Raw genomic sequence first — 57671 nt, 5'->3', positions numbered from 1 at the left:
CATTGCTTCAAAACGCAATGATTTGGTTATTTTAATGGGTGGTTTAGGACCTACAAAAGATGATTTGACTAAGCAAACAGTTGCACGTTTTCTTGGGAAAGACCTAGTTGAAGATGCTGCTGCGATGCATAAAATAATAGGCTATTATGCGGCGAGTAAGAAGGAAATGACGGTTAATAATCGCTTGCAGGCTCAGTATATAGCTGGAGCAGTTCCCTTGAAGAATGAGACTGGTTTTGCAGTGGGAGAGTATTACCAGAGTGAACAAGGGTGTGACTTTCTGCTGCTTCCTGGCCCACCTAGTGAGTTAAAACCAATGTTTGCCAACATTGCGCAACCGTTATTATATAAAAAGTATCACAACGATCATTTACTTTTTTCAAGGGTCCTACGCTTTTTTGGAATTGGTGAATCGATTTTAGCAACTAAAATTGAGGATCTCATTGACAATCAGACCAATCCAACCATTGCACCATACGCTAAAACGAGTGAAGTCACTCTTCGTTTGACTGCCAGCGCGATTAATGAAGAAGAAGCGAAAAAGATTTTGGATGAAACAGAAAAAAATATTTGCGACCGTGTTGGTGAATATATGTACGGTTATGGTGATAATAATACTCTTGTAGAAGTTGTTGTGAAGAAGCTTTTGGAAGCAAATTTGAGTATTACAGCCGCTGAAAGCCTGACAGCAGGAGCTTTTCAAGCGGCTCTTGGAAATGTACCAGGTGTTTCACGGATTTTTCCAGGTGGTTTTGTCACTTATGCGAACAGTGCTAAAAGTGGTCTATTGGATATTCCTACAGATATCATTCAAAAGAATGGTGTTGTCAGTGAAGAAACGGCAAAGTGGATGGCACAAAATTCAAAGAAAAAAATGAAGACAGATATTGGGATTTCTTTTACTGGGGTAGCGGGTCCGGATTCTCTGGAGGGGAAGGAAGCGGGAACAGTTTGGATTGGACTGGCTTTTAAGGATCGCCCTGTGAAGGCCAAGTTATATCATTTTGCGCGACAAAGATCACTCGTGCGTGAACGCAGTGTATTGACTGGTTTAGATTGGATCAGACGTGAAGTAGCAAAATGAATTTTTTTCGAACCTTTGTTCGATTTTTCTTGCAATTTATTTTTTTAGTCGGTATTATTGAATGGTAGACTATAGCTGATTATTTACACGCTTGGTCGGACTGAGGAGGAATTAAGTTGGCTGATGAGAGAAAAACAGCATTAGATGCTGCGTTAAAAAAAATTGAAAAAAATTTTGGTAAAGGTTCTATTATGCGGATGGGAGAAAAAGCTGATACCCAGATTTCTACGATCCCTAGTGGCTCACTTGCATTGGATGAAGCTTTGGGTGTAGGTGGATATCCACGTGGCAGAATTGTTGAAGTTTATGGACCTGAAAGTTCTGGGAAAACGACTGTTGCTTTGCATGCAGTTGCTGAAGTGCAGAGGAATGGTGGAGTGGCAGCTTATATCGATGCTGAAAATGCACTTGATCCTGCTTATGCAACTAAGTTGGGCGTGAATATCGATGATCTTCTTCTTTCACAACCAGATACGGGTGAGCAGGGATTAGAGATTACGGATGCTTTGGTTTCTTCGGGCGCAATCGATATAGTCGTTGTTGATTCGGTGGCAGCACTTGTTCCGCGTGCGGAAATTGAAGGCGAGATGGGCGATGCGCATGTTGGCTTGCAGGCCCGCTTAATGTCGCAAGCGTTGCGTAAACTTTCTGGATCGATCAATAAAACAAAGACAATTGCAATTTTTATTAATCAAATTCGTGAAAAAGTTGGCGTGATGTTCGGTAACCCAGAGATTACACCAGGTGGACGAGCTCTTAAATTTTATTCGACTATCCGATTAGAAGTAAGACGTGCCGAACAGATCAAAGATGGCGCAGACATTATAGGTAATCGTGTTCGAATCAAAGTTGTAAAAAATAAAGTTGCGCCGCCCTTTAAACGTGCTGAGGTTGATATTATGTATGGTGAGGGGATTTCTAAGACTGGTGAATTGGTTGATATGGCAGTTGAGAAGGAAATTATTAAGAAAAGTGGTTCTTGGTATTCATATGGTGAAGATCGAATCGGTCAGGGAAGAGAGAATGCCAAGCAATATTTGAGTGATCATCCAGAGATGATGGAAGAGGTTACACTAAAAGTTCGACAAGCTTATGGCATAGCAGATTCAGATGAAAAAAAAGAATCAACAGATTTACCACTTGAAGATAAAAAAAAGAGTTCAGAGAATAAAGAATAATTTGTAAAAAAAATTTGAAAAGATACTGAGCTATTGACATACTCATGAAGAAGCTGTGCCAAAATTACATTTTGGCACAGCTTCTTTCCGTGTAATTTAATTTTTCCAATTCATTGGTTGGTAATCACTTTTTATCAAACTTTTGGTTATACATAGCTAAAGTTTGACTATATAGATGATTTATCATAATTACTGTCCTAAAAATTATCGAAATATTGACCTGTGATTAGGAGATAAGACATTAGGTGATTTTTTTGGCTTTTATTATCTTTCTTGAGAATATGTCCAAATAGAATTTATCCAATGTTTTGGAATGTCAGACAAAGGAAATGTATGGTCTCAATTTCTCGAAACCTTAGTATTTCTGAAAAAGGGTTCATATGTCTTCAAATTATTGAAACCATCCGTTTTATGTTGACATAATGAGGTATAACACCGTAAAATATAAGAGTATGTTGATCAAAATAACATCTTAAAAGCAATGGTTATTGTAAAAGTTTAATCATTTTTTGACGATGTGGAGGTGAAAATTTGGAACTAACAATTACTATCCTCGCCATCGCTGTTATAACTTTGGGTATTGGTTTAGCTTTGGGTAAGGCTCTTCAAAAAAACAGCTACAAAAAAACGCTCGATGCCGCTACACAAACTGCACAAGGGATCGTGAGGAATGCTAAAAAAGAAGCAGTAGCATTAAAAAAAGAAGCTATTTTGGAAGCCAAGGATGAAAGTCATCGTTACCGAGGCGAAATTGAAAGTGAATTGAAGGAAAGACGTTCCGAAATTCAAAAACAAGAAAATCGTTTACTTCAGCGTGAAGAAAATTTGGATCGCAAGGATTCAGCGCTTGAAAAACGTGAACAAGGACTTGTGAAAAAAGAAAATCGGATGGAAACCGACCAAAAAGAGCTGGAGAAAAAACACCTTGAAGTTAATTCTCTAATTAAACAGCAAAAAACGGAGCTTGAACGGGTCGCTTCTTTGACAAAAGAAGAAGCTAAGAACTTGATCATGGATGAAACAAAGGAAGCTTTGAATCATGAATTGGCCGTTATGATTAAGGACAAGGAAGTAGAAGCGCAAGCTAATGCTGACCGTACTGCTAGGAGTTTAATTGCACAGGCGATTCAAAGAAGTGCCGCAGATACAGTTTCAGAAACGACAGTGTCCGTTGTCTCATTACCTAATGATGAGATGAAAGGACGGATTATTGGGCGTGAAGGACGTAATATCCGGGCTCTTGAGACTTTGACAGGAATTGATCTTATCATTGATGATACACCTGAAGCAGTTGTTCTAAGCGGATTTGATCCAGTTCGCCGCGAGATAGCTAAAATGGCGTTGGAAAAATTGATTCAGGATGGAAGGATACATCCAGCCAGGATTGAAGAAATGGTAGAAAAATCTACCAAAGAAATAGATGCGAAGATAAGGGACACAGGTGAAGAGACGATCTTTGATCTAGGATTGCACGCTATGCACCCAGATCTGATTAAAACTGTTGGCCGTTTGAAGTATCGAACAAGTTATGGGCAAAATGTGTTAGATCACTCGGTTGAGGTTGCAAAAATAACTGGTGTTCTAGCTGCTGAATTAGGTGAAGATGTGACATTAGCAAAACGTGCGGGATTACTACATGATATTGGTAAAGCAATTGACCATGAAGTTGATGGATCTCATGTGCAGATTGGGGTCGAATTAGCGGAAAAGTATAAAGAAAGTGATACTGTTATCAATGCAATAGCATCCCACCACGGAGATGTTGAACCTAAATACACAATCGCAGTCTTAGTTGCGGCGGCTGATGCTATCTCTGCAGCACGTCCAGGTGCTAGGAGCGAATCTCTGGAAAACTATATTCATCGCCTTGAAAAACTTGAAAAAATAACCAATGAATTTGATGGAGTTAAAAAGAGTTATGCAATTCAAGCGGGGAGAGAAGTTCGTGTTATTGTGAAACCGAATGAAGTAAATGATTTAGAATCAACGGTTCTTGCACGCGATATAAAAAACAGGATTGAAAGCGAAATGGAGTATCCTGGACATATTAAGGTAACCGTTATCCGTGAAATCAGAGCGGTTGAATATGCTAAATAGTCATTATTTTTAGATATTTTATTTACCTGCAAGAAAGCTGGGATACATATCCCAGTTTTCTTTTTTATTTCTAGTCAAAAAGTAAATCAGGTTTCGCAACAGCTTATTAAAATGCTAAAATTGAACTATTAAATGAACCATGGAGATCAGAAAAGGGGAAAAATATGCGTATTTTGTTTGTTGGCGATGTTATGGGAAGTACAGGACAAGAAGTTCTTGAAGAGTATTTGCCTAAATTAAAGCATTTGTATCATCCTCAAGCGACTATTGTGAATGGAGAAAATGCAACAAGAGGCCGTGGAATTAACGAGAAAGTGTACAAACGAATTCTGAGCTGTGGAGCGGATGTTGTTACAATGGGAAACCATACTTGGGACAACGCAGAAATAACAGATTTTATTCAATCAGCAAAAAAGCTGATTAGACCAGCAAATTTTTCGGCAGGACAAGTTCCTGGAATTGGTTACACAACTATTAAGATTAACCAACAGAAATTGGCAGTTCTTAATTTGCAAGGGCGGGTTTTCATGAGCCCTTCAGACGATCCATTTGCCGTTGCTAAGGATATTATTTCTGAATTGAAAAAACAAACCAATTTGATTTTTGTTGATTTTCACGCTGAAACAACCAGCGAAAAAGCGGCCTTCTCGTGGTATTTTGATGGGCAGGTTTCGGCTGTTGTGGGTACACATACGCATGTTCAAACAAATGATGCACGCGTCCTTCCTCAAGGAACTGCTTTTTTGTCCGATGTCGGGATGACAGGCCCCTATGATGGTATCATAGGAATGAAACGGGAAAATGTTATCACACGTTTTTTGAATCAAATGCCAACAAGATTTGAAGTGGACGAAAATGGGCGCAGAAATTTGTCTGCCTGCGTAATCGATATTAACGATGAGACAGGAAAAGCAAAGAAAATAAAAACGATTCAAATCAATGCTGATCATCCGTTTATGCAATAAAGGAGAGAATTAAATGCCTCAAAAAACAAAAAACACACCAATGATGGAACAGTATTTAGCTGTCAAAGAACAATATCCGGATGCTTTTTTATTTTATCGTTTGGGTGATTTTTATGAGATGTTTTATGATGATGCAATCAAAGGGTCGCAAATTTTGGAATTAACACTAACAACGCGTAACAAAAATGCAGCCGATAAGATACCGATGTGCGGCGTACCTCACCACGCAGCACAGAATTATATTGACATTTTAGTTGATCAAGGCTATAAGGTGGCTATCTGTGAGCAGATGGAAGATCCTAAGTTAGCTAAGGGAATGGTCAAGCGTGAGGTCATCCAGTTAGTTACCCCAGGGACGATGATTGATCCGTCGGCTAGTGAAGCTAAGGAAAATAATTATCTCACGGCTTTACATGAGAATAAGGATAAGTATGGATTAGCCTATGTTGATTTATCTACGGGTGAACTGAAAACTGCGACTCTAGATAGCATAAGTTTGGTGCTGAATGAGTTAATGAGTCTGCGAACAAAAGAAATTGTTCTTGATGATTCTGTAACGAAAGAAAGTTCAAAAGCACTAGAAAGTTTGAAAATTATGATTTCAAAACAAAATGATGTTAAAGAAAGTGCGGAGTCAAGTTATGCGATTCAGAATTTGACCAGCACCCTTGAAATCAGTGTAATTCAGCACCTAATAACGTATCTTAATGTCACACAAAAACGAAGTTTGGGTCATTTGCAAAAAGCCGTTCATTACGAACCATCGAATTTTCTAAAGATGGATCCATTTTCTAAACGAAATTTGGAGATACTTCAAAATAGTCGTACAGGAAAAAAACAAGGTACCTTGCTGTGGCTTTTGGATGAAACTAAAACGGCAATGGGAGGACGCCTACTGAAACAGTGGCTCGAGAGACCGCTGTTGAATTTGAAGGAGATTTCCAGTCGTCAGAATAAAGTTGATAATTTATTAAAGCATTATTTTGAACGCAGCACTTTACAAGATGAATTAACGAGCGTTTATGATTTGGAACGTTTAGCTGGACGGGTAGCTTTTGGGAATGTCAATGGCCGCGATCTTATCCAGTTAAAGCAATCATTGGAACAAGTTCCTAAAATCAGTTATGTCCTAAACGAACTGAATGATGGAACTTTTGACGACCTTTTAAAGAACCTTGATCCGGTAGAAGATGTGGTGGATCTGATAGAAAGCGCAGTTGTTGAGGAACCACCCGTTTCCGTCAAAGACGGAGGTCTAATTAAAGAAGGTTACAGTTCGGAACTTGACAAATACACAGATGCTATGAAAAATGGTAAGCATTGGTTAGCAGAGATGGAAGCCAAAGAACGTCAAGAAACGGGAATCAATAATTTAAAAATTGGATTCAACCGTGTCTTTGGATATTATATCGAAGTATCCAAAGCCAATTTAAATAAATTGTCAACTGAACGTTATGAACGAAAACAAACGTTGACCAATGCTGAACGCTTTATCACACCTGAACTTAAAGAAAAAGAGGCTATGATTTTAGGTGCTGAGAGTAAGGCGGTCGAACTGGAATATCAACTCTTTGCTGATATTCGAGAACGTATCAAAGATCAGATTAAACGTCTCCAGAAATTAGCACATGCAATTGCAATACTTGATGTTTTACAGTGCTTTGCCGTTGTCAGTGAACGGGACCATTTTGTAAAGCCCAAACTAACGGATAAGAAACATAGCGTAAATGTTACAGGCGGATGGCATCCTGTTGTTCAGCAAGTGATGGGCAAACAGAGTTATATTCCTAATGACATTGTGATGTCCGAAAAACTTAATATTCTTTTGATAACCGGTCCTAATATGTCAGGGAAAAGCACTTACATGCGTCAGTTAGCGCTCACTGTTGTGATGGCTCAAATAGGTTGTTTTGTACCTGCTAAAAGTGCACTCCTACCGGTTTTTGACCAAATTTTCACACGAATAGGTGCTGCAGATGATCTAATTGCTGGTCAATCAACCTTTATGGTCGAAATGAAGGAGGCTAACCATGCTCTTAGCCACGCAACTTCTAATAGCTTGATTCTGTTCGACGAGATAGGAAGAGGAACCGCAACCTATGATGGGATGGCATTGGCACAGGCAATTATTGAATATGTTCATGATCATGTATTTGCAAAGACGCTGTTTTCGACTCATTATCACGAGTTAACAACTCTGTCTGAAAGACTACCAGCGTTGAAGAATATCCATGTCGGCGCTGTCGAAAAAAATGGTGATTTAATTTTCTTGCATAAAATGCAGCCAGGGCCTGCAGATAAGTCTTATGGGATTCATGTCGCTAAGTTGGCAGGAATGCCTGATAATTTATTGAAAAGAGCAAACTTCATTTTAGAAAAACTGGAAAGTCAAAAGAAATCTACCTCTGAACCGGTGGCTGATGAGCAAAAAATAAGTATTGAAGATGAGGATAAAGGCCCGCAGGTTAACGAAGCACAGTTGTCTTTATTTCAACCAGAGAAAGTCGTTTATAAAAAAAGTGATCAGAAAGTCTTAGCTGAAATTAGAGAGACTGATCTGATGTCGCTAACACCCCTTGAAGCAATAAATACCTTATACAAATGGCAAAAGGATCTAAGAAAGAAAAAGTAGTTGGAGGTAATTTTGATGCCGAAAATAAGAGAGCTTTCAGAGGTTCTTGCCGATCAGATTGCAGCTGGAGAAGTTGTTGAAAGACCAGCTTCCGTGGTTAAGGAACTTGTTGAAAATGCAATTGATGCGGCAAGTACACAAATTGATATCGTCATCGAGGAAGCTGGTCTTAAAAAGATTCAAGTTATTGATAACGGTGAGGGAATTGCAGCAGATGATGTTGAATTAGCTTTTAAACGTCATTCAACAAGCAAAATAACAAGTCGAGAAGATCTATTTAAAATAAAAACACTTGGTTTTAGAGGAGAAGCACTGCCAAGTATTGCCTCGGTTGCAGATGTGTATTTGGAAACGAGTACAGCCTCTGCTATTTCAGGAACCTTTTTGCATGTCAAAGGCGGCGAACAGCTTGAAAAGAAAACAAGTGCACGCCCACGAGGAACAGAGATAACAGTTGCTAATCTGTTCTATAATACACCTGCAAGACTAAAATATTTAAAAAGCCTGCAAACCGAACTGGCCGCCATCTCTGATATTGTTAATCGTCTGGCATTAAGTCACAATGATATTTCAATTTCACTCAGTAACAACGGGCACGTTCTGTTGCAAACTGTGGGGAATAGTGATCTACAGCAGACAATCAGTGCGATATATGGGGTCAAAAATGCTCGTCAAATGGTTCCCTTTAATGGAAAAGATTTGGATTTTAAAATTACAGGATATATATCACTGCCTAAATTAACGCGAGCAACTAAAAACTACATCAGCTTGCTTTTGAATGGCAGATACATCAAAAACTTTCAATTGAGTAATGCAATCATCAAAGGGTACGGTTCAAAGTTGATGGTTGGACGATATCCTGTTGCAGTTGTTAATATTACGCTTGATCCACTGCTGGTTGATGTAAATGTTCATCCCACGAAGCAGCAGGTACGGATAAGTAAAGAAGACCAGTTAGCGCAGTTGTTGACCAAATGTATTTATGATCGTATTGCACAAGAAAATTTAATACCTGATGCTCTGAAAAACCTGAATCAGAAAGCACGTCAAGAAGTTAACATGGATCAACTACAAATTGATCTGAATGAATCTTCACGTTCTTATTATCATGAAAAGCTTTCCACTGATGTGTCTACTTCTGAACAAGATACTGATCAGAAAGAAGAGACAGGCCGTGAAGGAGACAAACAAACTGATACTGCTGAAAACATTCAAGATCAAGTTAAGGATACAAAAGAAGAAGTAGAGCCAGGTCTTACCATTATCAAGGATAAAAGTGATATGGCAGATAAATTGGATGTGTGGGATAAAAAGTATCTTCGAGAAACGATGAGATCTGCTTCGTTTCAAGATGAAAAGGATCGCCCCCAAACGTCTGGGCAGGATGAAAAACAGAAAAATAAAAAACCCCGTTTTCCTGCATTAACTTATATTGGACAGATGCATGGCACATACTTGTTTGCTGAAGCAGAGGATGGATTATACATTATTGATCAGCACGCTGCTCAGGAACGCTGCAAGTACGAATACTATCGAAAAAAAATTGGTGAGGTCGAACCAGATCAGCAAGATTTATTGGTGCCAATTGTGCTTGACTATACAACGAGTGATGCACTTATCATAAACGAAAACTTAGCCAAACTTAGCCAATTGGGAATCGAGTTAGAGGATTTTGGACCTAATAGTTACATCGTACGACATCATCCGACTTGGTTTAAGGAAGGGCAAGAAGAGGAAATCATTCGTGAATTAGTGGATTATATTTTGAAAGATGGAAAGATAGATGTTGCAAGTTATCGGGAAAAAACCGCAATCATGATGAGTTGCAAACGATCAATCAAAGCTAATCATCATTTGGATGACAAACAGGCTAAGGCCTTGTTGAAACAGCTTAAGATGTGTGAAAATCCTTTTAATTGTCCTCATGGACGGCCTGTGTTAGTACATTTTACTAATTCTGATATGGAACATATGTTTAAACGAATTCAAGATCCGCACCGGAGTTTGAGAGATCAATATTAATTAATTTCAACAGTTTTTTTAGGAAGGAAAAAGAAATGTACGAATATTTTAGAGGGAAGATCACCGCTGTGACACCATATTATATTGTTGTTGAAGTTGGTATGATCGGTTATCAAGTATACGTTTCCAATCCATTTCGTTATCAAGTTGATGAGCAGAATGAAAAAAAAGTGTATATCTATCAAGCTGTAAGAGAAAATGATATTACCCTTTTTGGTTTCTGGGATTTAAGCGAAAAAACTATTTTCGTCAAACTTCTTAATGTTTCTGGGATTGGGCCCAAGAGTGCACTTGCCATTTTGGCAAATGATGATCATCAAGGATTGGTGACAGCAATTGATAACGAAGATATTGGTTATCTGATTAAGTTTCCAGGAGTTGGGAAGAAAACAGCTAAGCAAATCGTTTTGGATCTTAAAGGAAAAATGGGTGAAAAACTTGTTCAAGATGAGTTGATTGGGCAGCAGGGGTTGGAAATTTCTGATCACGTCGGGTCAAATCAATATCTAGAAGAAAGTATCGCAGCTTTATCTGCCTTAGGGTATACTAAAACAGAAGTCAAACGCATCAGTAAGCAGCTCGCAAAATTTTCTGGAAGTTCTACTGATGAGTATTTGCGCGAAGCGTTAAAATTATTGATCAATAAATGATTTAAGGAGGTGTCTAAATGCCAGAGGATGACCGCATAGTATCAGGCGATCTGACAAGTAATGAGTACGAGGATGATAAAGAAAATTCTTTACGCCCGCAAATGTTTGAACAATATATCGGGCAAAAAGCGATTAAGGATGAACTTCAAGTATATATCAAAGCAGCTTGTCAGAGACAAGAGGCGTTGGATCATGTTTTATTGTATGGACCGCCAGGTTTAGGTAAAACAACGCTCGCTATAATTATTGCGAATGAGATGAATGTTGCAATTAAAACAACTAGCGGTCCGGCAATTGAACGCCCTGGTGATCTCGTGGCGTTATTAAATGAATTAGAAGCAGGTGATGTTTTATTCATTGATGAAATTCATCGATTGCCTAAGGTTGTCGAGGAAGTATTGTATTCAGCAATGGAAGATTTTTACGTGGATATTGTTATTGGACAAGGACCGACTGCGCATCCGGTGCATTTCACGCTTCCACCATTCACTTTGATTGGTGCGACAACCCGAGCAGGTCTGTTATCAGCACCGTTACGCGATCGTTTTGGAATTGTTGCGCATATGAATTATTACACGGAAAACGAGCTTGCATTGATTGTTGAGCGCTCAGCTGACATTTTCAAAACGACAATCAGCCTGAGCGGGGCTCATGAGATAGCCAGAAGGTCACGTGGCACACCGCGGATTGCCAATCGGCTGTTAAAAAGAGTTCGAGATTTTGCTGAGGTTGCACATCAAAGTAAGGTAGATGGAGAAATTGTCCAATACGCGCTCAATTTATTACGTGTAGATGAGCATGGATTGGATGAAACAGATCGGAAAATGTTGAAAATGATGATTGATCTGTACAATGGCGGTCCAGTTGGGGTAAGTACAATTGCAGCTAATATTGGAGAAGAAATCGAAACGGTTACTGAAATGATTGAGCCGTACCTGATGCAGAGTGGGTTTATCAAAAGAACACCACGCGGAAGGGTTGTAACACAGGCAGCCTATGAACATTTGGGGCTGCCGCATTCCAAAAAACAATAGAAATAAATTTTTTGAAGAAGGGTGACAATTTTGTCTGAAGAACATTTGACCACAGAAGATTTTGATTATGATTTACCACAGGAATTGATCGCACAAACTCCGTTGGAAGAACGTGATCATTCACGTATGCTAATTCTGGACAGTAAAACCGGAGCTTATAAAGATGATGTGTTCTACAATGTCATTGATCAGCTAAATGCTGGAGATGCTTTAGTAATGAATGACTCGCGAGTGATGCCAGCTCGTATTTATGGGATCAAGCCTGAAACTGGCGGGCACATTGAAGTCCTCTTATTGAACAATACTCAAGGGGATGAGTGGGAGACGCTGGTCAAACCAGCTAAACGAGCAAAAGTCGGCACCCGAATTGTTTTCGGGGATGGAAAGTTAAGTGCAGTTATTACCAAAGAATTAGAACATGGTGGACGTATGATTAAGTTTGAGTATGAAGGCATCTTTATGGAAATTCTTGATGAGCTGGGTGAAATGCCATTGCCACCTTATATAAAGGAAAAGCTTGATGATCCTGAGATGTATCAGACAGTTTATTCACGTGAAGTAGGATCTGCGGCTGCACCGACAGCTGGTTTGCATTTTACAAAAGAATTGCTGCATAAAATTGAAGCCAAGGGTGTTCATCTGGTCTATTTAACGCTGCATGTCGGATTAGGGACGTTTAGACCAGTTAGTGTTGAAAATATTGAGGATCATAAAATGCACAGTGAGTTTTATCGCCTTTCAGAAGATTCTGCTAAAATTTTGAATGATGTGCGTGCTAATGGTGGAAAAATTATAGCAACTGGGACAACTAGTATTCGGACACTTGAAACGATCGGCACAAAATTTAATGGAGAGATTCGTGCAGATAGTGGTTGGACAGATATTTTCATTAAACCGGGTTATGATTGGAAAGTAGTCCAAGCTTTTATTACTAATTTTCATCTTCCAAAATCTACTTTAGTGATGCTGGTTTCATCATTTACGGGACGTAAAAATATTTTGAACGCATATAAGCATGCCGTTAAGGAAAAATATCGTTTCTTTAGTTTCGGCGATGCGATGTTTATTAAGTAGTATAATTAACAAAGAATGGAGAATTTTAATGACTGAGCCAGCGATCAAATATCATTTGATCAAAAAAGAAAAACATACCGGAGCACGCTTAGGCGAAATTATAACTCCGCATGGCAGATTTCCAACACCGATGTTTATGCCGGTAGGAACACAGGCTTCTGTGAAGTCTTTGGCACCGGAAGAATTGGACGCAATGGGAGCCAATATTATTCTTTCTAATACCTATCATTTATGGTTACGGCCAGGGGAAGATATCGTAAAAGAAGCAGGCGGTCTGCACAAATTCATGAATTGGGATAAGGGAATACTCACTGACTCAGGCGGATTTCAAGTGTTTTCACTTGCTAAAATGCGTGATATTACTGAAGAGGGCGTTCATTTTAAGAGTCATCTAAGCGGGGAGAAGCTCTTTCTCTCACCAGAAAAAGCAATTCAAATTGAAAATGCACTAGGAGCAGACATTATGATGAGCTTTGACGAATGCCCGCCCTTTTTTGAGAGCTATGATTATATCAAGAAATCAGTGGAGAGGACAAGCCGTTGGGCTGAAAGGGGTTTAAGAGCTCATCAGAATGCTGAAACTCAAGGACTATTCGGGATTGTCCAGGGAGGAGGCCATAAAGAATTAAGAGCTCAAAGTGCCCATGACTTGGTTTCGATGGATTTTCCGGGATATTCAATTGGGGGTCTTTCAGTCGGGGAGAGCAAGTCAGAGATGAATCATGTACTTTCGTTTACAACGCCAATGCTACCTGAGAACAAACCGCGTTATTTAATGGGAGTTGGTTCAGCAGATGCGTTGATTGATGGGGTTATTCGCGGCATAGATATGTTTGACTGTGTTTTGCCGACGAGAATAGCCCGCAACGGTAGTTGCATGACTTCACATGGCAGACTTGTTGTGAAAAATGCAGTTTATGCCCGTGACTTCCGGCCAATAGATGACAACTGTAATTGCTATACCTGTCGTAACTTTTCTCGAGCCTATATTCGCCATCTGATTAAAGCGGATGAAACCTTTGGGCTGAGATTGACTAGTTACCATAACCTTTATTTTTTGATTCATCTAATGCAACAGGTTCGGCAAGCGATTATGGATGATAACCTGCTTGAATTCAGAGAGAATTTTTTTGAGGAATACGGATTCAACAATGAAAACAGCCGTAACTTCTAAAAATTTGCTCAAATGCCTAGTCAGTGGCTTAAATCTTTGTTAAAGTTATACTTGTGCAGGTTTTGTTTTATAGATGGGAGTGAAAAAAATGAATGGATCATTACCAACGATTATAATGTTTGTTGCTTTGATTGGTTTGATGTATTTTATGATGATCAGACCTCAGAAAAAGCAGCAGCAAAAACGTCAAGAAATGATGAGCAACCTGAAAAAAGGGGATGCTGTTATCACAATTGGAAGATTGCATGGAGTAATTGACAGTATAAATAATGCTGACCATACCGTGACCCTTGATTGTGACGGAATTTTTCTAACGTTCGAACAATCTGCCATTGCAAGCGTTATACCTGCGAAAACAAATGGTGGAGAAACAGTTGAAAAGAGTGCACAAACAACTGACGTTCAAAGTACGGAAAAAGCAGCTGAAGAAAATGCTTCTGAAGATGAGAAAAAGAAGAGTTGAAAACAATATTAGGGAAAGTGATGCTTAGAGGCTAGGGCTTGCAAGCACACTTTTTTATTTTGTTACGTAGGGAAGAATGGTTAAATTAAATTTTGATTAGTTAAAACAGATCGGCGTGCGAAAAACGGTCCTTTTAATGATGGTATAATAAGTAATGTTATATATAAACCATGATGTAAGGCTAATCTATGGTTTAAAGGGGACTTAAAATACACCCAGTCTTGTTTTGCCAGACTAATAAAAAAATAATTTTTTATTACACACAGACAAAAGTGAAGTTTATAATGTTTAATTTTTAATAAAATTTAATGAATGCTTTTTTTAAATTTGACAATTTAGTCCGAGTGTAATACTATTCAATCATCGAATATTTTGATGTTCGAAATACTTTTTGGAAGAGTGAGGTGACAAATGTGGTGCTTATGGATGCACAAGAAATTATGGATTTGATTCCTAATCGCTTTCCGATAATCTATATTGACTATGTTGATGAACTAAAAGCCGGTGAATCAATTGTTGCTACAAAGAATGTGACAATTAATGAGTCGTTCTTTAGAGGTCATTTTCCAGGTAATCCTGTAATGCCCGGCGTGTTAATTATTGAAACTCTGGCACAAGCAGCTTCGATTTTAATTCTGAAATCGCCTGAATTTGTTGGAAAAACTGCTTATCTTGGAGCGATTCACAAAGCTAAGTTTCGTCGAGTTGTTCGTCCAGGGGATGTGCTTAAGCTACATATTACCTTGACTAAGAAGCGGGAAAATATGGGGATCGTAGAAACGAAGGCAGTTGTTGATGGAAAAACAGCGTGTGCAGCTGAACTGATGTTTATCGTGGCAAACCGGGACGAAAAAATCTAAATTCAGTATTTAGATTTCGTTCTTAAAGATTGTCAGTTAAATTAAGGTTGGATAAGGACGGACATTGAACACATGGAAAATCGGGTAAAAACAATCAATGATTCCCTTGTAAGAATTTATAATGATATTCTTTGGATTGAAGAACATGAATTAAAAAGAAGTCATTTTAAAGACGTCTCTATCAAAGAAATGCATGCGATTAATGCAATAACAATGTACGATAAAAAGACGGCATCGCAGGTAGCAAAAGAATTGCACTTAACACCAGGTACACTGACTTCAACCATTGATCGGTTAAGTAAAAAAAATTATGTAACACGAATACGGTGTAGTGATGACCGTCGTGTTGTGCGCTTAGGATTGACCAAAAAGGGACGTCTTATGTACCGGGCACATGATGCCTTTCACCGTATGATGGTACGTAGCTTTTTAAGAGATCTTGATCCAGAAGAAATAAAAACAATTGAAAAAGCAGTATGTAACCTAGAGGATTTTCTTAGGGAGCATTCATAGATTAAGGAGTAGACAGCATATTGGAAACAATTAAAGTTGTCAAGACTGCTCACTATGTTCCATCTAAAGTTGTGACTAATGATGACCTGAGTAAAATCATGGATACTTCGGACGAATGGATTAGTAGTCGGACAGGTATTAAGCAACGGCATATTAGCATTGAAGAAAATACATCGCAGTTATGTACCAATGTAGCTGAGCAGTTGCTTGAAAAAAGTGGTTGGGATGCTGAGTCGATTGATCTGCTGATAATTGCAACAATGTCACCAGATAGCTACACGCCCGCAACTGCTGCACTGGTTCAAGGAAACATTGGGGCACATAAAGCACTGGCATTTGATATCAGTGCTGCATGTTCTGGTTTTATCTATGGACTAAATGTAGCTGAAAAATTTATGGTGTCCTCCGGATCATCCTGTAAGAGGGTAATGCTGATCGGGGGAGAAGTCTTATCAAAAGTTATTGATTGGACGGACAGAACCACGGCTGTTTTGTTCGGAGATGGGGCTGCAGGAGTTTTGTTAGAACAAAATGAGGAAGATAGCAGTTGCTTCGTTTCCTCAAGTCTGCATACTTATGGTGAGCAAGGCGATAAGTTGGAGGCTGGGAAGACAGATGCATTAAGTTCCTTCCCAACAGCAGGCGACCATAAAATTAAGGCTTTTTCGATGTCTGGAAGAGACGTTTATAAGTTTGCAACTCATAAAGTTCCAGTATCGATTGAAGAAGCAGTTGAAAAAGCCGGTTTGACTTTGGATCAAATTGACTATTTTGTTTTGCACCAAGCAAATTCACGTATAGTTACGCAAATTGCTAAGCGCCTAGATCAATCTTTAGCAAAATTTCCAATGAATATTGCTAAGTATGGAAACACCTCCGCCGCTAGTGTACCGCTTCTCTTAGATGAACTTGTGTCTAATAAAGCAATTAAACGTGGTCAAATAATTGCGATGAGCGGTTTTGGTGGTGGATTAACAGTTGGAACGCAAATTATCAAATACTAATTTAGGAGTGTAATTAATAATGACAGAACAAGAAATTTTTGACAAAGTAAAAGATATCGTGGTTGAACAATTAGATGTAGATGCAGACAAGGTAAAGATGGATTCAGATATTAAAGAAGATCTTGAAGCAGATAGTTTAGATGTTTTTGAAATTATGAATGAACTTGAAGATGAATTAGATATCAAGCTTGAAGCCGATGAAGGTGTAAAAACGATTAAAGATGTTGTTGACTATGTTAAAAAAGAAGTCGACGCAAAATAATTTAATGGAGATCTTGGATTTATGAAAATAGGCTTTTTATTTAGTGGACAAGGTGCTCAGTACAGCAAAATGGGGCTTGATTTATATGAGGCAGACCAAGTTTATCGTAAGGCCATTGATCAAGCATCTACGCTAACAGGAATGGACCTTAATGCTATTTACCGCAACGAGAATAATGAGTTAGCACAGACTGTTTATGTTCAACCGGCTATTGTTGCCATGAGCTTAGGAATAACTCGAATGCTTAAAAGAGATGTTCCCAATCTTGATATTCGTGGAATGGTAGGTTTGAGCTTGGGTGAATATTCAGCTTTAATAGCTGCAAATAGTTTGAGTTTTGAAAAGGGTATGCAGGTTCTAAAGGATCGTGCAATGTATATGCAAAACGATGCCGAGGAAACTGATGGTGCAATGGCAGCTGTTATGAGGACAAACATTGATACTATTGAAAATGTTTGCCAAAAGGCAAGCAATGATACGGAAGTTGTCTGCCCTGCAAACTATAATTCACCTAAACAAGTTGTCATAGGCGGAAATAAAGCAGCCGTTGATCGTGCGATCGAGCTATTTCATGAGCAAGAAATTAAAAATGTTATTCCATTAAAGGTTAGCGGGGCGTTCCATACCCCGCTTTTTAAAAAGGCAAGTACTTTAATGGAGAAACGTCTTGCAAATGTGCAGTTTGAAAAGACGACTGTGCCAGTGGTCAGCAATACGACCGCACAGCTGTTTGAAGCAGAGGAAACGCGCGCGATATTAACACGGCAGCTGGTATCTCCGACACATTTTCATCAATGTGTTGACTATATGATCAATAATTTAGACATTGATACAGTTGTTGAAATAGGCCCTGGTCAAACCTTAAGTAAGTTTACTAAGCAAATTGACAAAACGATAGAACGCTATCATATAGACAATCAGAGTAATTACCAAAAATTTATTGAAGCAAGTCGAGGCTGATAACATGGATCTTAAAGGGAAAACCGCTTTTATTACTGGCAGTTCTCGTGGAATCGGAGCAGCAATTGCGCTTCAATTCGCAAAAGAGGGCTGTAATGTTATATTAAATGGGCGTAAAAATGTTTCAGATAAACTAATAAAAGAAATTGAAGCATTGGGCGTGAAATGCAAAGTTGCGTTGGGCGATGTTTCGCAAATTAATGATGCAAAAAAAATGCAAACGGAAATTTTTGAAGAATTCGATAATCTTGATATTTTAGTTAATAATGCCGGAATTACGGCTGACAAGCTTATGATTGGGATGAAGGAAAAAGATTTTCGCCGCGTTATTGAAACCAATCTGATCGGTACATTTAATGTAACGCAAGGTATCTTAAAGAAAATGTCACGCCAAAGAAGTGGGGTCATTATTAATTTGGCGAGTGTTGTGGGGTTGCACGGTAATCTTGGGCAAGCAAATTATGCTGCCAGTAAAGCCGGAATTATTGGCTTAACAAAGACAATCGCGCGCGAAGGTGCTCTGCGTGGGGTGCGTTGCAATGCAATCGCACCAGGAATGATCAATAGTGATATGACGGCAGAAGTTAGCCAGAAAATCAAGGATCAGATGGTAAAAGATATTCCGCTTCAGCGTTTTGGCGAACCAGTCGAAGTGGCTGAAACCGCAGTTTTCTTGGCCAAAAGTGATTATATTACTGGGCAAGTTATAACGATTGATGGTGGAATGACGATCTAGGAGGGTTTTATCGATGAGTAGAGTGGTAATTACTGGAATGGGTGCCGTTACTCCGGTAGGTAACGATACAGCTACATTTCTGAAAAATATTTTTGCTGGAAAAATTGGATTTGACAAGATCAGCAAGTTTGACGCAAGTGAAACAGGAATTACGGTGGCTGCAGAAGTTAAGGATTTTGATCCTAAACTTCGTGTTGGCAAGAAAGCAGCTAAAAGAATGGATTTATTCTCGCAATATGCTGTTGACAGTGCCATTGCTGCAGTTGAACAAGCGGGTATCAGTAGCGAAAACACTGATGAATACGATATGGGTGTAATTTATGGTTCCGGGATTGGCGGTTTAACCACAATTCAAGAACAAGTAACGAAGATGAACAGCAAGGGACCTCAAAGAGTCTCACCATTATTTGTTCCAACATCAATCGTTAATATGGCTGCTGGTAATATTGCACTACGTTTTAAGGCAAAGAATATATGTACTGCAATCGTTACGGCTTGTTCTTCAGGTACCAATGCAATCGGTGAGGCTTATCGTCAGATAAAAGAAGGTAGAGCTAAAGTAATGCTGACCGGTGGTTCTGAAGCTTCAGTTAATGAAATCGGGATTGCTGGTTTTGCTGCCCTGACAGCACTTTCCAAGGAGAAAGATCCTTACCGGGCATCATTGCCGTTCGATGAAGATCGTTCTGGTTTTGTTATGGGTGAAGGTGGTGCAACGCTTGTTCTTGAAAGTTTGGAGCATGCAAAAGAGCGAGGCGCGAAAATTTTAGGTGAAGTTGTTGGCTATGGCAGCACTTGTGATGCGTTCCATATGACTTCTCCAGATCCAACAGGTGAAGGTGCTGCGCGTGCGATGCAGCAAGCTATTTCTGAGGCAGGAGTAACGCCCAAAGAAGTTGGCTATATCAATGCTCATGGAACAGCGACACATGCTAACGATTCAGGTGAAGCTAAGGCCATTAACCGTGTTTTTGGGGCTGATAGTCCTGTTAAGGTAAGCAGTACCAAGAGTATGACAGGTCATTTGCTAGGTGCTGCAGGTGCGATTGAGGCTGTTATCACTGTTGCAGCACTTGAACAAAGTGAGTTGCCAGCTAATGTTGGATTAAAGAAGCAAGATCCTGAATGCCATGTCAATGTCGTGACAGAAAATGCTGAAAGTGCACCAAATCTTGAATATGCAATCAGCAACTCATTAGGATTTGGTGGACATAATGCAGTATTAGCATTTAGAAAATGGAGTGAATAGGGTTGGACTATAAAGAAATACAAAAATTGATCGCTGATTTCAATGATTCACCTAGTCGTGAATTAGAAATTACGACGGGAGATTTTCATATTCGTTTGAGTAAAAATAAGGTCTCACAGCCAATTGTACAGGCACAAGCATCGGTACCAAGTGCTGAAAACAGGACAAAAAATGAAAACACACCAGTACTGCCTGTCGAAGGGAACAAGGCTGAAAAACCGGGTAAAACAATTGATTCACCAATGGTAGGGAGCGTTTATCTTCAATCCGAACCTACTAAACCACCATTTGTTAAAGCCGGCGATCAAATTCGTAAAGGCGATGTGGTGTGCATCATTGAAGCCATGAAAATGATGACAGAAATCAAGAGTGAAGTTGCAGGCGTTATTTCCAAAGTTTTAGTAAACAATGAAGAATTAGTTGAATTCGGACAACCACTTTTTGAAATTGAGGAGGCGTAAACAACAAGATGGTTTTAGATGTGACTGAAATACAAAAAATCATTCCTCATCGCTATCCTATGCTGTTGATAGACCGTGTTGATGAACTTGTTCCAGGAAAAATGGCAGTAGCGAAAAGAAATGTGACAATTCATGAAGAAGTTTTTAATGGGCATTTTCCAAGTAATCCCGTTCTTCCTGGTGCGTTGATTGTTGAAGCACTAGCACAAACAGGTGCGGTTGCGTTGTTGACTCTGCCTGAATTTAAGGGAAAAACTGCTTATTTTGGCGGTATCAAGGAAGCTAAGTTTCGGCGTGTTGTTCGGCCGGGAGATGCTTTGCGTCTGGAAGTCGAATTAGAAAAAATCAGAAATAATGTTGGCTTGGGAAAAGGTTTCGCAAGTGTTGAAGGTAAGAAAGTATGTACTGCAGAACTAACGTTTATGATTGGTTAAATTAGGGGTGATTTGATGTTTAAAAAGGTTCTAGTAGCTAATCGCGGTGAAATTGCCGTTCGCATCATTCGCTCATTAAAAGAATTAGGAATCAAGTCAGTAGCGATCTATTCTGATGTTGATCGTGAAAGTTTGCATGTTCAATTGGCTGATGAAGCCGTGTGTGTTGGAACTGCTCGTCCGCAAGCATCGTATTTGAATATGAAAAACATTTTAAGTGCGGCTGTCGGAACAGGTGCAGAAGCAATTCACCCTGGTTTCGGCTTCTTGTCGGAAAATAGTCAATTTGTCGAAATGTGTGAGGCGTGCGGTATTACCTTTATCGGACCCAAATCAGAAACAATTGATTTGATGGGTAACAAGGCAAATGCACGTGAGCAGATGCGAGCAAGCGGCGTACCGGTTATTCCTGGTAGTGAGGGTTTTGTTGATAATACTGACGATGCTCGTAAAATTGCCAATAAAGTCGGCTACCCAATATTATTGAAAGCTGCTGCTGGTGGTGGTGGCAAAGGTATTCGAAGGGTTGACAACGAGGAGAAGCTACAGAGCAACTTTGAGGAAGCTCAGCAAGAGGCCATCGTATCTTTTGGTGATTCAAGGATGTATTTGGAAAAAATCATGGAGGATGTTAAGCATATTGAAGTTCAAATCTTCCGTGATAAGCAAGGTAATGCGGTTTATTTTCCTGAACGTGATTGTTCTGTTCAGCGAAACAAGCAAAAAGTGATTGAAGAAAGTCCTTGTGAACTGATCACAGAGGAGCAACGCAATTTCTTGGGTAAAATTGCAGTTAAAGCTGCTAATGCGATCGACTATGTTAATACAGGAACGATCGAATTTTTAATGGACAAGGAACATAATTTCTATTTTATGGAAATGAATACTCGTATTCAGGTGGAACATACAGTTACTGAAATGGTCACGAGTATTGACTTGGTTAAGGCTCAGGTCAGTGTTGCTGCCGGCGAAGAGTTACCATTTAAACAGGCGGATATTCATTGCCAGGGTCATGCAATTGAATGTCGAATTAACGCTGAAGATCCAGCCAAAAATTTTGCTCCTTCGGTCGGGAAAGTTAAATATTTATACTTCCCTGTTGGAAATCTGGGAATGCGAATTGATTCAGCGTTGTACGCTGGAGTTAAAATTTCACCTTTTTATGACTCGATGGTAGCTAAAGTTATTGCTTTAGGCAATGATCGTAATGAGGCAATTCAAAAAATAAAACGTCTTTTAAACGAAATGTTGATTGATGGTATTACAACGAATCAAGCGTTCCACTTGGCGCTCCTCGATGACGATACTTTTAAGAATGGACGAGTAACGACTGACTATCTTGAGAAATCCTTCCTACCAAGATGGAAGAAGGAGGATTAGGTGTGCAATTATTTAATGAATTAAAAACATTGGGACACAAACATATCAAGGCTGATAAAAAGGCTGGTGAGAAAGTACCGTCTGGGATGTGGATTGCATGTCCTAAATGTCATCAATCCTTTTATCATAAGGATCTAGGTATTTATCAAGTTTGTCCTAATTGTGAATATGGTTTTAGAATTACTGCGCGTGAACGTTTAAAGTGGCTGGTGGATTCTTTCTCAGAAATGGACGATTCTTTAAAAACGACTGATCCGCTGAAATTTCCAAATTATCAAAAAAAGCTCTCCAAGGCACGTATACAAACAGGATTAAATGATTCTGTTTTAACGGGCATGGCTAAGATAGAGGATCAGCGGTTAGCATTAGGAATTATGGATCCTGCTTTTATTATGGGATCAATGGGAACAATTACAGGCGAAAAAATAACGCGTCTTTTTGAACGTGCAACAAGGCAGCGAGTTCCTGTGGTGCTGTTTACTTCATCCGGCGGTGCAAGGATGCAAGAGGGAATTTTTTCATTGATGCAGATGGCAAAAATATCACAGGCTGTTAAACGCCATTCAGAGGCAGGTTTGCTGTATATTACAGTTCTAACGGATCCGACGACTGGCGGTGTGACTGCTAGTTTTGCAATGCAGGGGGATATCATTTTATCTGAGCCGCGTGTTTTAGTTGGCTTCGCTGGAAAACGAGTAATTGAACAAACAACGCACCAGAAAGTTCCTAGTGATTTGCAGGATGCTGAACGTGTACTTGAACACGGCTTTATAGATGCCATTGTTGCAAGAAAAGATATTAAGAATAAAATTGCATGGTTGCTTGAATTGCACAGCAAAGGGAGTGATGTAAATGGTTAGTTTGCTTGATAAGAAAAAAACCGCTGCCCAAATTGTTGCCAATGCTCGTAGCGAAGAAAAAATGTCTGCTTATGAGTTGATCGATGGAATTTTCAGCGAGTTTATGGAATTGCATGGTGATCGTTTATCAGATGATGATGCTGCAATTGTTGGTGGTGTTGCTAAATTCAATGATACTCCCGTTACTGTTATTGCAACGAATAAGGGGAAATCAGCCGAAGAACGTCTTAGGACACACTTTGGCTGCCCAGAACCTTCGGGCTATCGCAAGTCATTGCGATTGATCAAGCAAGCTGAAAAATTCCGACGTCCTGTTATTGCATTCGTGAATACAGCTGGTGCATATCCTGGTAAGTCAGCTGAGGAAAATGGGCAGGGAGAAGCAATTGCGCATAATCTGCTTGAAATTAGCAGTGTCAAAACGCCTGTTATTTCAATGATTTACGGTGAAGGGGGTAGCGGTGGAGCTCTCGCATTAGCATGTGGGGATCGCGTCTGGATGTTTGAGAATAGTATGTACTCAGTTCTATCACCAGAAGGCTTTGCAGCTATTTTGTGGAAAGACAGCAGCCGGGCTGATGAGGCTGCAGATGTGATGCAGCTGACGCCAGAAAAACTACTTGAGCAACATGTAATCGATGGAATAGTTCCTGAATCAAGATCACATAAACGTGTATTTAAAGCTGTTAAGAAAATATTGCAAAAAGAATTGACTGATTTGGAGAAGTTGACGTCATCTGAATTAATAGAAAAACGTCATCAAAGGTTTCGCCAGTTCTAGGGGTTAATGGAGGTTGAAAAGATTGAATAATTTGTTAAGCGGTAAAAAAATTCTGATAATGGGTGCTGCAAATAAACGAAGTATTGCTTGGGGCTGTGCGCAATCAATGATCGACAATGGTGCAGACCTTATTTTTACGTATCAAAATGAACGATTGAAAAAAAGTTTGAATCGTCTAGTTCAAGACGAGAGTCGTCTGGTTGAATGTGATGTTTCTAGTGATGAAAGTATCGAAAAAGCCTTTGCACAAGTAGCTGAGCGTTTTGGCAAAGTAGATGGAATCGTTCATGCGATTGCTTTTGCTAAAAAAGAAGAGCTTGCTGGAGATATCATGAACTCAAGTCGTGAAGGATATGCTTTGGCACAAAATATTTCAGCATATTCATTAATAGCTGTGGCAAAATATGGTATTAAAATATTGAATGATCCTGCCAGTATTGTAACGTTGACTTATTTTGGGTCAGAACGTGCAATCCCTAATTATAACGTAATGGGAGTCGCTAAAGCTGCGCTGGAAGCAAATGTACGCTATCTTGCACGTGATATGGCAAAATATGGTGTTAGGGTAAATGCTATTTCTGCCGGCGCCGTTAAAACACTGGCTGTGACAGGTGTTAAGGATCACGGAGATCTTTTACGTTTGTCGCGTGAGCGAACGGTTGATGGCGAATCAGTAACAACGGACCAAATAGGCGGTGCAGCATCATTCTTAGTGAGTGATCTTTCAACGGGTGTTGTTGGAGATGTTATTTACGTGGATAAGGGTGTTCACTTAATTTAGCCGTTCTTTGTTTCGCTAGAAAAATTAAGAACTTAATAAGTTGTTTAGGTCTTACGTTTTTTCAGCTTCTGCATAAGATTTGAATAATACTCGATACTTGTTAAAACTTTCTTTTACAAGTACACTAGTGTTTATATAGGTGTAAAGATATTAAGTGAAAGTGGTGCAGCTAATTATGGATACAAGACAACAGGCACTCTTTATTATTTTCGGTGGAACAGGGGATCTTGCGAAACGAAAATTATATCCATCATTGTTTGAATTGTATGAGAAGGGTTTTTTAAAAGAAAATTTTGCTGTGATCGGTACAGCACGTCGCCCATGGACGGATGAATATTTTCAAGAAGTTGTTAGGAAATCAGTGACTGTGGAGGGAACTTCCAAAGAAGACGCGGATGAATTTGCACAGCATTTTTATTATCAGTCGCACAATGTCAATGATACAGAGCACTATGTGACTCTGCAGAAGTTGGCACAGCGGCTAGATGAAAAGTACAGTATTGGTGGCAATCGTTTATTTTATTTAGCAATGTCGCCGCGTTTCTTTGGCACGATCGCTGAGCACCTGAAATCGCAGAAGATAGTGACTGATAATGGGTACAATCGTCTCATAATCGAAAAACCATTTGGACATGATCTGCCAAGTGCACGCGAGTTGAATGACTCGATTGGGCGTTATTTTGCGGAAGATTCTGTTTTCAGAATTGATCATTACTTGGGTAAGGAAATGATTCAGAATATCGCTGCAGTTCGCTTTGGGAATAATCTTTTCCGTGCATTATGGAATAATCGTTATATTGATAATATTCAAATTACGTTGAGTGAAGCTTTGGGTGTCGAGGAACGCGCAGGCTACTATGAAACGGCAGGTGCTTTACGCGATATGGTTCAAAATCATATCTTGCAGATCGTTTCATTGCTTACAATGAATATGCCTGCTTCTTTTACAGAAAGTGATATCAGGCGTGAAAAAATATATGCATTAAAAGCACTGCAAGTTTATACACCTGAGCAAGTAGAAGAAAACTTTGTAAGGGCTCAATATGCGGGGACTAGCGGTCTTAAAGGTTATCGGCAAGAAGAACAAATCGCGGATGATTCTAAAACTGAGACTTTTGTAGCTGGCAAGTTGTTTGTTGAGAGCGAGAACTTTTCCGGTGTTCCGATATATATTAGAACAGGGAAACGTCTTGCTAAAAAAACAACGCGCATTGATATTGTCTTCAAAGATGTTCCTAAGAATATTTTTGGTCCTGAAAAACTTGGTAAGAATATTTTGACAATTATTGTAGAACCTGAAGGTGAGATTTACCTGCAGATGAACGTGAAGAAAATCGGACAGAATTTTGGTTTGCAAGTTCAGAAACTGGACTTGTTGCAATCTGAAAATGATGATAGCCCGGTTCCAGAAGCGTATGAAAAATTAATTTTAGATGCATTACGCGGAGATGCAACCAACTTCACACATTGGGAAGAAGTTGCATATTCATGGAAATTTGTCGATGCTATTCGCACTGCTTGGGATAAGAAGGAAGGCCCACTTGTTGAGTATACCAGTGGCTCGATGGGTCCTCACGAAGCGGATGATTTGTTGGCTCATGATGGACACAAGTGGGTGTTTTCCGCGGAAGACTAAACAGAGATAAAAACATATTAAAGTTTAGAAAATTTTTAGCTTCTCGTTAAAATCATAGAAAAATTATAATTAATCTGAATGCTATTTAGAAAAGATGAAATTTTAGGATAACATTTGATTAAATACACTTAAAAATGAGAAAGCTTGTGGCAATGGTCGTTTTGCTGCAAGCTTTCTTTGTGCTTAAAAAATTGAAGACGAACTAACGTTCTGCTATGATTTAAATATCAATAACATATGCAGGGTGGTAATGACCATGAAGTTGAAGCGCAAAATTGTGCATGTCGACATGGATGCTTTTTATGCGTCAATCGAAATGCGTGATCATAAGCAGTATCGAAATCAACCGTTAGTGATTGCTCGTGATCCGCGACATACAGGTGGAAAGGGAGTTGTTACAACAGCCAACTATGTGGCTCGACGCTTTGGAATACATTCAGCTATGAGTGCGCATGAAGCTTATGAACTTTGTCATCAAGCTATTTTTGTGGCTCCAAACTTTGCAAAATACAAGCAGGTATCTAAGGAAATACACGCTATTTTTCATGAATATACTGATAAGGTAGAGCCGATTGCTTTTGACGAAGCTTATCTGGATGTAACTGAGAACAAGAAGAAGATCAATTCTGCTTTGAGGGTAGCACAGTTGATCCAACAAGAAATTTTTGCGAAGACAAAATTAACCTGTTCGACGGGAATATCTTACAATAAGTTTTTAGCAAAGTTAGCTTCGGACTATCATAAACCTGCTGGAGTCACATTAGTGCTTCCTGAAGAAGTGAATTTGTTTCTGGCTGATTTGCCGATCGACAAATTTCGCGGTGTTGGGAAAAAAACAGCACCTAAGATGCATCAATTGGGAATCAATACGGGAAACGATCTTTTTAAGTGGAGCGAAGTAGACCTGATTTCGAAGTTTGGAAAAATGGGTCAGATTCTTTATCAAAGAGTTCGCGGAATTGATGAACGCCCAGTTGAATGGAAGAGAAAACGGAAATCAATTGGAACTGAGCGGACGCTTAACCAGGCATTAAAAAGTTCCGTTGAGGTTGATGATATGCTAAATTTTTTAGCAGAAAAACTTGCTAAAACAGTACAACAAAAACAGAAACACGGAAAAACGCTTGTATTGAAACTCAGGAACAGTCATTTTGAAACAATGACTAAGAGAATAACTTTTGATGATTATTTAGTAAACGATAGGAAAAATTTTGTTTTTTGGGCCAGACAGTTATTTGATCAAATGCAACCTAATGAGATAGATGTCCGCCTACTGGGAATAACATTAACTAACATTGACGAGTTGAGGTTTGAAAACATTAAATTGCCATTATGGAAAGAGTAGCGGCTTTGTAATTACTGGTTTTTATAGGTATACTTGTAATGTAGGTTAGTTAATTTGGGAGGTGTAGTTGATGAAAATAATATGGCACGGCCATGCGGTTATTGAAATCATTACTGAAAATAAAACTGACATTTTGATTGATCCGTTTATTACGGATAATCCATCAACTGATTTGAAAGTTGAAGAATGTCGACCGGATTATATTTTGGTGACACACGCTCATTTTGATCATGTGGGGGATACTGCTGAAATTGCAAAAAGAACAGGAGCACCAATAATTGCAGTTACTGATCTGGCAGGGTACTTTGAAGAAAAAGGACTCAAAGCATATGGCATCAATTTCGGGGGTTCTTTGAAAACTGATTTTGGATCAGTGAAGCTCGTTCCAGCTTGGCATACTGCGGCACTTCCCCAAAGTGGAAATGTTCCGCGTACTTTGGGTGTTGCTGCTGGTTTCGAACTGCATATTGATGATAAAACCTTATACGATGCTGGTGATACAGCATTGTTTTCAGATATGCAACTAATCAATGGCGGAGATGGAGTCGACTTGGCCTTTTTGCCAATCGGCGATTATTTCACAATGGGTCCAGAAGATGCAGTTCGTGCTGCATCATTTGTCAAAGCCAGACATGTATTGCCGATTCACTACAACACTTTTCCACAAATAAAACAAGACGTGGCGGCGTACATTGACAAGCTGACCCTTGGAGTTGGGATAAGAGCTGCCATAGGAAAATCTTTTGAAATTTAAGGAGAACAACTAGGATGTCGATAGAAACAAATATTTTTGAACAGGTAGAAAAATACGAAACGATTATTATTCATCGTCACCAGCGGCCGGACCCTGATGCATACGGGTCACAATGTGGGTTAGCAGCTATTATTCGAAGTAATTTTCCAGGGAAAAAAGTATACCAAGTAGGAGAAAATGTTCATGGACTTGCTTGGATAGCAGAGCAGGAAAAAATTGAAGATGATGTTTATAAAGATGCGCTCGTAATCGTCACAGATACAGCTAATCAACCTCGTATCGATGATAAACGCTATGCAAAAGGAAAGTTTCTGATCAAAATTGATCATCATCCTAATGAAGATCCTTATGGGGATATTTGCTGGGTTAACTCACATGCATCAAGCTGTTCTGAGATGATTATGGACTTGGTGAATGCGGTTGGGGGACAGCTTAGCGTCCCTGACGATGCTGCACGAATGTTATACGCGGGGCTTGTTGGCGATACTGGAAGATTTATGTATGATGCTACAACACCGCATACGATGCGCATTGCTAGTCAGCTGATGGAACATAATTTTGCGGCTGCTGTGATCAACCAAAAACTGGATAGTATCGCACTGCCGGTGGCACGATTAGCAGCCTATGTTTACGAAAATATGACCATTACAAAAAATGGGGCAGCATATATTGTGCTAGCCAGGGAGGTTATGGAGAAGTTCGAAATAAAGGATGCTAGTACAGCTCCAATCGTGCCGTTGCTTGGTAAAATAGTTGAAGTCAAGTGTTGGACGATTCTTGTTCAGCAAAAAGATGGATCCTTTAGATTGCGTATCCGGTCAAAAGGACCAGTTATTAATGAACTTGCTAAGGAGTACGCGGGTGGAGGTCATCCGTTAGCAAGTGGTGCCTTTATGCCTGACGGAGAAAAAATACCAGAATATATTAAAAAGCTGGATGCAATAGCAGCCAGCTATACAGGAGAATCTAATGATTAATTCGTTTAAAGGATTTGGTTTCCAGCCTTTTCTTGAAAAGGCGTTAAACAAAATTCATTTTACAGAACCTACTGAAATTCAAAAAAGACTTATCCCAGTGATAATGAATAATCAAAGTGTTGTTGGACAGTCTCAAACCGGTAGTGGTAAAACACATACTTTTTTGTTGCCTATTATAAACTCAATTGATTTAAGCGATCAAAGTGTGCAGGCAGTTATCACAACCCCGAGTCGTGAGTTGGCATATCAAATTTACGATGCTGCCAAGCAGTTGATTAAGCAAGGTGATCAACCACTTATGGTGCACAATTATGTAGGGGGTACAGATAAGCAGCGTCAAATCGAAAAGCTGCATCATCATCAGCCACAAATCGTGATCGGAACTCCTGGTCGAATACTAGATTTGGTCCGCAGTAATGACTTGGATATTCACAACGCGCACTATATGGTCGTTGATGAAGCCGATATGACTCTTGATCTTGGGTTCCTAAAAGATGTTGACGCTATTGCTTCAACTCTGCCAAAAGATTTGCAAATGCTGGTTTTCTCTGCGACTATTCCAGCTAAACTAAAACCGTTTCTGCGTAAATATATGCAGAACCCTATTATTGAAGTGGTTGAAAATAAGACAGTTATCAGTCCAACAGTCGATAATTGGTTGCTTTCAACTAAGGGACGAGATCGAAACGGGATAATTTACAAGTTATTAACGATGGGGCAGCCGTATTTGGCGCTGATTTTCACTAATACTAAAACTCGTGCGGACGAACTGACAGATTACTTGCGCGCGCAAGGTCTGAAGGTAGCTAAAATACATGGCGATATTCCCCCTAGACAGAGAAAACGTGTGATGCGGGAAGTTCAAAACCTCGAATATCAATTTGTAGTTGCTACTGATTTAGCTGCAAGGGGGATCGATATTGAAGGTATTTCACATGTGATCAATGATGATCTGCCAGATGATCTTGAATTTTTCATCCATCGTGTTGGGCGAACGGGACGCAACGGTATGTCTGGAATTGCGATAACTCTTTATACACCAAATGATGATGCAAAAATTTCTGAGCTTGAACAGATGGGCGTGAAATTTAAGCCCAAAGTATTCAAAGATGGGGAAATTGTTGACTCATATGATCGAGATCGACGTCAAAAACGCAAGGTCAAAAAAGAACAGCTTGACGTGAATTTGATTGGATTGGTGAAAAAAGAACGCAAAAAACGTAAACCTGGATACAAAAACAAGATTAAACGGGCAATCAAGCGCAAAGAACAGCAAGATCGAAAAATTTCACGCAGGCAGAACAAACGTGGAGAATAGTTTCTTGTGTGATTGACATTTCGGTTCATTTTGGATATACTTTGGGAGAATTCAGGACATATTTGAAAACTGTGTTATTTGAAGAGAAGACCCGATTTGGTGCAAGGGTTAATAGCTGGTTATTCAGGTGCTCCCTGCGAAGAATAAAACAAACGTCACTCAACGTTATCGAGTTTAAAGAGGTAAACGACAACATCGTTGCAAGTAAGGTGGTACCGCGCAGAAAGCGTCCTTACTCGCAACGGTGTTTTTATGTTTTTTGATAAGAGAAAGGGTGTAATTTTAAGAATGAAAGAGCTATCAAGTTCACAAATCAGACAAATGTATTTAGATTTTTTCAAAGAAAAAGGACATGAAGTCATGCCCAGTGCTTCGCTGATTCCGCATGATGATCCGACTTTGTTATGGATCAATTCTGGAGTTGCGACGATGAAAAAATTTTTTGATGGAAGTGTTGTACCAAAGAATCCGCGTATTACAAGTTCACAAAAAAGTATACGGACTAATGATATCGAAAATGTGGGACATACAGCACGCCACCATACATTGTTTGAGATGCTAGGAAACTTTTCTGTAGGTGACTATTTTAAAGAAGAAGCTATCTCGTGGGCTTGGGAATTACTGACAAGTCCAGAATGGTTCGCAATGGATAAGGAACGTTTGTACGTAACTGTTTATCCTAAGGATACTACGGCCAAGCGTATCTGGAACGAGGTTGCTGGTGTACCGAAGGACCATATCTATGAAGTTGAGGATAATTTTTGGGACATTGGTCAAGGCCCCAGTGGTCCGGACTCAGAAATTTTTTATGATCGTGGTCAAAAATTTAACAATCTGGCAGAAGACGATCCAGAAAATTATCCTGGTGGAGAAAATGAACGTTATTTAGAGATTTGGAATATTGTCTTTTCTGAATTCAATCATAAACCGGATGGAACTTATGAACCACTTCCACATAAGAATATTGATACGGGCATGGGACTAGAACGTGTGGTTTCGGTTTTTCAGAATGCTCCAACTAACTTTGAGACCGATCTTTTCTTGCCGATTATTAAACAAACCGAAGATTTCAGTGATGGGAAAAAATATGGTCAGGTAAAAGAGAATGATGTATCTTTTAAAGTCATTGCGGACCATATCAGAGCTGTTACTTTTGCGATTGGAGATGGGGCAATTCCTTCTAACGAGGGAAGAGGTTATGTTATTCGGCGTTTAATCAGAAGAGCTGTGATGCACGGTCAAAAATTAGGAATAGAACAAGCTTTTCTATATAAACTGGTACCCGTTGTCGGGCAAATTATGCAGTCACATTATCCTGAAGTGCTTGAACAAGCTGACTACATTGCTAAAATTGTTCGAAGCGAGGAAGATCGCTTTAACGAGACCTTGAAAGATGGGCTTGAATTACTTAATGAAATGATTACAGAAGCTAAGGATAAAGAAAACAAGCAGTTATCAGGCAAAACAGCGTTTAAACTGTATGATACGTATGGATTTCCAATTGAATTAACCAAAGAATATGCGAATGATCAAGGGATGACAATCGATCAAGCTGGTTTTGATAAAGAAATGGAACAGCAAAAGGAACGAGCTCGTGCAGCTCGTGGCAATGCCAAGTCAATGGGTGTACAGAAGGGACTCTTAACAGATATCAAAACCGAAAGCAGCTATATCGGCTATGATTGTCTAAAGTCTAACGGAATACTGAAGGACATTATTTTTGAAGACAAGATTGTTGATAGAGTGGAAAAAGGATCTGCTCAGCTAATTTTTGATCAGACACCATTTTATGCCGAGATGGGTGGACAGGTTGGAGATACTGGAATTATCCAAGACAAGCAGGGAACAACTGTTGCCGAAGTAACAGATGTTCAGCATGCCCCTAATGGTCAGAATATGCATACTGTGAAGGTATTATTTCCTTTGAGTAAGGAAAAAGAATATATCCTTCAGGTGAATAAGCAGCTGCATGATAAGACACGTAAAAATCATACAGCGACACATTTATTGGATCAAGCACTCCGTGATGTTTTGGGTTCACACACACATCAGGCTGGTTCCTTAGTGGAACCCGATTATTTGCGTTTTGATTTTACTAATCTGGGCGCGGTAACAAAAGAAGATTTGGCAAAAATTGAGAGAATTGTTAATGAAAAAATTTGGGAAAATATTCCTGTCGAGACAGTTGAAACAGATTTTGAGTCAGCTAAAAAGCTTGGTGCAATTGCACTTTTCACAGAAAAATATGGTGATGTTGTCCGTGTTGTGAAAGTCGGTGATTACTCGATTGAGTTGTGTGGTGGAAATCATGTTGATAATACTAATGAATTAGGTTTATTTAAAATTACTTCTGAATCTGGTGTCGGTGCAGGTGTCAGACGAATTGAAGCAGTAACCTCGAAGGAGGCATATGAATTCCTTGAAAAACACAATCAATTGCTTGAAGACATCAGTGCACAACTAAAAGTTGCTCAGTTGAAGGAAATACCGCATAAATTAGATCAGTATCAGGCTGAAATAAAAGAGCTGGAGCAGCAAAAACAGGCATTAGAAGACAAATTTGCACAGCAACAAGCTGGTTCAATCTTTAAGAAAGTTGAACAGATTAAAGGTAAAACATTGATCAAAGCTCAAGTCAAAGTTTCAGGTATGGCTCAGTTGCGACAATTAGCTGATCAATGGAAATCGCAGAAGTATTCAGATATACTGGTGCTTGCAACTGTAACAGAAGATGGGAAGGTCAATCTGATTACAGCAGCTAGTGATGAAGCAGTCAAGGCTGGTTTGAAGGCGGGAGAGCTTATCAAAGCTATTGCTCCTTCTGTAGGTGGCGGTGGCGGCGGTCGTCCTGACTTGGCTCAGGCTGGTGGGAAAAAACCAGCTGGAATTCCTGACGCATTAAATGCAGCCAGCAAGTGGTTGGAACAAATGGCTTAAGCGTTGATTTTTTATTTTTCACAATTGTAAATGCGTATTTTAATATGGCTTGGAGGACAGTTTCTCTTAAGCCATATTTGTTTACTAGCGAAATTCCATTTGACAGTTGTGTTACGGAAAGATTACAAGCATGTGTTTTGATTGTGACAATCTTTTTTCTCTAGTAGAATGAAACTAGGAATTGTTATGCATGCGGAGGTGCTTGCGATGAGTTCATTAGATAAGACAATGTATTTTGATTTTGAAGACGGTCGCCGTAAAGGTGTACATGAGACTTTAGATACTGTATACAAGGCATTGGAGGAAAAAGGATATAACCCTATCAATCAGATTGTAGGATATTTGCTGTCTGGGGATCCTGCCTATATTCCTCGTTTGAATGATGCTCGCAACTTAATCCGAAAACATGAACGTGATGAAATAGTTGAGGAATTGGTTCGCTCATACCTCGACAAGGGGGAAAATAAGTGACGCGGTTAATGGGCTTAGATGTGGGTTCAAAAACAGTTGGGGTTGCTATTAGTGATCCATTGGGCTGGACAGCTCAAGGTATTGAAATTGTTGCGATCAATGAAGATGAAAAAGAGTTTGGAATTGAACGGATCAAGGAATTGGTTAAGAAGTACGAGGTAAAAGGTTTTGTGTTAGGCTTACCTAAAAATATGAACAATACTTCTGGGCCGAGGGTAGATGCTTCGCGTAATTATGGTTCTCTGCTTGAGAAAACATTTGCACTTCCTGTAGATTATCAGGATGAAAGGCTGACAACAGTTGAAGCCGAACGAATGTTGGTGGAACAAGCTGATACGTCAAGAAAAAAACGAAAAAAAGTCATTGACAAGCTAGCAGCAGGTTTGATTTTACAGAACTACTTGGATCGTAAAGGACCTTTGCTTAGAAATAACTAGAAATGAGGAATATCCATGGACGAAAAAGATAATTTGATTACGCTCGTAGATGAGAAGGGAAATGAAACGTTATACAAAATTTTGTTTACCTTTGAATCCGATGATTATGGAAAATCGTATATCTTACTTATTCCTGCTGATTCACAACCGGAAGAACAAGTAGATGTGCTTGCATTTTCCTTTGATCCAGATGAAAATGGTGAAGCAAACGACGCTGACTTGCATGATATCGAAAGCGATGAAGAGTGGGAAATGGTTGAAGGAGTTCTTGATACCTTCCTTAACGATGAAAAAATGCAATAGCCTCAATTAGAGGTAGAGGATAGAGTCTATCTTAATTAAGACTCTATTTTTTTATTATGAAAAAATTATACAGAGGTGCGGCAAACACTGGTTTTGTCCCCTCATTATTTATGCTAAAATTAGTTAGTGTATTCTGAATTGAAGGAGGTCAATAAAATGTCTGAGGGAAAGAGACGTTTTAAAGCCCATATCGATGGTAAAGACTACATTATTATCGGCGAAAGCAGTACCGAACATATGGAGACCGTTGTAAAATTAGTCGATCAGCAACTTCAGGAAATCAATAATTTGTTACCGAATCTAAGTAAAGAAAGGGCAGCAATCTTATTAGCCATTAATGCCGTCTCTGATCAGATATACAAACAAGAAGAATTGGATCGGTTAAAACAGGAAAGTGATGACAACGAGTAGGTGAAGCGATGTTTATATCTTTATTAATAATCGTAGTGTTATTTTTCTCATATTTAAAAGGTGCTAGGCGAGGTTTTCTTTTAACTTTAATGAATCTTGTTGGTGTTGTTATCTTATTTATAGTTGCAAATAAATACGCGGATACAGTGAGTGCTTGGATTGAAAGTTTTGTTGCATTCTTTACGACAAATACTTCATGGAGTGAGGCGGGAAACTCTACCTTGTCAGGGAGTACGTTGTTTTATCATGGAATTGCGTACTGGTTGATTATTATTTTGGGAGGAGTTATTTTCGGTTCAATTGCACGCAAATTGAATATACTAACCCGCATTCCGGTTGTCAGTCAAATTAATGCCTTAGCAGGAGGATTACTTTCGTTAGTAATTGCTTACCTGCTTATCTTTGCCACTTTGTTGATTTTAGTTGGTTGGCCGACTGCGAATGTCAGTCGAAATGTTAAAAAATCACCTGTCGCAATGTTTATTTTAAAAGAAACACCGGTTGTTTCTCAGAATTTATATCAGAAGTACCTGCAGCAATCAAATGAATAAAAAGGGGGGTGCAAAAGGTGAACGAAAAAGCATTAGAGGTGCTGGAATATAATAAAGTAATCAAAAAATTATTTCAGTTCATCGTAACTCCTATGGGGGAAAAAAAAGTACGGAATTTGCGGCCAAGCAGTGATCTTGCTGAGATTAAGGAAGCCTTAGCTCAAACTAAGGATGGAGCTGATATTCTACGACTCAAAGGGGGAATTCCGCTTCCTAAGTTGCATAACATTCAGCCATATTTAAAGAGGCTGGATATTGGAGCATCATTGAATGGGAAAGAACTGGCCGCTATTGGCCGTGTCTTACGTGCAACCAATGAGGTTAGACGTTTTTTTATTGCTTTAGATGATGAAAAGATCGAATTAGAAGAGCTGTACGAAATAACAGACAATCTACAGGTTTTGCCTGAAATAAACAAACGGCTGTTGGAAGCTGTAGAAGTAGATGGCCACGTTACTGATGAAGCATCAAGCCTTTTACGCAGTGTCCGAAAGGCAATCACAACGACGGAGAATCAATTACGCGATCGCTTATCCGCTTTTATCCATGGCAATTCTGCGAAGTATCTGAGTGATGCAGTAATCACTATTAGAAATGATCGCTATGTTATCCCTGTAAAACAGGAGTATCGAAATCATTTTGGTGGAGTTGTTCATGATCAAAGTTCATCAGGACAAACTTTGTTTATTGAACCGAAGGCAATTGTTGAATTAAATAATCGCTTGAAACAGCAGCAATTGCAGGAAAAAGAAGAAATAAGGCGTATTTTACAGGAGCTGTCTGAATTGATTGCGCCTTATACATTGGAATTGGCGAACAATGCTGATATTTTAGGCACTTTTGATTTTGTCAATGCTAAGGCTAAGTATGCGGCGTCTATTAAAGCAACAGAGCCGCGACTATCTGTCGAAAATGATATTTACTTGAGGCAAGTCTGGCATCCATTGTTGAACATGCAAGAAGCTGTGCGCAACGATATTATGCTGGGAAAAGATTACCAAGCTGTCGTAATTACCGGACCCAATACAGGTGGAAAAACGATAACTTTAAAAACGCTTGGACTTATTCAGATGATGGGACAATCAGGATTGTTTATTCCGGCTTTTGAAGCTAGCCGAATTGGGATCTTCAAGGAAATTTTTGCCGATATTGGTGATGAACAATCGATTGAACAGAATCTTAGTACTTTTTCATCGCATATGACCAATATCGTTTCTATTCTCAAAAACATTGATAAGCACTCATTAGTCCTTTTTGATGAACTGGGTGCTGGAACTGATCCGCAAGAAGGTGCGGCTTTAGCAATCGCAATTCTGGATGCGGTAGGCGCGAGCGGAAGCTATGTTCTTGCAACAACGCATTATCCTGAATTAAAGGCATACGGTTTTGATCGTCCGCAGACGATCAATGCTAGTATGGAATTCGATATCGATACGTTACAGCCAACGTATCGGTTGTTAATTGGAATTCCTGGAAGAAGTAATGCACTCGACATCTCAAAAAGACTCGGTTTAGATAAGCAGATAATCAACCAAGCACGTCAGCTGACTCGCAGTGACAGTCAGGATTTGAATAATATGATCCAAGATTTGGTTCAAAAACGGCGTATGGCAGAAGAAGAACATATCGGTTTGCAAAAGAACCTGCGTGCAGCGGAGAAGCTACATGTTGATTTGGAACAAAAATATCAAAAATTTAACAATAATCGTGATGATCTGCTTGAGAAGGCTAAAATGAAAGCTAATCAGATTGTAGAGACTGCTAGTCAGGAATCCGATAAACTAATTAGTGAGTTGCGACGTATGCGTTTGAATGCTGGTACGCAAGTTAAAGAAAATGAGCTGATCGATGCTAAAACAAAAATGAATCGTTTACATCAACCAACGAATTTGCGTAAAAATAAAGTTTTACAAAAAGCAAAAAGACAACAAGAGTTTCACCCTAACGATGACGTTATGGTAAAGTCTTATGGTCAGCAGGGTGTTTTGCTTCAAAAATTCAGCAAAAATGAATGGGAAGTCCAACTTGGAATATTAAAAATGAAAATCAATGAAAACGATTTGGAGAAGATTAAGGTTAAGGATAACAACCTTGGAAAAAGTGGGCGTCCAACTATTAAAACAGCAAGACAATCACATGTATCACCTAACCTTGATTTGCGTGGTCAACGTTATGAGGAAGCGATGACTAATGTTGATCGTTATATGGATGCAGCGATTTTGGCGGGTTATGCTTCAGTAACGATCGTTCACGGCAAGGGGACAGGTGCGTTGCGGCAAGGAATCACTAATTACCTAACGCAAAATCGAAGTGTGAAAAGCTTTAAGTTCGCATCTCCGAATGCGGGAGGAAACGGAGCAACGGTTGTTTATTTCAAATAAAAAATGCTAAGCAGATAAATTGTTTTTTTATATTCTTCTGTTATGATTTACTTACAAAAAGAAAGCTAGGGGGCATTTAAGAATGAAAGAATTGACAGATAAAACATTTGAGAGTGAAACGAGTACTGGTGTGACTTTAACTGATTTTTGGGCAACTTGGTGTGGACCTTGCAGGATGCAATCGCCAGTTATTGAACAGCTTGATGAAGAAATAGGTGATAAGGTATCCTTCAGCAAAGTTGATGTTGATCAAAATACGGAAGTGGCAAGCAAATTTGGTATCATGAGCATTCCGACACTGCTTATCAAAAAGGATGGAGCAGTGGTTGATACTTTAGTTGGGTACCACGCTAAGGAACAAATTCAAGCAAAATTAGAACAATACATCTAATTTTTTATTAGATAAATTTAATGAAAAAGAGCTTTCTGAAAACAAGATGATGCTGTCGCCTGATAAGGGTGTATCTCCGTCGATCTTTGTTCGGAAGGCTTTTTGTTTGGTTATTTTAATTTGTTTTTGTAACTTTAAGAGGGTTAATAATTGGTTTTATTAAGTTGTTTTAATCTTATTTTCAATAATCTTTACAAAGTTTTATAAAAATTATGGTTGTAAATATTTCATTTTCGTGACATTCTAGATAGTAAGTACTCTATAATTTAGTTGCTTTTTTAGAATTTTAGGATAAATTCAAAAAACTAAAGAGAAGTTTATGATGTTGGGAGGCATAATTCTATGAACAAAAAGCAGGCCCCTCTGATCAAAAATGAAGTTTTGCGTTTTGTTTTGCGAACGGCGCTGTATTTTGTGATCATGCTAGTTTTAGTATATTTATACAACTATAGTGGGATTAACGGGCCGCATTTTATTTACAACGAGTTTTAGCCAGGGAGAGATAACGAATGAAAAAGAGTATCATTGAAAAAATTGATGGATATGCCACGACTGCACCTAGCAGTATTGCATACGAATACTTGGGAAAGACTAATACCTATAAAGAGTTAAAAGAGTATTCAGATGCATTGGCAACTTATATCGATTCAATGGGATTAGCTGAGAAAACACCAATTATTGTTTATGGTGGGCAAACCTTTGAAATGGCAGCAACTTTTCTAGGGATTGTCAAATCAGGGCATGCTTACATACCGGTAGACACGAATTCTCCAGGAGAACGCTTGACAATAATTAACGAAATTGCCAAACCAGCAGCATGTATTGCTGTCGAGAAACTGCCTCTGTCATTAGCTGGTATACCTGTGATCGGACCTGAAAAATTAAAAACGATTTTCAGCAAGCCTGTTGAAAAACCTTCCAAGGATAAATGGGTTGCAGGCGACGATGTTTTTTATATTATTTTCACCTCCGGAACGACAGGTGTTCCTAAGGGCGTTCAGATCAGTCATGACAATTTGGCGAGCTTCATAGATTGGATGCAGAGTGATTTTGGGATCGAAAGTAAGCAAACTTTCTTATCTCAACCTCCATATTCCTTTGATTTGTCGGTAATGGATCTGTATCCGACTTTAACACGTGGTGGCAGATTAGTAGCCTTACCAAAGTCGGTTACCGATAATTTCAAGGAACTTTTTGCGGTGTTACCAACTTTAAATCTGAATGTGTGGGTTTCAACACCATCGTTTATTGATATCTGTTTGTTGGAACCGCACTTTGATGAAGAACATTATCCAAGTCTATCGCATTTTCTATTTTGTGGAGAAGAACTTACGCATAAGACTGCGGCTACTCTGCATGCACGTTTTCCGCACGCACACATTTTTAACACATATGGACCAACGGAAACAACTGTTGCTGTCAGTCAGGTCGAGATTACGAGTCAAGTGCTAGCAGATTATAAGCGCCTGCCTATTGGAATCGCTAAAAGTGACACTACAATTCGAGTAGTGGATGATCAGCTGCAGGATGTTCAAGAGGGACAAGACGGCGAAATCATTATTAGCGGGCCGAGCGTTTCTAAAGGTTATTTGAATAATCCTGAAAAAACTAAGCAGGCATTTATCGATCTGAACGGTCGAATAGCCTATCGAACTGGTGATTTGGGCCAGCTTGACAGTCAAGGTCAGTTGTTGTACAAGGGGCGAATCGATTTTCAAGTTAAGTTACATGGCTTCCGTATCGAATTAGAGGAAGTTGATCATCATTTGGATCAGGTTTCTTTGATTTCTCAAGCTACAACGGTTCCTAAGTACGGTAAGGATCATAAAGTAAGTCAATTGATTGCGTACGTTACGGCTAAGAAAAATAATTTTACGAGCAATTTTGAATTGACGAAAGCAATCAAGCAAGAATTAAAAAATCTAATGATGCCTTATATGATGCCGCAAAGATTTGTTTATCTTGATACTCTGCCATTAACACCTAATGGTAAAGTCGACCGTAAATGTTTGATCAAAGAGGTCAATAAATAATGCCAAATATTCAACCTTATCAAAATCCAACGTACTTTTTAATTTTAGGTGTAGCATTATTACCGATTATGATCGGTATGTTGTTTGGAAAAAAGTTACATTGGTATCAAACATTGATTTCTTTTGCATTTCTAGTATTGACTTTCGGTGGAGTAAAGTGGGAACAGGGAATTGCACTGATCGGTTATATTGTTTTTGAAGTTTGTTTAATAGGTTTGTATCATTTGTATCGTAAAAAGAAAAATGCTACATGGGTTTTTTGTTCAGCGGTTATTCTAGCGATTATTCCGCTGGTAATTGTAAAAGTTACGCCGGCATTTGAAAATGGGCAGGTGGCTTTGATCGGTTTTTTGGGTATAAGTTATCTGACATTTAAAGTCGTTCAAATGATAATGGAGATTCGCGATGGAATCATCAAAGAATTTAAACCGTGGCTCGTACTTCAATTCCTGTTATTTTTCCCGACGATTTCTTCGGGCCCAATAGATCGCTATCGACGCTTCGTTAAAGATTATAATAAGATCGTTACGCGTGATAAGTATTTAAATCTGCTGGACAAAGCAGTTTGGTATATTTTCTTGGGCTTTTTGTATAAGTTTATCCTAGCTTATTACTTTGGCTCAAGACTTCAACCAATGGTTGCGCAATTGGCTCTCAGTCATGGTGGTATGTCATGGTGGGTCGTAGCGTATACTTATGTATACTCGATGCACCTGTTCTTCGATTTTGCTGGGTACAGTTTGTTTGCCGTGGGGATAAGTTACATCATGGGAATTGAAACACCGATGAACTTCAATCGGCCATTCAAAGCTCATAATATCAAGGATTTCTGGAATAGATGGCATATGACTTTGTCATTTTGGTTCCGTGATTATATCTACATGCGGCTTGTTTTCTTCATAATGAAAAATAAGCTAATTAAGAGCCGGATAACAATTGCCAATTTAGGTTACTTGACATTATTTCTGATTATGGGCTTTTGGCATGGGGTAACGTGGTACTATATTGTGTATGGTCTTTTCCATGCTTGTGCGATCATTTTGTGCGATGCATGGCTCAGATTTAAGAAAAAACATCAAGCACGTATTCCAAGTAATAAGTTTACCGAAGGCCTTGCAATTTTTATAACTTTCAACACAGTTTGCTTTAGTTTTTTGATTTTCTCAGGTTTTCTGAATGTATTATTTTTCCACGGTACTTTAAATTAATATAAAGGGGATATTTAAAATGAAGGATCAAGTTATTGAAATTTTACAGAACTTAACAGGAAGCGATGAAGTTGGTAAAGATTTGGATGTTAATTTATTTGAGTCAGGTTTGTTAGATTCGATGGGAACAGTTCAGCTCTTATTAGAATTACAATCTCAATGCGGCATCGATGTACCGGTTTCTGAATTTGAACGTAGTGAATGGGATACGCCTAATAAAATAATTGCGAAAGTTGAAAATATGCAGTAATGAATGTTTTCAAGAAATTATTCAAAATATTTGGACCGGTATTAATCGCGGCGCTTCTTTTGTTTATATTTCTCATCTCCCCATTCGGTGTTAAAAATATATCGCAAACAACGATTCAGAAAGCGGCCCTTTCACAGTCACCCAATGTTTTTAAAGGGACTGCTGTGAAAGAGGCAGCTATGTCGCAAAACTATGTTCCATTCTTTGGATCATCTGAGTTGTCCCGCATGGATGCATTACATCCGTCGGTTCTGGCGCAAAAATACCATCGAGATTATCGGCCTTTTCTTCTAGGATCGCCTGGAACGCAATCATTGACACATTATTGGGGGATGCAGGGCATCAGAAAGCAGCTTACAAATAAGAAAGCTGTTTTCATCATCTCTCCGCAGTGGTTTGTGAAAAAGGGCGTTGATCCCAATGCTTTTAGTTTTTACTATTCAAATCTTGAAACGGTTGAATGGCTGCGACAGGCAGGTAACACGCGCATGGATCGGTACGCGGCTTCGCGTTTGCTGACTATGCCTTCCGCTAGCTCATCAGAAACGCTTGAAAAGTGTATCTTAAAAGTAGCGGCTGGGCAGCAACTAAGCTCGACTGAAAAAACATATTTGGATTTAAAATATAACATGTTGAAGCATGAAGATCAGATGTTCTCGATGCTCACATTGAAGGACAAAAGATCTTTGATCGAGACAGGTGAAAAGCAACTGCCAGATACCTATAATACTGCTAAGTTAAACAAGATTGCAGAAAATTTAGGTAAAGCGAATACGACTAACAATCGCTTCAATGTTGATAATAATTTTTGGAATAAAAGGTTAAAAAAGAGTTATCAGAAGTTAAGGAATGAGCAGAGTAACTTTAGTTATATTAAATCTGTTGAATATTCAGATTTCGAGCTTGTGCTTAATCAATTTGCAAAACAAAATACTAATGTTCTCTTTATAATTCCACCTATTAATCAAAAGTGGGCTGATTACACAGGTTTGTCGATGAACATGATACATCAGTTTAATCGAAAGATTAAATATCAGTTGAACTCGCAGGGGTTTAATAACGTGGTCGATCTAAGTGATGATGGTTCTTCACCTTATTTTATGCAGGATACGATTCACCTAGGGTGGAAGGGCTGGCTTAAAGTTGACCAGTATGTTAATCCGTTTTTGAGTAAAAAACAAAAGGCTCCAAATTATAAGATCAATAATTATTTCTACACAAAGAATTGGCAGCAAAAAGAAAATATTTCGTTAGATTAACGAAATACGTTAATTCATATAATACAAGCTTAAAACAAATGGATGGGTCAAATTATGATTGTTGACCCAGCCATTTGTTTTCTTTTTTTATGAATTTGATAGTGATCCTGCACAAAAGGAATACTTATCTTTGCAGCTGTATTTTGCAGTGATTGGTCTCAAATAGCTGTTTTACGAGAGACTGTTAGCAAGAAGCGCAAATTAAGACTTAATGAAACTCGAAAAAACGAGCTAGACCAAAGTATTTTTGGCCTAGCTCGTTGTATTGTTCAAAAGATCCATATTAACGTGTTTAAAAGGTATGCTTATCTCTTAAAACATCAATCTTTTCTCAGATCCTATGTATTAAAATTAAAATAATTACTAATCTTTCTCAGATTCTTCTTGGGGCGTGTCAGTCAGGTGAAATGGTTCTTGCTCGGGAACAAGGTTAGGATCTATTGGATCATTCGGGTCTAGCTGATTAAGAAAAGTCACAGCATTTTTGCGCTTGTCGATATCTTTGATAATCGTTTCAGAAATAAAGCCGCGTTGATTTTGAATAGTTTCAGCGATGAAGCCTGCCTCAAGTAGAAAATCTGCTTTGGGGGTTCTTTTAATCCGCTGTGTGACGATTGCACCGTCGAGTTTAAAGATTTGCTGCTTCTTATCGTTTTTTATTTTCTTCAAGTCGCCCCAATTTGCTTGTTTGAAAAATAAAGGAAGATCTGTCTCGGTGGTTAAAAGAAATTCGCGTGCCAGTTTTTTTCCTGACCAGTATAAAATATTAGCATTATCGCCAATTAGATCTGGAAGCAAGGCATCACGTATAAGTGCGTATCCAAACAGCGTTGTATGTTCATTATTATTGAGCAATTCGTGGAAAAGTTTAACATCCATGGCTAGTCTCCTCTGTTAAAATCTATCTCTAATTATACCTTGATGGTTTATAAAACAAAGGACAAAATTGCAAATTTAACCAATTTAGATGAAATTGCAGTACTGGAAAGGAGTTTGAAAATGTATTATATTTGTAAAAGTAGTAGAATATGTATTCAGAAACGGGGACGATTCAGTGACAACAATTTTGATAGCAACCAAAAATGAAGGTAAGGCGAAAGAATTTAGAGCCTTTTTTGAACCTAAAGGATTTAAAGTCAAAACTTTAAGTGAGATGGAAAATCTACCAGAGATTATTGAAGATGGAAAGACATTTCAAGAAAATGCACTTATTAAAGCAAAAACGTTAACTGATAAATCAGGCATAACGGTTTTAGCTGATGATTCGGGTTTGATGGTAGATGCATTGAATGGTGCTCCTGGTATTTTTTCAGCACGTTATGCAGGAGACCATGATGATGATGCAAATAATGCAAAATTGCTGCGAGAATTGAAAAATGTACCGTTTCATCAAAGAACGGCGGTTTTTCATACTTCTTTAGTTGTGACAAGTACCGAGCGCCAGCCATTAGTTGTTGAAGGAAATGTAAAGGGATTTATTTTGGAAAAGAAACAGGGTAAGGATGGTTTTGGTTACGATCCATTATTCTATTTGCCAGAATTGAAAAAAACGTTCGCTGAGTTGACACCTTTTGAAAAAAATAAAGTAAGTCATCGTGGTAAGGCCGTTAAAGCTTTAAATGAATACTTTGATGATTGGTGGAGAAAATAATGAACGAAAAGAAGACAAAAATATTAGTTGTTAGTGACAATCATGGCGATCACCAAATATTAGAAAGTTTGATTTCAAAATATAAAACAGAAGTAGATGCGATGTTCCATTGTGGTGATTCAGAGTTTTCACCCGAGGATAAAGTTTTTGATTATTTTAATGTTGTTACAGGAAATTGCGATTACGATCCTAAGTTTACTGAATATCTTGTTAGTGATGTTAAAGAAACGCGTGTTTTATTGACACATGGTCATTTATTAAGTGTCAATACAGGTTTAGAGCGTTTGAATCTTTTAGCGCAGGAAAAGCAGGCTCAGGTTGCCTTATTTGGACATACACACCGCTTAGGCGTCGAGTATGCACATGGCTGCCTCTTCCTTAACCCGGGCAGTATAAGTTACCCGCGTGGAGAATATAGTGCTCTGGGCGGAACTTATGCAATCATTGGAGTAACTTCTGATCAATTTGAAATCTGTTACTATGATCGCAGTTTTACAAAAGTTCCAGAGCTTCAATTTGTTTTTCCAAGAAAGTAAATTCAAAAAGTTAAAGAGGGAAGTTGTGTGCAAAATGAATTGAAACATCTTTACATCAAATTATTAAAATGGAGTGTGACGGTTTTAATTTTATTTGTATCGAAACAGATTCTGGGTTACAATTGGTTAGGCTTGATTATTGTTGCAGGGTGTCTGTATTGTGTTTTTATTTTTGCAGTCTGTGTCTATCTGCAGATACAAATTCTCAAAAAATAATCTTGACAATTTCTGAGTACAATGTATAATAATAAGAGTAATTTTGCCCGTTGGTCAAATTGGTTAAGACGTCGCCCTCTCAAGGCGGAGTTACGGGTTCGATCCCCGTACGGGTGATAATAGTATCTCTTTTTAATAATAGGAGATGGGCCAAAACCATGTTTTGGCCCATTTTTATTGCTATACTAAGCTTTTTTAGAGCAGCAAGAGTTATAATCTACGGAACATATTAAGAATAAAGTACTTTTTATAGATTAATTCACAAATTTTTCAGTAAAAAAAGAATTAATTGAAGATTGATAAATGGAAGAAAGTCTTGAATAAGTTAGCAGATTAAATAAATTGATACTATAGTTTAAACTGCTATAATTGAATATGAAGTCGGTCGTTGGGCTTTATACGATAAATGAGTGGTTAGTAAAGGAGGAGTGACATGCTGAGAAAAACTAAAAATTTTTTACAGGCAAACAACATAAACTATAAAAAAGAGCACGTCAATCCACTGATTGTTCCGGAAAGGGTTTATGTTTTAAAATTCGGGAAAACAAAACTTAACAATCGTTTTATCGTTGAGCACACCTATACTTGGACAGGTAGAATCAAGATAAACAAGATTTCGTTGCGTTTGCATGGGCAAAAAAGCCCACGCGAGTTTCCCAATGAAGCAGAATTATTGCACTATCTGAAGCGAAACATTAAACGTTATAATACAGACGTTAAAGAATAATAAGCAACGATTAAAAGCTGAGGCAATAAATGAAAATTGATGGCCTCAGCTTTTCTTATAGTAATATTTTTTCAAGGAAAGCAACGATACAAGCAACATTTTTTCAAAATTCTATTGACAAAAAAGCCAAAATCTATTATTATGAAATAGTTGATTTTTGGGCATTCGCCAAATTGGTAAGGCAGCGGACTCTGAATCCGCAATTTACTGGTTCGAGCCCAGTATGCCCAATTAACACTTCGTAAACGCTGGTAAATCTTCGTAAATCGTTGATTTATCGGCGCTTTTGTTTTTATAGTTTTGTGTCAGTTGGTATATTTTTTTGTGTTCATGTTGCATGGATATTGCATAACTTAAATATACAAGTGAAGTTACAAAAGGTGTTAGTTAAATTTCGCCAGTTAAGAATACTTGATTGTATATTATCGCCTTGAAGGGCTGAGCTGAGACGTTGCTTCCATATAATCCTAGGAGTTTTTAACTTGTCTATTGGAGATTTGCTCATTTTTGACTCTGTTGACATATATCAACAACCAAAAAAATAGGCATGTTCCTAATTGAGTATCGAGAACATACCGTAGCAGCATAAAAATATCTATTTTGTCTAACTTTTGCGTTGCACTTCAAGTTAGCAGTTGGCTTTAATTATATGTTTTAGCTGTATTGTAGCTTAGTTATTGTCTTAATGGTCTAGAAAAGGGAGAAAAGTCCCATGGAGGGGAGAGTGCCACTAGCTTTATTATCCTTACTGGTTATCTAAATATTCCTAGTAGAATATCATTTTTCTATACAGCAATTTTTAATTTTTACATAGACATCCAAGAAAATGATAAAAGATTACCATCTGGATCTTTAACTTCTAGTTCATACATATGATCTTCAGGAATTCCTAATTCTACATGATAAAAGGTACCGCCATTTGTTTTTGCGGTTTGTGCGACCTCTCTGACTGCAGCAATACTTTCCAAATTAAACGATGTTATAGAACCATTGCTTTTTTGTGTGTCAGCAATTGTTTGTCCTTTTAAAAACTGGCTGTAAAAACCATGAGTCAATAACATTATCCAAATGTTTTCAGTCCACATCATTGCAGTGCCATTTTCATTGGAAAACTCCGAATGTTTCTTAAACCCCAGTGCTTCATAAAATTTGATTGAACACGACATGTCAGTTACAGGTAAATTCACAAATATCATTTTTTCCATAATTATGCTCCTTTATTCTAGGTGATCTTAGCAACGTTTGAGTTTAAAGCCATGTTTATTATATATACGCATTATTTCATCATTCTAAAAAAAGCAAATAAGATGTTTGAAGCATTGATGGCAATTTTTGGTTAATAAAATATATTGATCTGGCAGACCATTAATAACCACTTCAAAAATGGTAAGCGGACTGATAATCACGATGTTTGCGCAATTTAAAATCTAAAGTTAATCTGTGACATCAATAGCCAGCAGCAATCAAAATAATATCTTTTTGAAAATGATGGCCTTTAAAATAAGCAGCCATCAAATAAATTTCCGTTTTTAAATTGGTTATACCAAAATAAATAATAGTTTAAAATCTTGTACCAGAACCGATTTAAAGAGGTATGAATTACAAATAACTAAAATGCTAAACAATAAATATTATACGACGTACGTTATGGATGATGAATATTTTGCTTATAATCTTCACGGAATTGACGAGGACTTTGACCGCGCTCCTTGCGAAAATGGCTATAAAAACTAGTTAAATTTTTGTAGCCTAACTCATTACTGATTTCATCAATATTTTTATTTGATAGTGACAACATTCGAGATGCCATTTCCATGCGTAGTGTTGTTTTCAAATTTGAAAAAGACTGATTAAACAATTTTTGACACAAACGTGAAAAGTAGTTTTGCTGATAACCAAAATAAGCTGCGGCACTTACTAAAGTTACATCATTGACGTGTTGGGTTAAATACGTAAAAATTGCTCCTGCCTGTGCATCTGGCCCAGCATAGTGAATAGAGCTTTGAGGAAAAAAAGAATCTGTCTTCGAAACTTTTTGGTGGTGTTTGCGTGACAATTCAGTATATAACAAGCCCAGCAGGCTTTCTCGCTGGAACGTCAAAAATCTATCCGGTGAATAATTTTCTAAAGCAGCAATTATATTTAAGTATTCATGGACAATTTTAGTTTCTAAATGACGAAAAACTATATAGTGATTTTGTTGCGAATCAGCAGCGTTCATTAAATCATGAATCAATGGATTATCACCTACCAACGTCATATTTAATGGATTAGGTATTTGCAACCATTCATCTAAAACTTTAATTTTAACAGGTTGATCGGTAGTTTTAAATATCAATTGATCCACTTGTTGAATTAAGATCAAATCAAATGGCCGTAGGGGAATTTCAGTTGTACCTAATGTTGCTACACAAGTTGCCAGGCATTCAATTATTTGCATGTGAATCTTAAAACAATGAGTTGTGCTGTTTGTAATTGAGGGTAGTTCTAGTTGTTCAGATACTATTCCATCAATCTTTAAAGTGCTTTTTGTTGTATAGTTTGTAGCCATTCCAAATCACCTCTTTTTCATAAAAGATATATTTACCATAAAATTAAGATATATTTTCTGCTGACATTGTGCAATGTTTCACTATAAAATATAATCATAACTTAATGTAGGAGTGATTATTATGACTAAAACAATCAAAACGGATGTTGTTGTCACTGGTGCTGGTGGAACTGGATTAGCTGCTGCGCATGCTGCAGCTGAACATGGTTTACAAGTCTTAGTTTTAGAAAAACAATCTCAAATCGGTGGAAACACTAAAATCTCAAGTGGTTTCTTTGCTGTCGACTCCAAGGAACAGCGTGAACGTGGTATGGTCATGTCCAAAGCTGAAGCTATTCGTCAGTTGACTAGTTACAATCACAACATTTCTAACGGGGCATTAGTTCACAAAATTGTTACCTCTGCGGCTGATACCTTAGCATGGATCGAGAAGATGGGAATGCATATTAAATTAAATGCTACCGCTGATACGACACAATTTGCACATCGTAATCGTGATTACCAAGGTGGTGTTTATCATATGTATCAGGATAAAACTGGTAGTTACGAACGTATTCAGCAAACCTTGACTGATGAAGGTGTTAAGTTTGAATTTAATGTCACTATGCAAGCTATTGAGCAAGACAGTACTGGTCAAGTTATTGGCATCACAGCCACCAATGCTAATGGTGAAGTCATTGAAGTTGAAGCACAGGCGGCTATTGTTGCAACAGGCGGCTTTGGGGGTGACAGTGGTTTAGTTGCCAAGACAATGCATACGCACAACTTGCGTCAATTAGGAGTGCCCAATAATGGTGAAGGACTTAAGGCAATTATTGCTGCCGGTGGGATCAATATTGATGGAACAGCCTTAATTCATGCTGCTCAACTTGCTAAATCCAAAGTTACTCAGAAAACTTCAAAGGAACATTTAGCTGGTTTCTCTAATTCCGCTTTAACTCAATTATTATTGACACCATTATTCTGGGTAAGTCCTAAAGGTGAACGATTTACTAATGAAGATGTGGTTTATGACACTGTTGAATGGGCTAACGCTGGGTACTCTGTTGGTGGCAAATATTATTTTGTAGTTGATCAAGCAACTCTTGACGACTTTACCAAAAATGGTGGCCAACTCGAAATCTCTAAAGCTGGACCTGGTGCTAATACTGAGCCTGGTGATTTCACTAAACTCGCCAACGAGTCTGTTGCTGCTGGAACTGCTTTTAAGGGAAATACTTTGGCTGAATTAGCAGCAGCTGCTGGCATGGATGCAGATACCTTGGTACGGGCAGTTACTGCGTATAATCATAATGTTCATAATCGTGTCGATACTGATTTCGCAAAGTCTGGGCAGTCACTTGTCTATGCAGTGGAACAAGGTCCCTTTTATGCTTTTACCGCTCAAGTCGCTTACCTAGGTACTGTAGGTGGAGTTCGTGTTGATACTAATTTAAACGTTTTGGATGACAAATTCAAACCTATTCCTGGTCTCTATACGGGTGGAGCTAATGCTGGTGGTTATTATCAGGGCCACTGTTATCCTGCTTATGAAGGTTTAGCTTCTGGTTTTACTTGGACATCTGGACGAATTGCTGGGACAAGCGCTAGTGAATATATAAAAACTAAAAATGATAAATTGGTAAAAAAATAGGCTAGGAGGGCTTAATCTTATGGAAAATATTAAATCACACAGTTGGTTATTCAAGTTATCAATCCTATCTCTTTCGATTTTATCAATGACTGCACCGTCAGTTGCAATTGCCATTCCGTTAATGGAAAAAACATTTACGGAGCAAACTAGCGCGCAAGTTGAAATGATCTCAACCTTACCTAATTTGGGTGTGTTACTCATGATTATGTTTTCAACTCTAATTGCCCATAAATTTGGAATTAAGCGCACGATCATGGGTGGTTTGATAATGTACTTAGTTGGAGGATTAACTCCTGTTTTTATTACTAATTACACGATCATTATAATTGCTCGCTTCATCATGGGCCTTGGGATTGGACTTTTTAACCCATTTGCTGTTAGTTTAATGTACCGTTTCTATAAAAAGCAAGAACTAGCAGATATGCTAGGCTATCAAAATACCTCACAGAATTTAGGAAATGCTGGTTTTGGTTTATTACTGGGTGTTTTGGTTCTTGCTGGCTGGAAAACAGCATTTGCAGGTTACTTAATTGCAATGATTCCTTTATTGATGTTTGGTCTTTTTGTTAAGATTCCGATTGAACATAGAGCTGGTGAAAATAAAAAGGCACCAAAACAGTCAACTAATGTTCACGTCTTTATGCTTGCGTTTTTAATGCTTATAATTTTTGGAATGTTCATGATGATGACGATTAAACTAGCTAGTTTTGTGACTGCACAACACATTACCACTCCTGCAATTGCTTCAAGTATTTTGGCCGGAATGGGAGCAGCTTCGATGTTTGCTAGCATGCCATTCGGGAAAATTAGTAAATTTCTTGGTAACTTTATTTTACCCATTGCTCTATTAGGTATTTCAATTGGTTTTATGATTGTCGCTACGGCAACTAGTGTCTTGGTAGTGACACTTGGTGTTATCATTTGTGGAATTTTCTTTGGCTGGGTTTTCCCACAGGCTTTTTACCGAGCAGCTCAAATAGCTCCAGCTAATTCTGGAAACTTATCGACCTCTATTATTCTAGTGGGTATTAACTTAGGTGCTTTTTTATCACCAACTTTAGTTAATGGTGTTGCGAACTTATTTGGGAACGATCAGCCTTACTTTGTCTTGATGTTGTGCAGCTGGGGATTCGCCATTTTGACTATTATTATGGCCGTTTATACTATAGTTGATAAACGGAATCACAAACTTAATCAGAAACCGGAGGAAATTTAGATGTCACTTAACTTAGTAGGATTAGTGGGAACGAACGCTCAAATCTCATATAATCGTATGCTCTTAACGTATATGCAACAACATTTTATTAACGATGCTACTATTGCATTGGCTGAAATAGCTGATATTCCGTTGTTCAGCGAAGAAGGATTAGCCGATATTCCTGAGAGTGTTTATACTTTGAGTGATCAGTTAGCTGCCGCTGATGGAATTATTATTGCTACACCTGAGTACGATCATGCGATTACTGCAGCACTTAAAAGTACGATAGAATAGCTGTCGGCAGCCACACATCCGTTCATAACTCAGCCAATAATGATTGTCGGTGCTTCCTTAGGAGTTCAAGGAACAGCACGTGCTCAAGACAATCTTCGTCAGATTTTAAATTCTCCTGGTGTTAATGCTTTTGTCATGCCAGGTCATGAATTCTTATTAAGTAATGCTAAGGAGCAATTCGATAACCAATCCCAATTGACGAATAATAAAACTACCTCCTTTTTAGAAGAATGCTTTACTCATTATCTGCAATTTGTTGCTGATAATCGAGAGGACTTAAAACTCGTTCGCGAAGTTTAATATTTAGCCAGCTACACTGGCTAATGCTAACTATACAGTACAAAATTTGTATCTATTATTAACTTCAAACACTTATAAAAGAACAACTCCTTATTCTCAAAATTTTCTAAGAATAGGGAGTTGTTCTTTTATTTCGGTTCTTCGTCAAACATCCTAAAGTAAGAGGTATCAAGACTGTGACGATAATCTTGATACCTCTTTTACTATACTTTATGTGTGGGATGAGCCACTTAATTATCTTGATATCAATAATCGTAAACAAATTGAACAACTAATTACGAAATACAAGCCGACGATGCTGATAATTGAACACGACTCGCAATTTCTAAGTAATATTGGTGCGGAAGTGCTGGAATTAAGAACAATAACTAATTTTAATTAAAATAGTTAAGAAATGAGTATGTAATAACAATTTTTAACTACTATGTTTTACAAACTACCTCCCTCTATGTTATCTTTTGTTTACGGTAGTTAGTATTACATACTAGTTAAGGAGGAGTTATCTGTTTGAGTAAGACACAAATGCTAAAAGGTGTACTTGAAGGATGCGTACTGCAAGTGATTTCCAAACACGAAACCTATGGTTATTAGCTAGTCCAGGACTTACGTACAGCCGGATTTAATGACGTAATTGGCGGAACAATTTATCCAATTTTACAGAAATTAGAGAAAAAAAGCTGATTAGTGGTGTAATGAAGTCTTCGCCGGAAGGGCCAAAGCCGCAAGTATTTTAGCGTAACTTCAATTGGACAAGAAGAGCTAACAATATTCATGCGGGATTGGCAGGAAATAAATGAAAGTGTTAGGCAGATATTTAAATAGGGGGAGAATTGATGAGTAGCAAAGACAAACAGGTTGAAGGTATCAGAAATAAGTTGAACGAGTCAGCAAAAAAATTAAAAGGTGAAAATGCTACATTTTTTGATGATTTCAGGGAATACTTGATTACAGCCAGTATCTTTTATGATGAGCTAGATGTGACCGAACAAACTTATAATGTTTGTATTGATCTGATCGAAGCTCAGGAAAATGGACAAACAGCACAAGAATATTTTGGTAAGAACAGTCGAAAACTTGCCGATAGCATGATTAAGAATTTTAAGCATACAGGTTATAGAGAAATCATCGAATTAATAATGTTGCCAATTGGAATATATTGGCGATTTCCTTTATTAGTGACTTTGCAAAAATGGGTCCGCTTAAAATAAATGTTGTTGAATATTTGTTGATTGCATTGCTTTCTGTTGGAATGGTAGTGATTGTTTTTGAAGCAGTTCACAAGTCCATTTATCTGAATGGGAATAACCCAGTCAGAAAGTCAAAAATTGTGCAGTTTATCATTGGAACTATTTTCTTTGCCTGTATCATTGGTATATTTGTAGCAATCAGCATGCTCACACCACCAATTTGGATAATTAAGTTGACCTATCCGGGTGACGTGATCTTAATGCTAACTTTTGTAGCTATTTTTCTCGGCTGGATTATTATGGGCAAAAAAAGAGAACTGTATTCAATCACTCCCTTTGTTGTTTTAATGGCTGCAGTTGGAATTTTGCAGAGGATTCCTGTGTTGCTGGCAATTGTAGGTTCTAGCAATATTAAATTTTTAGCAGCCGGTGCAGCAATTGGTGGTTTCTTGATCAATATAATCTGGGGAAGAATTGAAATGAAGAAAATAGCGCGTGATTAAGTTATTTTAGATTATAGTTATTAAAGGGAATATGCTAAAAAAGGCTCCCGAAAATGGGCAAACAGGTTGGGCGATAATCTACAGTTTACGTGAAGCCTTGCAGTATGAACTAAAACTGACTGAGCTAGGCGAAGGCTTTGGCGATCAAACTAAAGCTGCTCTAGCAAAAGTAATCAATACTATTAAGAAAAATTCTTCAAGTAAGATCGTTAAACTGATTAAAGGAGCTTTTTGGTGCAAAGGTATTAGTCCGAATAGTTTTACAGAAAGTTATGATGAAGATCTAGCTGCGGCAATTAAATCTCTGCAGAGTAATGCAGGGTTGGATGCTGACGGTAATTTAACGGTTAACTTAATGGCTGCTTTGTTTGATATGAGTGCTTTCACCTTGCTAGAGAATGGTGATAAGAGAATCCGTGAAATGCAACAGACATTGAATAAAAAATATAGTAATGATTTAGGAATTCTACCGTGTGATGGTGTTTATCAACGGGGAACCAATACAGCACTGATTTATGCGTTGCAGCGAGTTGAAGGGATAGACGCAACTACAGCTAATGGAAACTATGGGGCAGAAACCATTGCTAGAACACCTACTGTTTCTGAAGGAACAACAGGTGAAATTGTGCAGATTATCCAATATGGTTTATATGTCAATGGGTTTTATACAGGAGCTTTTGATGGTAGCTTTACTGAGACAGTAGGGAATGCAATTGTGGCATTCCGCAAGTTTATGCACTTAGAACCTTATACTACAACGGCCGACTTAACTGTTATCAAAGGATTATTAACAAGTAATGGAAATACGGATCGTGATTCAACGGCTTTCGATACAGCTACACAGTTAACGTCAGCAGCAATAGCCAAATTTAAAAATGCAGGTTTTGAAATTGTAGGCCGTTACCTTACTGGAACAGTTGGGACAGGCAGCAATGAGCGCCCTAAGAATCTAACAGCTGATGAAATTACAGCGATTACGTCAGCTGGTCTGAGCATCTTTCCAATTTATGAAGATGGCGGTTATGAAGAAAAATATTTTACAAACAGTCAAGGAACAACAGATGGCGGCATGGCAACTGCTGCAGCACGTAAGTTAGGTTTTCCTGAAGGAACTACTATTTACTTTGCGGTTGATGTTGACATTCAAGATGGTGATATTGACGGAACGGTTACTCCGTACCTGAAGGGAGTTCTCGCTGCAGTCGCAGATTCTGGTTACGAAGTTGGGGTCTATGGAACGCGTAATGTTTGTCTGTATGCGGAAAAAATCGGAGTCAAGTACAGTTTTGTCGCTAATATGTCTTATGGCTGGAGTGGCAATTTAGGTTTTAAAATGCCTTCAAACTGGAGTTTTGATCAGTTTACAGAATATACAGCAGGTTCAACTGGGATTGATATTGATCAAGATGCTGCTTCCGGGAAAGATAAAGGTGTATCCAAATTTGGAAAAGTTACAGGGATGTCAGCGAAAGCTGCTTTGAAGTCATTGTGGCCGGATTGTGAATATGACCAAGAAGTCGAATTTACAATGTTTGATACGAAGTGGATGAAAATTACTGGTAAAATTACTACTTCATTCAAAAAAGCAGATGGTAGCACTGTTATTACCATTAAAAACGGTAAAGTTGATGAAGTAAGTATGAATGGTTTCCTAAATTCACTGGGTGCTTCGAACAATATCGTTAATGATCTTATTATCGATAAATTTAATACACTCAGTTTCACCAGTGAAATTAAAAATGGACAACTTTCTGTTAAATCTACAACGGGCTCGGATGGTTCATACACATTTGAACTTGCATGGACGGCGTTTGAAACTGATGAAGGTGTTCTTGATGAAGCGCTGACTATTGCATTGGAAATCAAGATTAATTTGCCTGATTTTCCGAGTTGGGGAACTTTTGCCGAGGCTTTGGGGAAGATTGGTCAAATTGCAGCAATTGCTGTTGCAGTTACTGGGACTGCTATATTAATTGTGGGAATGTTACCGGCTGATGTTGTAGGTGCGGTTGTAACTGCAACAGTAACTCTCTTTACAACGATAGTCGCAGATTTAGCGTAAAAATTAAAATTATACAATTGCTTTAGTGACAATAAAAGACTGTAAGGGTTAAAATTAACTTACAGTCTTTTTTAGAGAGGAAATTTAATTTTTTTATGTTGATTATTCTGTTAGCTGAAACAGCAATGTTTATTTTTGGAGTACTTGGTATAGTGCAGTCGATAAAACTTAATAAAATAAATAAAGAAATTCGTGTTTTTCGTATAAAAGAAAGGGCTAAGTTAACTGAGGATCAAATAAAAAAGCAACAGGTCTATCTTAAAATTCATATGAGTAGATTTATTGTATTTGTTATAAATATAGCAATTATTTTTATTATTATTTTATTGGTACTTTTTGGGTACAGTCTGCGGAATCTTTTTGATAAATCAGGAAGCATGGTATTCTTCTTGATAAGTCTATTAATGCTAGTAGTTATTTTATGTGCTAGTTTTGCACAAAAGTCAGTAGCAAGAGGACAAGTAATCAGAAAAAAGTATATTGACAAGTATCCAGATAACCCTCTGAAATTTTTTATCTACCCAGATGAGTTACTCATACAGTATAGATACGTATTTAAGCGTGCGGGTATATTATTACTGATTACCAGTATTTTAGCTTTTATCATGGGTGTAATTAGTTAAATGATTTCAGATGCCATCTATACAATGTGGGTTGCATTTTATAAGTGTGTTAATTGTTTGTAGTAGAATAGAGCCTTTGAACTTTTTGAGTGTACCCAAGTGGTACACTTTTTTGGTTGTGTTATATTAAGAAAAACATCTGTACCATTTAGATGTACCAGGGAAGGACTTGGAAAATGAAAGTTGGATATGCACGGGTGAGTACCACTGAACAGAACTTAGATCGTCAATTAGACGCACTCAAAAAAGCTGGGTTACAAAAAGTCTTTGCCGAAAAAATTTCGGGGAAGAATGCAGATCGACTCCAATTAAAAGCTATGTTGGAGTATATTCATGATCAAGATGAGATTGTTGTCTTGAGTTTGGATCGCTTAGGTCGAAGTTCACGTGATTTAACGGAAATTATTGAAGAAGTCCGCCATAAGGGCGCAGTGCTAAACATTTTGGACTTACCAAGTTTTGCAGGCGTTGAGGACCAAAATCTGAAAGCTTTGTTATCCAACTTGGTGTTGGAGATCTATAAGTACACAGCTGAAGAGGAACGGCGCAAAATCCGTGAACGACAGCGGCAGGGGATCGAGTTGGCTAAACAACGCGGCGCTTATAAAGGCGCCGTCCGTTTGTATGCGCCAGATTCACCTGACCGCCGGAAACGTTATTTGTATCATCAGATAGTGAGAATGCTGCAGCAGAATCCACCAGTGCCAATTGCACAGATTGCTAGAACAATTGGTACATCAAGGTCACAGATTTATCGGATAAAAAAATTTTCCAATCTTTAGTTTATTAAAAAAAATATTATATGCACTTTTGTATGTTGCTCTTATCCTAGTATTTGGTACACAAATCTTTAGACAGTTGTGCCATAATAAAA

General features: G+C 38.3%; 55 protein-coding genes, 2 tRNA genes and 3 pseudogenes (1 of these 60 running past the window's edge). 57 read left to right on the top strand and 3 right to left on the bottom strand.

The features are described 5' to 3' along the window. The 42 genes from FC19_RS06970 to dltD form a co-directional block, all read left to right on the top strand. Nucleotides 1-1084, top strand: partial view of a competence/damage-inducible protein A gene (locus tag FC19_RS06970; RefSeq protein ID WP_057876271.1) — the 3' portion only. The gene continues 161 nt to the left of window position 1, outside the view; 1084 of the gene's 1245 nt are visible here — the last part of the coding sequence; its start codon lies off the left edge, out of view; the stop codon is at nucleotides 1082-1084. 116 nt (nucleotides 1085-1200) lie between these two features. Then, on the top strand, nucleotides 1201-2262 hold the full coding sequence (recA, locus tag FC19_RS06965; protein ID WP_057876270.1) for a recombinase RecA: 1062 nt from the start codon (nucleotides 1201-1203) through the stop codon (nucleotides 2260-2262). Nucleotides 2263-2793: 531 nt separating this feature from the next. Next, nucleotides 2794-4359: a ribonuclease Y gene (gene rny / locus FC19_RS06960; protein WP_057876269.1), complete on the top strand. Its 1566-nt coding sequence runs from the start codon at nucleotides 2794-2796 to the stop codon at nucleotides 4357-4359. A 164-nt stretch (nucleotides 4360-4523) separates the two neighbouring features. Further along, nucleotides 4524-5324 carry a TIGR00282 family metallophosphoesterase gene (locus FC19_RS06955; protein ID WP_057876268.1) on the top strand — a complete coding sequence of 267 codons (801 nt, stop codon included), beginning with the start codon at nucleotides 4524-4526 and terminating at the stop codon, nucleotides 5322-5324. A 13-nt stretch (nucleotides 5325-5337) separates the two neighbouring features. Continuing rightward, nucleotides 5338-7956, top strand: a complete 2619-nt coding sequence (gene mutS / locus FC19_RS06950; RefSeq protein ID WP_057876267.1) for a DNA mismatch repair protein MutS — start codon at nucleotides 5338-5340, stop codon at nucleotides 7954-7956. Between the two features lie 15 nt (nucleotides 7957-7971). Beyond that, entirely contained in the window at nucleotides 7972-9978 is a 2007-nt protein-coding gene (gene mutL, locus FC19_RS06945) for a DNA mismatch repair endonuclease MutL (RefSeq protein ID WP_057876266.1), read from the top strand. Between the two features lie 35 nt (nucleotides 9979-10013). Beyond that, nucleotides 10014-10628 (top strand): Holliday junction branch migration protein RuvA, encoded by a 615-nt coding sequence (ruvA, locus tag FC19_RS06940; RefSeq protein WP_057876265.1) that lies wholly within the window; start codon nucleotides 10014-10016, stop codon nucleotides 10626-10628. A 17-nt stretch (nucleotides 10629-10645) separates the two neighbouring features. Further along, nucleotides 10646-11662 carry a Holliday junction branch migration DNA helicase RuvB gene (gene ruvB, locus FC19_RS06935; RefSeq protein ID WP_057876264.1) on the top strand — a complete coding sequence of 339 codons (1017 nt, stop codon included), beginning with the start codon at nucleotides 10646-10648 and terminating at the stop codon, nucleotides 11660-11662. A 30-nt stretch (nucleotides 11663-11692) separates the two neighbouring features. Next, nucleotides 11693-12736 carry a tRNA preQ1(34) S-adenosylmethionine ribosyltransferase-isomerase QueA gene (queA, locus tag FC19_RS06930; RefSeq protein WP_057876263.1) on the top strand — a complete coding sequence of 348 codons (1044 nt, stop codon included), beginning with the start codon at nucleotides 11693-11695 and terminating at the stop codon, nucleotides 12734-12736. 28 nt (nucleotides 12737-12764) lie between these two features. Further along, nucleotides 12765-13910: a tRNA guanosine(34) transglycosylase Tgt gene (tgt, locus tag FC19_RS06925; RefSeq protein ID WP_057876262.1), complete on the top strand. Its 1146-nt coding sequence runs from the start codon at nucleotides 12765-12767 to the stop codon at nucleotides 13908-13910. A gap of 88 nt (nucleotides 13911-13998) precedes the next feature. Continuing rightward, nucleotides 13999-14373: a preprotein translocase subunit YajC gene (gene yajC / locus FC19_RS06920; RefSeq protein ID WP_057876261.1), complete on the top strand. Its 375-nt coding sequence runs from the start codon at nucleotides 13999-14001 to the stop codon at nucleotides 14371-14373. A 413-nt stretch (nucleotides 14374-14786) separates the two neighbouring features. Then, complete coding sequence (gene fabZ, locus FC19_RS06915) at nucleotides 14787-15233, top strand: 3-hydroxyacyl-ACP dehydratase FabZ (protein ID WP_034987865.1); 447 nt, start codon at nucleotides 14787-14789, stop codon at nucleotides 15231-15233. 72 nt (nucleotides 15234-15305) lie between these two features. Continuing rightward, nucleotides 15306-15746: a MarR family winged helix-turn-helix transcriptional regulator gene (locus tag FC19_RS06910; protein WP_057876260.1), complete on the top strand. Its 441-nt coding sequence runs from the start codon at nucleotides 15306-15308 to the stop codon at nucleotides 15744-15746. Nucleotides 15747-15766: 20 nt separating this feature from the next. Then, entirely contained in the window at nucleotides 15767-16750 is a 984-nt protein-coding gene (locus FC19_RS06905) for a beta-ketoacyl-ACP synthase III (RefSeq protein ID WP_057876259.1), read from the top strand. A 19-nt stretch (nucleotides 16751-16769) separates the two neighbouring features. Then, nucleotides 16770-17012, top strand: coding sequence for an acyl carrier protein (locus tag FC19_RS06900; protein WP_057876258.1), 243 nt, complete (start codon nucleotides 16770-16772; stop codon nucleotides 17010-17012). Between the two features lie 21 nt (nucleotides 17013-17033). Next, nucleotides 17034-17972 (top strand): ACP S-malonyltransferase, encoded by a 939-nt coding sequence (locus FC19_RS06895; RefSeq protein ID WP_057876257.1) that lies wholly within the window; start codon nucleotides 17034-17036, stop codon nucleotides 17970-17972. Between the two features lie 4 nt (nucleotides 17973-17976). Beyond that, nucleotides 17977-18708 (top strand): 3-oxoacyl-[acyl-carrier-protein] reductase, encoded by a 732-nt coding sequence (fabG, locus tag FC19_RS06890; RefSeq protein WP_057876256.1) that lies wholly within the window; start codon nucleotides 17977-17979, stop codon nucleotides 18706-18708. Between the two features lie 13 nt (nucleotides 18709-18721). Beyond that, complete coding sequence (fabF, locus tag FC19_RS06885) at nucleotides 18722-19957, top strand: beta-ketoacyl-ACP synthase II (RefSeq protein WP_057876255.1); 1236 nt, start codon at nucleotides 18722-18724, stop codon at nucleotides 19955-19957. Between the two features lie 2 nt (nucleotides 19958-19959). Further along, a complete protein-coding gene (gene accB, locus FC19_RS06880) occupies nucleotides 19960-20418 on the top strand; it encodes an acetyl-CoA carboxylase biotin carboxyl carrier protein (protein ID WP_057876254.1) in 459 nt (152 codons plus the stop codon). A gap of 8 nt (nucleotides 20419-20426) precedes the next feature. Beyond that, nucleotides 20427-20852 carry a 3-hydroxyacyl-ACP dehydratase FabZ gene (gene fabZ / locus FC19_RS06875; RefSeq protein ID WP_057876253.1) on the top strand — a complete coding sequence of 142 codons (426 nt, stop codon included), beginning with the start codon at nucleotides 20427-20429 and terminating at the stop codon, nucleotides 20850-20852. A 15-nt stretch (nucleotides 20853-20867) separates the two neighbouring features. Beyond that, nucleotides 20868-22232, top strand: a complete 1365-nt coding sequence (gene accC, locus FC19_RS06870; RefSeq protein WP_057876252.1) for an acetyl-CoA carboxylase biotin carboxylase subunit — start codon at nucleotides 20868-20870, stop codon at nucleotides 22230-22232. Between the two features lie 2 nt (nucleotides 22233-22234). Beyond that, entirely contained in the window at nucleotides 22235-23092 is an 858-nt protein-coding gene (gene accD / locus FC19_RS06865) for an acetyl-CoA carboxylase, carboxyltransferase subunit beta (RefSeq protein ID WP_057876251.1), read from the top strand. Next, the gene (accA, locus tag FC19_RS06860) at nucleotides 23085-23873 is read left to right on the top strand and encodes a carboxyltransferase subunit alpha (protein ID WP_057876250.1); all 789 of its coding nucleotides are present in this window, start codon (nucleotides 23085-23087) and stop codon (nucleotides 23871-23873) included. Before accD ends, accA begins: the two co-directional genes overlap by 8 nt. A gap of 22 nt (nucleotides 23874-23895) precedes the next feature. Further along, complete coding sequence (fabI, locus tag FC19_RS06855; RefSeq protein ID WP_057876249.1) at nucleotides 23896-24654, top strand: enoyl-ACP reductase FabI; 759 nt, start codon at nucleotides 23896-23898, stop codon at nucleotides 24652-24654. A gap of 175 nt (nucleotides 24655-24829) precedes the next feature. Further along, on the top strand, nucleotides 24830-26290 hold the full coding sequence (gene zwf / locus FC19_RS06850) for a glucose-6-phosphate dehydrogenase (RefSeq protein ID WP_083488397.1): 1461 nt from the start codon (nucleotides 24830-24832) through the stop codon (nucleotides 26288-26290). Between the two features lie 256 nt (nucleotides 26291-26546). Then, nucleotides 26547-27635 carry a DNA polymerase IV gene (gene dinB, locus FC19_RS06845; RefSeq protein WP_057876248.1) on the top strand — a complete coding sequence of 363 codons (1089 nt, stop codon included), beginning with the start codon at nucleotides 26547-26549 and terminating at the stop codon, nucleotides 27633-27635. Between the two features lie 70 nt (nucleotides 27636-27705). Continuing rightward, nucleotides 27706-28389 (top strand): metal-dependent hydrolase, encoded by a 684-nt coding sequence (locus FC19_RS06840; RefSeq protein WP_057876247.1) that lies wholly within the window; start codon nucleotides 27706-27708, stop codon nucleotides 28387-28389. 14 nt (nucleotides 28390-28403) lie between these two features. Then, nucleotides 28404-29366, top strand: a complete 963-nt coding sequence (locus tag FC19_RS06835; protein WP_057876246.1) for a DHH family phosphoesterase — start codon at nucleotides 28404-28406, stop codon at nucleotides 29364-29366. Next, complete coding sequence (locus FC19_RS06830) at nucleotides 29359-30684, top strand: DEAD/DEAH box helicase (RefSeq protein WP_057876245.1); 1326 nt, start codon at nucleotides 29359-29361, stop codon at nucleotides 30682-30684. Before FC19_RS06835 ends, FC19_RS06830 begins: the two co-directional genes overlap by 8 nt. 288 nt (nucleotides 30685-30972) lie before the next feature. After that, nucleotides 30973-33621 (top strand): alanine--tRNA ligase, encoded by a 2649-nt coding sequence (alaS, locus tag FC19_RS06825; RefSeq protein WP_057876431.1) that lies wholly within the window; start codon nucleotides 30973-30975, stop codon nucleotides 33619-33621. A 207-nt stretch (nucleotides 33622-33828) separates the two neighbouring features. Then, nucleotides 33829-34092, top strand: a complete 264-nt coding sequence (locus tag FC19_RS06820; RefSeq protein WP_057876244.1) for an IreB family regulatory phosphoprotein — start codon at nucleotides 33829-33831, stop codon at nucleotides 34090-34092. Continuing rightward, nucleotides 34089-34529 carry a Holliday junction resolvase RuvX gene (gene ruvX, locus FC19_RS06815; RefSeq protein ID WP_057876243.1) on the top strand — a complete coding sequence of 147 codons (441 nt, stop codon included), beginning with the start codon at nucleotides 34089-34091 and terminating at the stop codon, nucleotides 34527-34529. Before FC19_RS06820 ends, ruvX begins: the two co-directional genes overlap by 4 nt. Nucleotides 34530-34544: 15 nt before the next feature. Beyond that, on the top strand, nucleotides 34545-34832 hold the full coding sequence (locus FC19_RS06810; protein ID WP_057876242.1) for a DUF1292 domain-containing protein: 288 nt from the start codon (nucleotides 34545-34547) through the stop codon (nucleotides 34830-34832). Between the two features lie 156 nt (nucleotides 34833-34988). Continuing rightward, nucleotides 34989-35243 carry a cell division protein ZapA gene (zapA, locus tag FC19_RS06805; protein ID WP_057876241.1) on the top strand — a complete coding sequence of 85 codons (255 nt, stop codon included), beginning with the start codon at nucleotides 34989-34991 and terminating at the stop codon, nucleotides 35241-35243. An 8-nt stretch (nucleotides 35244-35251) separates the two neighbouring features. After that, nucleotides 35252-35794, top strand: coding sequence for a CvpA family protein (locus FC19_RS06800; protein WP_057876240.1), 543 nt, complete (start codon nucleotides 35252-35254; stop codon nucleotides 35792-35794). A gap of 17 nt (nucleotides 35795-35811) precedes the next feature. Then, a complete protein-coding gene (locus FC19_RS06795; protein WP_057876239.1) occupies nucleotides 35812-38175 on the top strand; it encodes an endonuclease MutS2 in 2364 nt (787 codons plus the stop codon). 82 nt (nucleotides 38176-38257) lie between these two features. Then, nucleotides 38258-38566 (top strand): thioredoxin, encoded by a 309-nt coding sequence (gene trxA / locus FC19_RS06790; protein WP_057876238.1) that lies wholly within the window; start codon nucleotides 38258-38260, stop codon nucleotides 38564-38566. A gap of 342 nt (nucleotides 38567-38908) precedes the next feature. Next, the gene (locus tag FC19_RS11340) at nucleotides 38909-39058 is read left to right on the top strand and encodes a teichoic acid D-Ala incorporation-associated protein DltX (RefSeq protein WP_083488396.1); all 150 of its coding nucleotides are present in this window, start codon (nucleotides 38909-38911) and stop codon (nucleotides 39056-39058) included. 17 nt (nucleotides 39059-39075) lie between these two features. Further along, the gene (dltA, locus tag FC19_RS06785) at nucleotides 39076-40599 is read left to right on the top strand and encodes a D-alanine--poly(phosphoribitol) ligase subunit DltA (RefSeq protein WP_057876237.1); all 1524 of its coding nucleotides are present in this window, start codon (nucleotides 39076-39078) and stop codon (nucleotides 40597-40599) included. Further along, nucleotides 40599-41807, top strand: coding sequence for a D-alanyl-lipoteichoic acid biosynthesis protein DltB (dltB, locus tag FC19_RS06780; protein ID WP_057876236.1), 1209 nt, complete (start codon nucleotides 40599-40601; stop codon nucleotides 41805-41807). Before dltA ends, dltB begins: the two co-directional genes overlap by 1 nt. A gap of 19 nt (nucleotides 41808-41826) precedes the next feature. Continuing rightward, on the top strand, nucleotides 41827-42057 hold the full coding sequence (gene dltC, locus FC19_RS06775) for a D-alanine--poly(phosphoribitol) ligase subunit DltC (RefSeq protein ID WP_057735708.1): 231 nt from the start codon (nucleotides 41827-41829) through the stop codon (nucleotides 42055-42057). After that, nucleotides 42057-43316: a D-alanyl-lipoteichoic acid biosynthesis protein DltD gene (gene dltD, locus FC19_RS06770; RefSeq protein WP_057876235.1), complete on the top strand. Its 1260-nt coding sequence runs from the start codon at nucleotides 42057-42059 to the stop codon at nucleotides 43314-43316. The genes dltC and dltD overlap by 1 nt, the downstream gene beginning before the upstream one ends. A gap of 363 nt (nucleotides 43317-43679) precedes the next feature. Here dltD and FC19_RS06765 read toward each other — a convergent pair whose 3' ends face one another. Next, entirely contained in the window at nucleotides 43680-44195 is a 516-nt protein-coding gene (locus FC19_RS06765) for a YslB family protein (protein WP_057876234.1), read from the bottom strand. Nucleotides 44196-44370: 175 nt separating this feature from the next. Here FC19_RS06765 and FC19_RS06760 point away from each other — a divergent pair, with 175 nt between their 5' ends. The 5 genes from FC19_RS06760 (at nucleotide 44371) to FC19_RS06735 (ending at nucleotide 46677) form a co-directional block, all read left to right on the top strand. After that, nucleotides 44371-44967: an XTP/dITP diphosphatase gene (locus FC19_RS06760; RefSeq protein WP_057876233.1), complete on the top strand. Its 597-nt coding sequence runs from the start codon at nucleotides 44371-44373 to the stop codon at nucleotides 44965-44967. Next, nucleotides 44967-45503, top strand: coding sequence for a metallophosphoesterase (locus FC19_RS06755; RefSeq protein ID WP_057876232.1), 537 nt, complete (start codon nucleotides 44967-44969; stop codon nucleotides 45501-45503). The genes FC19_RS06760 and FC19_RS06755 overlap by 1 nt, the downstream gene beginning before the upstream one ends. 260 nt (nucleotides 45504-45763) lie before the next feature. Then, nucleotides 45764-45836 (top strand) — tRNA-Glu (locus FC19_RS06745). 316 nt (nucleotides 45837-46152) lie between these two features. Next, nucleotides 46153-46446, top strand: a complete 294-nt coding sequence (locus FC19_RS06740) for a hypothetical protein (protein WP_057876230.1) — start codon at nucleotides 46153-46155, stop codon at nucleotides 46444-46446. Between the two features lie 158 nt (nucleotides 46447-46604). Further along, nucleotides 46605-46677: transfer RNA gene (locus FC19_RS06735), tRNA-Gln, on the top strand. Nucleotides 46678-47252: 575 nt separating this feature from the next. Here FC19_RS06735 and FC19_RS06730 read toward each other — a convergent pair. Both FC19_RS06730 and FC19_RS06725 read right to left on the bottom strand, forming a co-directional pair. Beyond that, nucleotides 47253-47651, bottom strand: coding sequence for a VOC family protein (locus FC19_RS06730; protein WP_057876229.1), 399 nt, complete (start codon nucleotides 47649-47651; stop codon nucleotides 47253-47255). Between the two features lie 440 nt (nucleotides 47652-48091). Then, the gene (locus FC19_RS06725) at nucleotides 48092-48997 is read right to left on the bottom strand and encodes a helix-turn-helix transcriptional regulator (protein ID WP_057876228.1); all 906 of its coding nucleotides are present in this window, start codon (nucleotides 48995-48997) and stop codon (nucleotides 48092-48094) included. Nucleotides 48998-49118: 121 nt separating this feature from the next. Here FC19_RS06725 and FC19_RS06720 point away from each other — a divergent pair, with 121 nt between their 5' ends. The 10 genes and pseudogenes from FC19_RS06720 (at nucleotide 49119) to FC19_RS06685 (ending at nucleotide 57579) form a co-directional block, all read left to right on the top strand. Further along, complete coding sequence (locus FC19_RS06720; RefSeq protein ID WP_057876227.1) at nucleotides 49119-50630, top strand: FAD-dependent oxidoreductase; 1512 nt, start codon at nucleotides 49119-49121, stop codon at nucleotides 50628-50630. 19 nt (nucleotides 50631-50649) lie between these two features. Beyond that, nucleotides 50650-51846 (top strand): MFS transporter, encoded by a 1197-nt coding sequence (locus FC19_RS06715; protein WP_057876226.1) that lies wholly within the window; start codon nucleotides 50650-50652, stop codon nucleotides 51844-51846. Beyond that, a pseudogene (locus tag FC19_RS11945) lies at nucleotides 51847-52422 on the top strand (NADPH-dependent FMN reductase). Nucleotides 52423-52630: 208 nt separating this feature from the next. Next, nucleotides 52631-52804, top strand: a pseudogene (locus FC19_RS11835) (P-loop NTPase family protein); the annotation flags it as partial. A 125-nt stretch (nucleotides 52805-52929) separates the two neighbouring features. Next, nucleotides 52930-53244 (top strand): annotated as a pseudogene (locus FC19_RS11830) (PadR family transcriptional regulator). 11 nt (nucleotides 53245-53255) lie between these two features. Beyond that, nucleotides 53256-53630 carry a DUF1129 domain-containing protein gene (locus tag FC19_RS11825; RefSeq protein WP_235809339.1) on the top strand — a complete coding sequence of 125 codons (375 nt, stop codon included), beginning with the start codon at nucleotides 53256-53258 and terminating at the stop codon, nucleotides 53628-53630. Then, nucleotides 53612-54112 (top strand): hypothetical protein, encoded by a 501-nt coding sequence (locus tag FC19_RS11820; RefSeq protein ID WP_235809338.1) that lies wholly within the window; start codon nucleotides 53612-53614, stop codon nucleotides 54110-54112. The genes FC19_RS11825 and FC19_RS11820 overlap by 19 nt, the downstream gene beginning before the upstream one ends. 31 nt (nucleotides 54113-54143) lie before the next feature. Continuing rightward, complete coding sequence (locus tag FC19_RS06695) at nucleotides 54144-56174, top strand: glycoside hydrolase domain-containing protein (RefSeq protein WP_057876225.1); 2031 nt, start codon at nucleotides 54144-54146, stop codon at nucleotides 56172-56174. Nucleotides 56175-56269: 95 nt separating this feature from the next. Next, nucleotides 56270-56797 (top strand): hypothetical protein, encoded by a 528-nt coding sequence (locus tag FC19_RS06690; protein WP_057876224.1) that lies wholly within the window; start codon nucleotides 56270-56272, stop codon nucleotides 56795-56797. Nucleotides 56798-56973: 176 nt separating this feature from the next. Then, nucleotides 56974-57579: a recombinase family protein gene (locus FC19_RS06685; RefSeq protein WP_057876223.1), complete on the top strand. Its 606-nt coding sequence runs from the start codon at nucleotides 56974-56976 to the stop codon at nucleotides 57577-57579. Nucleotides 57580-57671: the final 92 nt, after the last annotated feature.

Source organism: Liquorilactobacillus aquaticus DSM 21051, assembly GCF_001436755.1.
Lineage (GTDB): Bacteria > Bacillota > Bacilli > Lactobacillales > Lactobacillaceae > Liquorilactobacillus > Liquorilactobacillus aquaticus.
This window is presented reverse-complemented; position numbering and strand designations above follow the sequence as displayed.

Excerpts from the sequence above, each read along its gene's own strand:
- FC19_RS11340 (WP_083488396.1), top strand. The coding sequence starts at position 38,909 with ATGAACAAAAAGCAGGCCCCTCTGATCAAAAATGAAGTTTTGCGTTTT.
- mutL (WP_057876266.1), top strand. The coding sequence starts at position 7,972 with ATGCCGAAAATAAGAGAGCTTTCAGAGGTTCTTGCCGATCAGATTGCA.
- trxA (WP_057876238.1), top strand. The coding sequence starts at position 38,258 with ATGAAAGAATTGACAGATAAAACATTTGAGAGTGAAACGAGTACTGGT.
- FC19_RS06910 (WP_057876260.1), top strand. The coding sequence starts at position 15,306 with ATGGAAAATCGGGTAAAAACAATCAATGATTCCCTTGTAAGAATTTAT.
- FC19_RS06800 (WP_057876240.1), top strand. The coding sequence starts at position 35,252 with ATGTTTATATCTTTATTAATAATCGTAGTGTTATTTTTCTCATATTTA.
- FC19_RS11825 (WP_235809339.1), top strand. The coding sequence starts at position 53,256 with ATGAGTAGCAAAGACAAACAGGTTGAAGGTATCAGAAATAAGTTGAAC.
- yajC (WP_057876261.1), top strand. The coding sequence starts at position 13,999 with ATGAATGGATCATTACCAACGATTATAATGTTTGTTGCTTTGATTGGT.
- FC19_RS06955 (WP_057876268.1), top strand. The coding sequence starts at position 4,524 with ATGCGTATTTTGTTTGTTGGCGATGTTATGGGAAGTACAGGACAAGAA.
- ruvA (WP_057876265.1), top strand. The coding sequence starts at position 10,014 with ATGTACGAATATTTTAGAGGGAAGATCACCGCTGTGACACCATATTAT.
- FC19_RS06835 (WP_057876246.1), top strand. The coding sequence starts at position 28,404 with ATGTCGATAGAAACAAATATTTTTGAACAGGTAGAAAAATACGAAACG.
- FC19_RS06895 (WP_057876257.1), top strand. The coding sequence starts at position 17,034 with ATGAAAATAGGCTTTTTATTTAGTGGACAAGGTGCTCAGTACAGCAAA.
- FC19_RS06695 (WP_057876225.1), top strand. The coding sequence starts at position 54,144 with ATGCTAAAAAAGGCTCCCGAAAATGGGCAAACAGGTTGGGCGATAATC.
- dltA (WP_057876237.1), top strand. The coding sequence starts at position 39,076 with ATGAAAAAGAGTATCATTGAAAAAATTGATGGATATGCCACGACTGCA.
- dltB (WP_057876236.1), top strand. The coding sequence starts at position 40,599 with ATGCCAAATATTCAACCTTATCAAAATCCAACGTACTTTTTAATTTTA.
- FC19_RS06840 (WP_057876247.1), top strand. The coding sequence starts at position 27,706 with ATGAAAATAATATGGCACGGCCATGCGGTTATTGAAATCATTACTGAA.
- FC19_RS06690 (WP_057876224.1), top strand. The coding sequence starts at position 56,270 with ATGTTGATTATTCTGTTAGCTGAAACAGCAATGTTTATTTTTGGAGTA.
- dltD (WP_057876235.1), top strand. The coding sequence starts at position 42,057 with ATGAATGTTTTCAAGAAATTATTCAAAATATTTGGACCGGTATTAATC.
- fabG (WP_057876256.1), top strand. The coding sequence starts at position 17,977 with ATGGATCTTAAAGGGAAAACCGCTTTTATTACTGGCAGTTCTCGTGGA.
- FC19_RS06810 (WP_057876242.1), top strand. The coding sequence starts at position 34,545 with ATGGACGAAAAAGATAATTTGATTACGCTCGTAGATGAGAAGGGAAAT.
- ruvB (WP_057876264.1), top strand. The coding sequence starts at position 10,646 with ATGCCAGAGGATGACCGCATAGTATCAGGCGATCTGACAAGTAATGAG.
- FC19_RS06715 (WP_057876226.1), top strand. The coding sequence starts at position 50,650 with ATGGAAAATATTAAATCACACAGTTGGTTATTCAAGTTATCAATCCTA.
- dltC (WP_057735708.1), top strand. The coding sequence starts at position 41,827 with ATGAAGGATCAAGTTATTGAAATTTTACAGAACTTAACAGGAAGCGAT.
- FC19_RS06820 (WP_057876244.1), top strand. The coding sequence starts at position 33,829 with ATGAGTTCATTAGATAAGACAATGTATTTTGATTTTGAAGACGGTCGC.
- mutS (WP_057876267.1), top strand. The coding sequence starts at position 5,338 with ATGCCTCAAAAAACAAAAAACACACCAATGATGGAACAGTATTTAGCT.
- FC19_RS06720 (WP_057876227.1), top strand. The coding sequence starts at position 49,119 with ATGACTAAAACAATCAAAACGGATGTTGTTGTCACTGGTGCTGGTGGA.
- dinB (WP_057876248.1), top strand. The coding sequence starts at position 26,547 with ATGAAGTTGAAGCGCAAAATTGTGCATGTCGACATGGATGCTTTTTAT.
- tgt (WP_057876262.1), top strand. The coding sequence starts at position 12,765 with ATGACTGAGCCAGCGATCAAATATCATTTGATCAAAAAAGAAAAACAT.
- FC19_RS06765 (WP_057876234.1), bottom strand. The coding sequence starts at position 44,195 with ATGGATGTTAAACTTTTCCACGAATTGCTCAATAATAATGAACATACA.
- FC19_RS11820 (WP_235809338.1), top strand. The coding sequence starts at position 53,612 with ATGGGTCCGCTTAAAATAAATGTTGTTGAATATTTGTTGATTGCATTG.
- FC19_RS06830 (WP_057876245.1), top strand. The coding sequence starts at position 29,359 with ATGATTAATTCGTTTAAAGGATTTGGTTTCCAGCCTTTTCTTGAAAAG.
- FC19_RS06730 (WP_057876229.1), bottom strand. The coding sequence starts at position 47,651 with ATGGAAAAAATGATATTTGTGAATTTACCTGTAACTGACATGTCGTGT.
- fabF (WP_057876255.1), top strand. The coding sequence starts at position 18,722 with ATGAGTAGAGTGGTAATTACTGGAATGGGTGCCGTTACTCCGGTAGGT.
- accC (WP_057876252.1), top strand. The coding sequence starts at position 20,868 with ATGTTTAAAAAGGTTCTAGTAGCTAATCGCGGTGAAATTGCCGTTCGC.
- zapA (WP_057876241.1), top strand. The coding sequence starts at position 34,989 with ATGTCTGAGGGAAAGAGACGTTTTAAAGCCCATATCGATGGTAAAGAC.
- FC19_RS06685 (WP_057876223.1), top strand. The coding sequence starts at position 56,974 with ATGAAAGTTGGATATGCACGGGTGAGTACCACTGAACAGAACTTAGAT.
- FC19_RS06755 (WP_057876232.1), top strand. The coding sequence starts at position 44,967 with ATGAACGAAAAGAAGACAAAAATATTAGTTGTTAGTGACAATCATGGC.
- FC19_RS06900 (WP_057876258.1), top strand. The coding sequence starts at position 16,770 with ATGACAGAACAAGAAATTTTTGACAAAGTAAAAGATATCGTGGTTGAA.
- FC19_RS06725 (WP_057876228.1), bottom strand. The coding sequence starts at position 48,997 with ATGGCTACAAACTATACAACAAAAAGCACTTTAAAGATTGATGGAATA.
- accA (WP_057876250.1), top strand. The coding sequence starts at position 23,085 with ATGGTTAGTTTGCTTGATAAGAAAAAAACCGCTGCCCAAATTGTTGCC.
- zwf (WP_083488397.1), top strand. The coding sequence starts at position 24,830 with ATGGATACAAGACAACAGGCACTCTTTATTATTTTCGGTGGAACAGGG.
- alaS (WP_057876431.1), top strand. The coding sequence starts at position 30,973 with ATGAAAGAGCTATCAAGTTCACAAATCAGACAAATGTATTTAGATTTT.
- FC19_RS06740 (WP_057876230.1), top strand. The coding sequence starts at position 46,153 with ATGCTGAGAAAAACTAAAAATTTTTTACAGGCAAACAACATAAACTAT.
- fabZ (WP_057876253.1), top strand. The coding sequence starts at position 20,427 with ATGGTTTTAGATGTGACTGAAATACAAAAAATCATTCCTCATCGCTAT.